56 protein-coding genes (1 of these 56 only partly in view) are annotated in these 55201 nt (G+C 70.8%); 12 read left to right on the top strand and 44 right to left on the bottom strand.

Annotation, left to right across the window (positions count from 1 at the left end):
- The 14 genes from SACCYDRAFT_RS26595 to pyrR all read right to left on the bottom strand — a co-directional run.
- Positions 1-489 (bottom strand): primosomal protein N' family DNA-binding protein (locus SACCYDRAFT_RS26595; RefSeq protein ID WP_005455674.1); only part of this gene is annotated, 489 nt, incomplete at its 3' end.
- A 37-nt stretch (positions 490-526) separates the two neighbouring features.
- Positions 527-1666 carry an acyltransferase family protein gene (locus tag SACCYDRAFT_RS09430; protein WP_005455673.1) on the bottom strand — a complete coding sequence of 380 codons (1140 nt, stop codon included), beginning with the start codon at positions 1664-1666 and terminating at the stop codon, positions 527-529.
- Between the two features lie 58 nt (positions 1667-1724).
- On the bottom strand, positions 1725-2939 hold the full coding sequence (metK, locus tag SACCYDRAFT_RS09425; RefSeq protein ID WP_005455672.1) for a methionine adenosyltransferase: 1215 nt from the start codon (positions 2937-2939) through the stop codon (positions 1725-1727).
- A 47-nt stretch (positions 2940-2986) separates the two neighbouring features.
- The gene (coaBC, locus tag SACCYDRAFT_RS09420; protein WP_005455671.1) at positions 2987-4225 is read right to left on the bottom strand and encodes a bifunctional phosphopantothenoylcysteine decarboxylase/phosphopantothenate--cysteine ligase CoaBC; all 1239 of its coding nucleotides are present in this window, start codon (positions 4223-4225) and stop codon (positions 2987-2989) included.
- 7 nt (positions 4226-4232) lie between these two features.
- The gene (gene rpoZ, locus SACCYDRAFT_RS09415) at positions 4233-4508 is read right to left on the bottom strand and encodes a DNA-directed RNA polymerase subunit omega (protein ID WP_005455670.1); all 276 of its coding nucleotides are present in this window, start codon (positions 4506-4508) and stop codon (positions 4233-4235) included.
- Positions 4505-5173 carry a guanylate kinase gene (gene gmk, locus SACCYDRAFT_RS09410; RefSeq protein WP_005455669.1) on the bottom strand — a complete coding sequence of 223 codons (669 nt, stop codon included), beginning with the start codon at positions 5171-5173 and terminating at the stop codon, positions 4505-4507. The genes rpoZ and gmk overlap by 4 nt, the downstream gene beginning before the upstream one ends.
- A complete protein-coding gene (mihF, locus tag SACCYDRAFT_RS09405) occupies positions 5170-5487 on the bottom strand; it encodes an integration host factor, actinobacterial type (protein ID WP_005455668.1) in 318 nt (105 codons plus the stop codon). Before mihF ends, gmk begins: the two co-directional genes overlap by 4 nt.
- 324 nt (positions 5488-5811) lie before the next feature.
- Positions 5812-6666, bottom strand: coding sequence for an orotidine-5'-phosphate decarboxylase (pyrF, locus tag SACCYDRAFT_RS09400; protein ID WP_005455667.1), 855 nt, complete (start codon positions 6664-6666; stop codon positions 5812-5814).
- Complete coding sequence (carB, locus tag SACCYDRAFT_RS09395) at positions 6663-9998, bottom strand: carbamoyl-phosphate synthase large subunit (protein ID WP_005455663.1); 3336 nt, start codon at positions 9996-9998, stop codon at positions 6663-6665. The genes pyrF and carB overlap by 4 nt, the downstream gene beginning before the upstream one ends.
- Positions 9982-11124 carry a glutamine-hydrolyzing carbamoyl-phosphate synthase small subunit gene (gene carA / locus SACCYDRAFT_RS09390; protein ID WP_005455661.1) on the bottom strand — a complete coding sequence of 381 codons (1143 nt, stop codon included), beginning with the start codon at positions 11122-11124 and terminating at the stop codon, positions 9982-9984. Before carA ends, carB begins: the two co-directional genes overlap by 17 nt.
- Entirely contained in the window at positions 11121-11612 is a 492-nt protein-coding gene (locus SACCYDRAFT_RS09385) for a PH-like domain-containing protein (protein ID WP_005455659.1), read from the bottom strand. Before SACCYDRAFT_RS09385 ends, carA begins: the two co-directional genes overlap by 4 nt.
- The gene (locus tag SACCYDRAFT_RS09380) at positions 11612-12892 is read right to left on the bottom strand and encodes a dihydroorotase (protein WP_043537175.1); all 1281 of its coding nucleotides are present in this window, start codon (positions 12890-12892) and stop codon (positions 11612-11614) included. Before SACCYDRAFT_RS09380 ends, SACCYDRAFT_RS09385 begins: the two co-directional genes overlap by 1 nt.
- 154 nt (positions 12893-13046) lie before the next feature.
- Positions 13047-13982, bottom strand: a complete 936-nt coding sequence (locus SACCYDRAFT_RS09375) for an aspartate carbamoyltransferase catalytic subunit (protein WP_005455655.1) — start codon at positions 13980-13982, stop codon at positions 13047-13049.
- The gene (gene pyrR, locus SACCYDRAFT_RS09370) at positions 13979-14560 is read right to left on the bottom strand and encodes a bifunctional pyr operon transcriptional regulator/uracil phosphoribosyltransferase PyrR (protein WP_005455653.1); all 582 of its coding nucleotides are present in this window, start codon (positions 14558-14560) and stop codon (positions 13979-13981) included. The genes SACCYDRAFT_RS09375 and pyrR overlap by 4 nt, the downstream gene beginning before the upstream one ends.
- A 260-nt stretch (positions 14561-14820) precedes the next feature.
- Between pyrR and bldD the strand changes: the two genes are divergently transcribed.
- Positions 14821-15309 (top strand): transcriptional regulator BldD, encoded by a 489-nt coding sequence (bldD, locus tag SACCYDRAFT_RS09365; RefSeq protein WP_005437450.1) that lies wholly within the window; start codon positions 14821-14823, stop codon positions 15307-15309.
- 111 nt (positions 15310-15420) lie between these two features.
- On the opposite strand, the gene nusB is transcribed toward bldD, so the two are convergent.
- From nusB to SACCYDRAFT_RS09350, 3 genes are read right to left on the bottom strand one after another with little or no spacing between them, the layout of a single operon-like run.
- Positions 15421-15882 carry a transcription antitermination factor NusB gene (gene nusB / locus SACCYDRAFT_RS09360; RefSeq protein ID WP_005455652.1) on the bottom strand — a complete coding sequence of 154 codons (462 nt, stop codon included), beginning with the start codon at positions 15880-15882 and terminating at the stop codon, positions 15421-15423.
- 22 nt (positions 15883-15904) lie between these two features.
- Entirely contained in the window at positions 15905-16462 is a 558-nt protein-coding gene (efp, locus tag SACCYDRAFT_RS09355) for an elongation factor P (protein WP_005455651.1), read from the bottom strand.
- Between the two features lie 35 nt (positions 16463-16497).
- Positions 16498-17595, bottom strand: coding sequence for a M24 family metallopeptidase (locus SACCYDRAFT_RS09350; RefSeq protein WP_005455650.1), 1098 nt, complete (start codon positions 17593-17595; stop codon positions 16498-16500).
- Between the two features lie 87 nt (positions 17596-17682).
- Between SACCYDRAFT_RS09350 and SACCYDRAFT_RS09345 the strand changes: the two genes are divergently transcribed.
- On the top strand, positions 17683-18168 hold the full coding sequence (locus tag SACCYDRAFT_RS09345; protein WP_198284980.1) for a B-4DMT family transporter: 486 nt from the start codon (positions 17683-17685) through the stop codon (positions 18166-18168).
- Here SACCYDRAFT_RS09345 and SACCYDRAFT_RS09340 read toward each other — a convergent pair.
- From SACCYDRAFT_RS09340 to SACCYDRAFT_RS09310, 7 genes are all read right to left on the bottom strand, one after another.
- Positions 18165-19691: a glycoside hydrolase family protein gene (locus tag SACCYDRAFT_RS09340; protein ID WP_043536320.1), complete on the bottom strand. Its 1527-nt coding sequence runs from the start codon at positions 19689-19691 to the stop codon at positions 18165-18167. The two genes, SACCYDRAFT_RS09345 and SACCYDRAFT_RS09340, sit on opposite strands and share 4 nt — an antisense overlap.
- Before the next feature lie 82 nt (positions 19692-19773).
- Positions 19774-20205, bottom strand: a complete 432-nt coding sequence (gene aroQ, locus SACCYDRAFT_RS09335; protein ID WP_005455647.1) for a type II 3-dehydroquinate dehydratase — start codon at positions 20203-20205, stop codon at positions 19774-19776.
- A complete protein-coding gene (gene aroB / locus SACCYDRAFT_RS09330) occupies positions 20202-21308 on the bottom strand; it encodes a 3-dehydroquinate synthase (protein ID WP_005455646.1) in 1107 nt (368 codons plus the stop codon). Before aroB ends, aroQ begins: the two co-directional genes overlap by 4 nt.
- 8 nt (positions 21309-21316) lie before the next feature.
- On the bottom strand, positions 21317-21853 hold the full coding sequence (locus SACCYDRAFT_RS09325; protein ID WP_005455645.1) for a shikimate kinase: 537 nt from the start codon (positions 21851-21853) through the stop codon (positions 21317-21319).
- Positions 21850-23052, bottom strand: a complete 1203-nt coding sequence (aroC, locus tag SACCYDRAFT_RS09320) for a chorismate synthase (protein WP_005455644.1) — start codon at positions 23050-23052, stop codon at positions 21850-21852. The genes SACCYDRAFT_RS09325 and aroC overlap by 4 nt, the downstream gene beginning before the upstream one ends.
- A 34-nt stretch (positions 23053-23086) precedes the next feature.
- A complete protein-coding gene (locus SACCYDRAFT_RS09315; protein ID WP_005455642.1) occupies positions 23087-23737 on the bottom strand; it encodes a prepilin peptidase in 651 nt (216 codons plus the stop codon).
- A 126-nt stretch (positions 23738-23863) separates the two neighbouring features.
- Complete coding sequence (locus SACCYDRAFT_RS09310) at positions 23864-24244, bottom strand: hypothetical protein (RefSeq protein ID WP_043537174.1); 381 nt, start codon at positions 24242-24244, stop codon at positions 23864-23866.
- Between the two features lie 141 nt (positions 24245-24385).
- Between SACCYDRAFT_RS09310 and SACCYDRAFT_RS09305 the strand changes: the two genes are divergently transcribed.
- On the top strand, positions 24386-24826 hold the full coding sequence (locus SACCYDRAFT_RS09305; protein ID WP_005455640.1) for a Rieske (2Fe-2S) protein: 441 nt from the start codon (positions 24386-24388) through the stop codon (positions 24824-24826).
- A gap of 40 nt (positions 24827-24866) precedes the next feature.
- On the opposite strand, the gene SACCYDRAFT_RS09300 is transcribed toward SACCYDRAFT_RS09305, so the two are convergent.
- Both SACCYDRAFT_RS09300 and SACCYDRAFT_RS09295 read right to left on the bottom strand, forming a co-directional pair.
- Positions 24867-25322, bottom strand: a complete 456-nt coding sequence (locus SACCYDRAFT_RS09300; RefSeq protein ID WP_005455639.1) for a PTS sugar transporter subunit IIA — start codon at positions 25320-25322, stop codon at positions 24867-24869.
- On the bottom strand, positions 25319-25555 hold the full coding sequence (locus tag SACCYDRAFT_RS09295) for a glucose PTS transporter subunit EIIB (protein ID WP_005455638.1): 237 nt from the start codon (positions 25553-25555) through the stop codon (positions 25319-25321). The genes SACCYDRAFT_RS09300 and SACCYDRAFT_RS09295 overlap by 4 nt, the downstream gene beginning before the upstream one ends.
- Before the next feature lie 148 nt (positions 25556-25703).
- Between SACCYDRAFT_RS09295 and SACCYDRAFT_RS09290 the strand changes: the two genes are divergently transcribed.
- The 7 genes from SACCYDRAFT_RS09290 to SACCYDRAFT_RS09260 all read left to right on the top strand — a co-directional run bounded on the left by SACCYDRAFT_RS09290 (position 25704) and on the right by SACCYDRAFT_RS09260 (position 30670).
- A complete protein-coding gene (locus SACCYDRAFT_RS09290; RefSeq protein ID WP_005455637.1) occupies positions 25704-26519 on the top strand; it encodes a GntR family transcriptional regulator in 816 nt (271 codons plus the stop codon).
- On the top strand, positions 26516-27808 hold the full coding sequence (locus SACCYDRAFT_RS09285; RefSeq protein WP_005455636.1) for a PTS transporter subunit EIIC: 1293 nt from the start codon (positions 26516-26518) through the stop codon (positions 27806-27808). Before SACCYDRAFT_RS09290 ends, SACCYDRAFT_RS09285 begins: the two co-directional genes overlap by 4 nt.
- A gap of 5 nt (positions 27809-27813) precedes the next feature.
- Complete coding sequence (locus SACCYDRAFT_RS09280; RefSeq protein ID WP_043537173.1) at positions 27814-28080, top strand: HPr family phosphocarrier protein; 267 nt, start codon at positions 27814-27816, stop codon at positions 28078-28080.
- Between the two features lie 86 nt (positions 28081-28166).
- A complete protein-coding gene (locus SACCYDRAFT_RS09275; RefSeq protein ID WP_043537172.1) occupies positions 28167-28460 on the top strand; it encodes a DUF6343 family protein in 294 nt (97 codons plus the stop codon).
- A 29-nt stretch (positions 28461-28489) separates the two neighbouring features.
- Positions 28490-29158, top strand: coding sequence for a phosphoribosyltransferase (locus tag SACCYDRAFT_RS09270; RefSeq protein WP_005455633.1), 669 nt, complete (start codon positions 28490-28492; stop codon positions 29156-29158).
- A complete protein-coding gene (locus SACCYDRAFT_RS09265) occupies positions 29155-29799 on the top strand; it encodes a dienelactone hydrolase family protein (RefSeq protein ID WP_005455632.1) in 645 nt (214 codons plus the stop codon). Before SACCYDRAFT_RS09270 ends, SACCYDRAFT_RS09265 begins: the two co-directional genes overlap by 4 nt.
- Before the next feature lie 58 nt (positions 29800-29857).
- Positions 29858-30670 carry a serine hydrolase domain-containing protein gene (locus SACCYDRAFT_RS09260; protein WP_005455631.1) on the top strand — a complete coding sequence of 271 codons (813 nt, stop codon included), beginning with the start codon at positions 29858-29860 and terminating at the stop codon, positions 30668-30670.
- 6 nt (positions 30671-30676) lie between these two features.
- Here the strand turns inward: SACCYDRAFT_RS09260 and SACCYDRAFT_RS09255 are convergent, their stop codons facing one another.
- From SACCYDRAFT_RS09255 to SACCYDRAFT_RS09195, 13 genes are all read right to left on the bottom strand, one after another.
- Positions 30677-31621 (bottom strand): D-2-hydroxyacid dehydrogenase family protein, encoded by a 945-nt coding sequence (locus SACCYDRAFT_RS09255; RefSeq protein WP_005455630.1) that lies wholly within the window; start codon positions 31619-31621, stop codon positions 30677-30679.
- A 34-nt stretch (positions 31622-31655) separates the two neighbouring features.
- Positions 31656-32843, bottom strand: a complete 1188-nt coding sequence (locus SACCYDRAFT_RS09250; protein WP_005455629.1) for an endonuclease/exonuclease/phosphatase family protein — start codon at positions 32841-32843, stop codon at positions 31656-31658.
- A gap of 80 nt (positions 32844-32923) precedes the next feature.
- Positions 32924-33820, bottom strand: a complete 897-nt coding sequence (locus SACCYDRAFT_RS09245) for a shikimate dehydrogenase (RefSeq protein WP_005455628.1) — start codon at positions 33818-33820, stop codon at positions 32924-32926.
- Positions 33795-35291: an endolytic transglycosylase MltG gene (gene mltG, locus SACCYDRAFT_RS09240; RefSeq protein ID WP_005455627.1), complete on the bottom strand. Its 1497-nt coding sequence runs from the start codon at positions 35289-35291 to the stop codon at positions 33795-33797. Before mltG ends, SACCYDRAFT_RS09245 begins: the two co-directional genes overlap by 26 nt.
- Before the next feature lie 389 nt (positions 35292-35680).
- Entirely contained in the window at positions 35681-36172 is a 492-nt protein-coding gene (gene ruvX, locus SACCYDRAFT_RS09235) for a Holliday junction resolvase RuvX (protein ID WP_005455626.1), read from the bottom strand.
- The gene (alaS, locus tag SACCYDRAFT_RS09230; protein WP_005455625.1) at positions 36169-38835 is read right to left on the bottom strand and encodes an alanine--tRNA ligase; all 2667 of its coding nucleotides are present in this window, start codon (positions 38833-38835) and stop codon (positions 36169-36171) included. The genes ruvX and alaS overlap by 4 nt, the downstream gene beginning before the upstream one ends.
- Before the next feature lie 107 nt (positions 38836-38942).
- The gene (locus tag SACCYDRAFT_RS09225) at positions 38943-39281 is read right to left on the bottom strand and encodes a hypothetical protein (RefSeq protein ID WP_005455623.1); all 339 of its coding nucleotides are present in this window, start codon (positions 39279-39281) and stop codon (positions 38943-38945) included.
- Positions 39281-39682 (bottom strand): DUF948 domain-containing protein, encoded by a 402-nt coding sequence (locus SACCYDRAFT_RS09220; protein WP_005455622.1) that lies wholly within the window; start codon positions 39680-39682, stop codon positions 39281-39283. Before SACCYDRAFT_RS09220 ends, SACCYDRAFT_RS09225 begins: the two co-directional genes overlap by 1 nt.
- Before the next feature lie 67 nt (positions 39683-39749).
- On the bottom strand, positions 39750-41135 hold the full coding sequence (locus SACCYDRAFT_RS09215; RefSeq protein WP_005455620.1) for a replication-associated recombination protein A: 1386 nt from the start codon (positions 41133-41135) through the stop codon (positions 39750-39752).
- Between the two features lie 79 nt (positions 41136-41214).
- Entirely contained in the window at positions 41215-42420 is a 1206-nt protein-coding gene (locus tag SACCYDRAFT_RS09210) for a hypothetical protein (protein WP_005455619.1), read from the bottom strand.
- A 98-nt stretch (positions 42421-42518) separates the two neighbouring features.
- Positions 42519-44291, bottom strand: coding sequence for an aspartate--tRNA ligase (aspS, locus tag SACCYDRAFT_RS09205; RefSeq protein ID WP_005455618.1), 1773 nt, complete (start codon positions 44289-44291; stop codon positions 42519-42521).
- A gap of 195 nt (positions 44292-44486) precedes the next feature.
- Positions 44487-45260 carry an IclR family transcriptional regulator gene (locus tag SACCYDRAFT_RS09200; RefSeq protein WP_005455617.1) on the bottom strand — a complete coding sequence of 258 codons (774 nt, stop codon included), beginning with the start codon at positions 45258-45260 and terminating at the stop codon, positions 44487-44489.
- A 60-nt stretch (positions 45261-45320) separates the two neighbouring features.
- On the bottom strand, positions 45321-47072 hold the full coding sequence (locus SACCYDRAFT_RS09195) for a thiamine pyrophosphate-requiring protein (RefSeq protein WP_005455616.1): 1752 nt from the start codon (positions 47070-47072) through the stop codon (positions 45321-45323).
- A gap of 723 nt (positions 47073-47795) precedes the next feature.
- Between SACCYDRAFT_RS09195 and SACCYDRAFT_RS09190 the strand changes: the two genes are divergently transcribed.
- Positions 47796-49049 (top strand): YibE/F family protein, encoded by a 1254-nt coding sequence (locus SACCYDRAFT_RS09190; RefSeq protein WP_005455614.1) that lies wholly within the window; start codon positions 47796-47798, stop codon positions 49047-49049.
- Here SACCYDRAFT_RS09190 and SACCYDRAFT_RS09185 read toward each other — a convergent pair.
- A complete protein-coding gene (locus tag SACCYDRAFT_RS09185) occupies positions 49018-49689 on the bottom strand; it encodes a hypothetical protein (protein WP_005455613.1) in 672 nt (223 codons plus the stop codon). The genes SACCYDRAFT_RS09190 and SACCYDRAFT_RS09185 overlap by 32 nt on opposite strands.
- A 45-nt stretch (positions 49690-49734) precedes the next feature.
- Complete coding sequence (locus SACCYDRAFT_RS09180) at positions 49735-50385, bottom strand: MBL fold metallo-hydrolase (protein ID WP_005455610.1); 651 nt, start codon at positions 50383-50385, stop codon at positions 49735-49737.
- Positions 50386-50510: 125 nt separating this feature from the next.
- Here SACCYDRAFT_RS09180 and SACCYDRAFT_RS09175 point away from each other — a divergent pair, with 125 nt between their 5' ends.
- The gene (locus tag SACCYDRAFT_RS09175; protein ID WP_005455609.1) at positions 50511-51374 is read left to right on the top strand and encodes a peptidylprolyl isomerase; all 864 of its coding nucleotides are present in this window, start codon (positions 50511-50513) and stop codon (positions 51372-51374) included.
- A gap of 100 nt (positions 51375-51474) precedes the next feature.
- On the opposite strand, the gene SACCYDRAFT_RS09170 is transcribed toward SACCYDRAFT_RS09175, so the two are convergent.
- The 3 genes from SACCYDRAFT_RS09170 to SACCYDRAFT_RS09160 all read right to left on the bottom strand — a co-directional run.
- Complete coding sequence (locus SACCYDRAFT_RS09170) at positions 51475-52248, bottom strand: enoyl-CoA hydratase/isomerase family protein (RefSeq protein ID WP_005455608.1); 774 nt, start codon at positions 52246-52248, stop codon at positions 51475-51477.
- Positions 52249-52288: 40 nt separating this feature from the next.
- Entirely contained in the window at positions 52289-54634 is a 2346-nt protein-coding gene (locus SACCYDRAFT_RS09165; protein ID WP_005455607.1) for a RelA/SpoT family protein, read from the bottom strand.
- A 110-nt stretch (positions 54635-54744) separates the two neighbouring features.
- Positions 54745-55201: the 3' portion of an adenine phosphoribosyltransferase gene (locus SACCYDRAFT_RS09160; protein ID WP_005455606.1), read on the bottom strand. It continues 71 nt past the right edge of the window; only the last 457 of its 528 coding nucleotides appear in the window; its start codon lies beyond the right edge, outside the window; it ends in the stop codon at positions 54745-54747.

Below are 55201 nucleotides of genomic sequence, written 5' to 3'. Positions count from 1 at the left end.
CTCCACCCGCGCGTGCCGAGGCGGAACGGCAAGCCGCACCACGTCGGCGAGGGTGCCGCCGTAACGGCGGGCGACCGCGCGGCACACCTGCAGCAGGGCGGGAGGCAACACGCGTTCGGCGGAGACCACGCGTTCCAGGAACGCCAGCTTCCGGGTGTAGTCGGTGGTCGACGCCCGCTCCAGCAGGTAGCCGTCCACGAGCTGCCCCGCGAACCGCACCCGCACCCGGCACCCCGGGACGGCGCTGTCGGCGAACTCCCGCGGCACCTGGTAGTCGAAGGTGCGGTCGAGGTGAGCCAACGGCACGTCCACCAGCACGCGCGCGACGGGGTCGGTCTCCGCGGGCTGCCGCCTGCCCTTCCCCGCACGCCGCGCCTTCGCCTCCCGGCCGGCTTTCGCGCTTCGCGACGCCGTCGACGCGGGCTTCGGCAGGTCCCACAGTGCGTCGGAGGGCTGGTCGCGTGGCGGGTCGGTGTCCGAGCGGCTCATCGGTTCACCTTTACCAGACCCGCACGGCCCTCCCGCGTCACACGGACGGTCGCGCGGGGCGCGTCTTCGGAACGGGTTTTCCCTTCGGGGTGAGCCACTTGTTGAAGAAGTCGAACGCGGGCTGCTCCACGCACCTCGTCAACGCCCAGCCCAGCACGATGGCCGTGACGAACCACGCGGGCACCCAGCCCCACCACGGCACGCCCAGGTCGGCGAGGTGGCGGGCGACGATGCTGCCCATCACGAAGTGCATGAGGTAGACGCCGTAGGAGATACCGGCGAGCCAGCGGATCGGCCGCTCCAGTGCCGCGAACACGCGGCCGTTCCACGCCGGTTCGTAGGCGGCCACGCAGATCAGCACCATGGCGACCGCGTACGCCAGCACGGCGTCGTTGGCCGGCGGGTGCAGGTCGTGCGCGAGCAGCACGGCGATCAACATCAGGTACAGCTGTGTGAACGACAACCGGTGCTTCGACCACCGGTAGATCGCCACACCCGCCAGGAGCAGGTGCGCACGGTTGAGCCCGGTGCCGTCCATGGCGATGGACAGCCATGCCGGCACGATGTCGCCCGGCCCCATGAACACGTAGCGGACGGCGAGCGGCACGAGCAACACGGCCCACATCACGGCCGTCGCCGCGCGACCACGCACCCGGAACGCCGCGAGCAGCGCGATGGCCGTGAACCCGGCCACCTGCACCGGCACGGTCCAGTGCGCGAGGTCGATGTAGGCGATGTCAGGCACCAGCAGGTGCACCAACGCGAGGTTGCCGATCAGGTCGCCGTAGGTGTGCCGCGGCAGTCCCTCGGGCGCGAACAACAGGGTCGCAGCGAAGATCACCAGCACGGCGACCCAGAACGCGGGCAGCAGGCGCGCGAGCCTGCGCAGCCACCAGCGCAGCGACGAGTGCTTGCCGATCGTCATCGCGGCGAAGTAGCCCGACACCGTGATCAGCACCGAGGCGCCGAACGGGAAGTCCATGCGCAGCGGCTCGGGTGGCAGGTCGAAACCGGGCAGGTCCACCGGCGCGAGCAGTGTCGAGTGGAAGGCCAGAACGGCCAGGATGCCGACCACGCGGATGGCGTCCCAGCTGATGTAGCGCGGTTTCCGGGGTTTGGCTTTCTCAGGTTCCGCCGCCGTCACCGGGCCGGACAGGGCCTCCTGCGCCTGCGTCATGAGTTCGGAAGTCTAGGCCACCGCGCGAAACTCCCCCCGAAGGGGTGGTCACCCGTCGTCACGCTCCGACAGCGCTCCTGAGTTCGTCGACCCGGTCGGTCCTCTCCCAGGGAAGGTCGAGGTCGGTACGACCGAAGTGACCGTAGGCCGCCGTGGGCGCGTAGATCGGCCGCAACAGGTCGAGGTCGCGGATGATCGCGGCCGGACGCAGGTCGAACACCTCGGTGATCGCGGCCTGGATCTTGGCCGGATCGACCTTCTCGGTACCGAAGGTCTCCACGAACAACCCCACCGGCGCTGCCTTACCGATGGCGTACGCCACCTGGACCTCCACTCGGCCCGTGAGTCCGGCGGCGACGATGTTCTTGGCGACCCACCGCATCGCGTAGGCCGCCGAGCGGTCCACCTTCGACGGGTCCTTACCCGAGAAGGCACCCCCACCGTGCCGCGCCATACCGCCGTAGGTGTCGACGATGATCTTGCGACCCGTCAACCCCGCGTCCCCCATCGGACCACCCACCACGAACCGGCCCGTCGGGTTCACGAGCAGGCGGGTGTCCTCCTGCTCCCAGTCCATCTCCCGCAACACCGGCGTCACCACGTGCTCGGCGACGTCGACCGCGAGGAGCTTCTGGAGGTCGATGCCCTCGGCGTGCTGGCTGGAGATCACCACGGTGTCCAGCCGCACCGGGCGGTCACCCTCGTACTCGATGGTCACCTGCGTCTTGCCGTCCGGCCGCAGGTACGGCAGCACACCGTCCTTACGGACGGCCGTCAGCCGGCGGGCCAGTCGATGGGCCAGCGCGATGGGCAGCGGCATCAGCTCCGGGGTGTCCGAGCACGCGTAGCCGAACATCAATCCCTGGTCACCCGCACCCTGACGGTCGAGCTCGTCGACGCCGCTCGGATCGTGCTCGCCGACCCGGGTCTCGTAGGCGGTGTCCACGCCCTGCGCGATGTCGGGCGACTGCGAACCGATGGCCACGTTCACGCCGCACGAGGCACCGTCGAAGCCCTTCGCCGACGAGTCGTAGCCGATCTCCAGGATCCGATCGCGCACGATGGTCGGGATGTCGGCGTACGCCTCGGTGGTCACCTCACCGGCCACGTGCACCTGCCCGGTGGTGATGAGGGACTCCACCGCGACCCGGCTGTTCGGGTCCTTGCTCAGCAGCGCGTCCAGAATCGAGTCGCTGATCGAGTCACAGACCTTGTCGGGGTGACCCTCGGTCACCGACTCCGACGTGAACAACCTGCGGTTCGACGCACTCACCGGACTCTTCGCCCCATCCTCACTCGAGAAGTCGATGCGACAAAAGCCTACTGGGAGCGCCCACCCACACGCACCAACTCCGACACCGCGTCCCACACGGTGGTCGCCAGCTCGGACTTCGAGCCCATGGGGATGCGCTGTTCGAGGCCGTCGGCCGACAGGACCCAGCCGGTGTTGTCGTCGACCTCGAACGCACGGCCCTCGCCGACGGCGTTGACCACCAGCAGATCCACGCCCTTGCGCTTCAGTTTCGTGCGAGCGTGGTCGAGCACGCTTCCGTGCTCGTCGCCCGTCTCGGCCGCGAAGCCCACCATGAGCTGACCGGGGCGCCGCCGTTCCACGAGACCGGCGAGCACGTCCGGATTGCGGGTCAGCACCACCGTCGGCGCCGATCCGTCGTCCTTCTTCTTGATCTTGTGTTCGGCGCGGTCGACGGGGCGGAAGTCCGCGACCGCCGCCGCCATGACGACGACGTCGGCGCCCTCGGCGGCCGTGTTCACCGCGGTTTCCAGCTCAGCGGCCGTGGAGACCCGCACCACGTGCACGCCCGCGGGATCGGGCAGCGCGGCCGTGTGCGCGGCCACGAGCGTCACGTCGGCTCCTCGCTGCGCGGCGACCCTGGCCAGTGCGTAACCCTGCTTGCCCGACGACCGGTTGCCGAGGAAGCGCACCGGATCCAGCGGCTCCCGCGTTCCCCCGGCGGACACGACGACCCGCACGCCCTCCAGATCCCGGGGCAGCGCGTCGGCGCGGGCCAGGAGGAGGCGGGCGAGGTCGACGATCTCCTTCGGGTCGGCGAGCCTGCCCTTGCCGGTGTCCTTGCCCGTCAACCGGCCGGAATCGGGTTCGGTGACCACCACACCCCGCGAGCGCAGCAACGCCACGTTGTCGCGGGTGGCCGGATGCTCCCACATCTCCGTGTGCATGGCGGGGAAGAACGCCACCGGGCACCGGGCCGTCAGCAGGGTGTTGGTGAGCAGGTCGTCCGCGAGTCCGTGCGCCGCCTTGGCCATCAGGTCCGCCGTCGCGGGCACGACCAGCACCAGGTCCGCCTCCTGGCCGACCCGGACGTGCTGTACCTCCGGAACCCGGCTGAACACGTCGGTGTTCACCGGGTGTCCCGACAGCGCCTCGAACGTGGCGGCCCCGACGAAGTTCAGGGCGGCGGCGGTGGGGACGACTCGGACGTCGTGCCCGGTCTCGGTGAGCCCGCGCAACACCTCGCACGCCTTGTAGGCGGCGATGCCACCGCCGACGCCCAGGACGACCCGTGGCCGTGTTCCCACCGGCGGACTACTCGCCTTCGGTGTGCTCCAGCAGACCCGAGTGGATCTCGCGCAGAGCGATCGACAGCGGCTTCTCCCTCGGGCCCGGCTCCACGAGCGGACCCACGTACTCCAGCAGCCCCTCGCCGAGCTGGGCGTAGTAGTCGTTGATCTGACGGGCGCGCTTCGCCGCGTAGATCACGAGAGCGTACTTGGAGCTGACCTTCTCGAGCAGGTCGTCGATGGGCGGGTTGGTGATGCCTTCGAGCTGCTCACCCTGCGGACCCAGCGTAATCGCGGTCACTGACTGTGCTCCGTCTCGTCGCAAACGGTGGTTCGGCCAGTCACCAAGCTTAGCAACTGGCGTGCGGCTGTCCGCACGTCGGCGTTGACGATACGCTCGTCGAACTCGTCGGCCGCCGCGAGTTCTCTCTCCGCCTCCCGCAGGCGCGCACGCACGGCCTCGTCCTGTTCCGTGCCGCGGCCGGTGAGCCTGCCGACCAGTTCCTCCCAGGACGGCGGCAGCAGCATCACCAACTGCGCCTCGGGCATCGCCCTGCGCACCTGGCGGGCGCCCTTGAGTTCGATCTCCAACACCGCCGGGCGTCCCGCGCGCAGCATCCGTTCCACGGGCGCCCGGGGGGTGCCGTAGCGGTTGCCCGCGAACTCGGCGTGTTCGAGCAGCTCGCCGCCACGCGCCATCGTCTCGAAGGTGTCCCGGTCGACGAAGTGGTAGTGCTCGCCGTCCACCTCGCCCACACGCGGCGGACGCGTGGTCACCGACACGCTGAAGTAGATGTCGGGGCACAGCCTGCGCAGCTCCGCGACGACGCTCGACTTGCCGACCCCGGACGGTCCCGAGACGACGGTGAGCCGGTGCCGTGGGCTCACGCCCGGCACCGGCTCACCCTGCATCGCACGGCCGGCCGGGAAGCCCGCCGCGTTCGAGCCGCGGTCCTGCTCGCTCACTCGCCGCTGAACTCGGCCAGCAGCGCCTTACGCTGCCTGTCGCCGAGGCCGCGCAGACGACGGCTGGAAGCGATCTCCAACCGCTCCATCGTCTGCTGCGCGCGCACCTTGCCCACGCCCGGCAGGGCCTCCAGCAGAGCGGAGACCTTCATCTTGCCGAGAACCTCGTCCTCGTCGGCCTGCTTCAGCACGTCGGCGAGGGTCGTACCGCCGCGCTTGAGCCTTTCCTTGAGCTCTGCGCGAGCGCGACGGGCGGCGGCGGCCTTCTCCAGCGCCGCAGCACGCTGTTCCTCGGTGAGCTGGGGAAGTGCCACGTTTTCCTCCGGTGTTACTCAAAAATTCTGGGTGGGTGTGGCGACCGTACCCACCCTCGACCTGGACTCTCAATGCGGGGGTGGCGCCGACCGCAGATGTCGCCGGACTCGGCCGACGACACGGTGGGAACCGTCTCACGACTGGGCGCCGTGACACGGCCAGAGACGACCTTACTCACGAAGACCCCTGCCCGGTGCCGGGCCGGGAGATCGGAATCAAACGCTCTGTTCATCGCGCCGGAACCCCGCCTGACGCCACGAGGCGTAGCGTAGTGCAAGATCAAAATGTGGTCGGACCAGGGCTTGTACCGAAGCCGCGGGCGGTTACGGCAGGATGGACGCGAGACTGTCCCTCGCCCGTTCCGCAGCCGACCGCAGCGCCTCGGCAGCGGGACCGTGGCGCAGGACGTCCCGCGACGACGTCGGCAGCAGGCCCCGCAGGCCCGTGCCGAACACCCGCCGCACGTCCTCCGCGGTGGCACCCTGGGCACCGAAGCCCGGGGCGAGTACGGGGCCGTTGAGCGTGTCCAACCGCACTTCCCCCGGCTCCACGGTGGCGCCGACCACCACACCGACGTCGCCGAGTGGCTCCGCACCCGCGTTGCACTCCGCCGCCGCGTCCACAATGGACTGCGCGATGGTGGCACCGCCGGAGTTCCGGGCCCGCTGGACGGTGTGTCCCTCCGGGTTGGACGTCCGTGCGAGCACGAACACCCCACGCCCCGTACGGCGCGCCTGCGCCAGGGCGGGGTCCAACGAACCGAACCCGAGGTAGGGCGACACGGTGATGGCATCGGCCGCCAGTGGCGCGCCGTCGGCGAGGTAGGCGGCCGTGTAGGCGGCCATCGTCGACCCGATGTCGCCGCGCTTGACGTCCAGCAGCACCAGCGCGCCGGCCTGCCGGGTGGTGGTGAGGACGCGCTCGAGCACCGCGATCCCCGCCGCCCCGTACGCCTCGAAGAAGGCGGACTGCGGCTTCAGCACGGCCACGGAGCCCGCGAGAGCCTCCGTGGCCGTCAGGGCGAACCGTTCGAGCCCGCTCACGTCGACGGGCAGTCCCCACGCCTGAAGCAGCGCCGGATGCGGATCCACGCCCACGCACAGCGGTCCGCGCGCGGCCGTCACCTCGGCCAGCCGCGCGCCGAACGACCGCACGCCCGCAGCGTCTTCTCCGCTCACGCGCCGGTCACCTCGCGGACGGTGGCCTGGAGCTCCTGGAGCGAGCGCGCGACGATGTCACCGCGGATCAGCGCCTCGATGCCGTGCACGGCCGCGGCGGCCCCCTGCACCGTCGTGATGCACGGGATGCCCCGCGACACGGCCGCCGTGCGGATCTCGTAGCCGTCCACGCGCGGCCCGCTGTTGCCGTACGGCGTGTTGATCACCATGTCGACGCCGCCGTCGAGGATCACCTCGACGATGTTGGGCTCGTCGGGTGTGCTGCCCTGGTAGTGCTTGCGCACCACCGCGCACTCGATGCCGTTGCGCCGCAACACCTCCGCCGTGCCCTCCGTCGCCAGCACCTTGAAACCGAGGTCCGCGAGCCGCTTCACCGGAAACACCAGCGACCGCTTGTCGCGGTTGGCGACCGACACGAACACGGTCCCGTGGGTGGGCAGCGACCCGTACGCCCCGGCCTGGGACTTCGCGAACGCCTCGCCGAAGGACAGGTCGACGCCCATCACCTCGCCCGTCGACTTCATCTCGGGGCCGAGCAGCGAGTCGACACCCTGGCCCTCCGGTGTGCGGAAACGGTGGAACGGCAGGACCGCCTCCTTCACCGCGACCGGGGACCCCACCGGCAGCATCCCGCCGTCGCCCTCGGCGGGCAGGACGCCCTGGGCCCGCAGCCCGGCGATCGACGAACCGGTCATGAGCAACGCCGCCGCCTTCGCCAGCGGCACCGCGGTGGCCTTCGACACGAACGGCACGGTCCGCGACGCCCTGGGATTGGCCTCCAGCACGTACAGGACGTCGTCCTTGAGGGCGTACTGGACGTTGAGCAGGCCCCGCACGCCGATGCCCCTGGCGATGGCCTCGGTCGAGCGGCGCACCGTCTCCAGGTCGGTGTGGCCCAGCGTGATGGGCGGCAGCGCGCACGCCGAGTCACCGGAGTGCACCCCGGCCTCCTCGATGTGCTCCATGACCCCGCCCAGGTACAGCTCCTCGCCGTCGTAGAGCGCGTCGACGTCGATCTCGATGGCGTCGTCGAGGAAGCGGTCGACCAGCACCGGGTGTTCGGGCGTCACCTCGGTGGCGCGCTCGATGTAGCCGCGCAGCGACTCCTCGTCGTAGACGATCTCCATGCCCCGGCCACCCAGCACGTACGAGGGCCGCACGAGCACCGGATAACCGATCTCGTCCGCGATGCGGCGGGCCTCGTCGAACGACGTCGCCATGCCGTACTTCGGTGCGGGCAGCCCCGCGGCCGTGAGCACGTCGCCGAACGCCCCGCGTTCCTCGGCGAGGTGGATGGCCTCGGGCGGCGTACCCACCACGGGCACACCCGCGTCGGCGAGCCGCTGGGCGAGGCCGAGCGGCGTCTGGCCGCCGAGCTGCACGATGACCCCGGCGACCTCACCGGAGGCCTGCTCGGCGTGCACGATCTCGAGCACGTCCTCGAACGTGAGCGGTTCGAAGTACAGGCGGTCGGAGGTGTCGTAGTCGGTGGACACCGTCTCCGGGTTGCAGTTGACCATCACGGCCTCGAACCCGGCCTCGCGCAGGGCCAGCGCGGCGTGCACGCACGAGTAGTCGAACTCGATGCCCTGGCCGATGCGGTTCGGCCCCGAGCCGAGGATGAGCACCTTCGGCTTCTCGCGTTGCGGGGTCACCTCGGACTCCGCGTTCGCGTCGGCCTCGTAGGCCGAGTAGTGGTACGGCGTCTTCGCCTCGAACTCCGCGGCACAGGTGTCCACGGTCTTGAAGACCGGGCGGACACCCAGCCGGTGCCGCAGAGCCCGCACGCCGTCCTCACCGGCCAGTTCGGGACGCAGAGCCGCGATCTGCCGGTCGGACAGACCGACCCGCTTGGCCTTGCGCAGCAGGTTCTCCCCCAGCACGGGCGCGTCGCGGACCTGGGTTCCGACCTCCCCGATGAAGGCGAGCTGGTCGATGAACCACGGGTCGATGCCGCTGGCCTCGTGGATCTGCTCCACGGTGGCGCCGAGACGCAGCGCCCGTTCCACGGTGTAGACGCGGCCCTCATGGGGAGTGCGCAGCTGTTCGAGCGTCGACTCGAGCGTCACGCCCTCGGGATCGGGCCTGGTCCAGAAGCCGACGGCCTTGGTCTCCAGTGAGCGCATGGCCTTGCCCAGCGCCTCGGGGAAGCTGCGGCCGATGGACATCGCCTCCCCGACGCTCTTCATCGTCGTGGTGAGCATCGGGTCGGCGCCGGGGAACTTCTCGAACGCGAAGCGCGGCATCTTGACGACCACGTAGTCGAGCGTCGGCTCGAACGACGCGGGTGTCTCGCCGGTGATGTCGTTCGTGATCTCGTCGAGCGTGTACCCGATGGCGAGCTTGGCGGCGATCTTGGCGATGGGGAAACCGGTGGCCTTCGACGCCAGGGCCGACGACCGCGACACCCTCGGGTTCATCTCGATGACGACCATGCGGCCGTCCTCGGGGTTGACGGCGAACTGGATGTTGCAGCCACCGGTGTCCACGCCGACCTCGCGCAGCACCGCGATACCGACGTCGCGCATGTGCTGGTACTCGCGGTCGGTGAGCGTCATCGCGGGCGCCACGGTGACCGAGTCGCCGGTGTGCACGCCCATCGGGTCGAAGTTCTCGATGGAGCACACGACCACCACGTTGTCGTGCCGGTCGCGCATGAGCTCCAGCTCGTACTCCTTCCACCCGAGGACGCTTTCCTCGATGAGCACCTCGGTGACCGGGCTCTCCTCGAGACCGAACGACGCCATGCGTTCGAGCTCCTCGGTCGTGTGCGCCATGCCGGACCCCAGCCCGCCCATGGTGAACGACGGCCGGATGACCACCGGCAGGCCGAGTTCCGCGACGGTCTCCCGGACCTCCTCCATCGAGTGGCACACGGCGCTGCGCGGCACCCCGCCCCCGATGGCCCGCACGATGTCCTTGAACTTCTGCCGATCCTCGCCGCGCTGGATGGCGTCGACGTCGGCACCGATGAGCTCGATGCCGTACTTCTCCAGCACCCCGCGCTCGTGGAGCGCGACCGCGCAGTTCAGCGCCGTCTGACCGCCGAGGGTGGCCAGCAGCGAGTCGATCGGCCTGCCCTTCTCCTGCTCGGCGACGATGACCTTCTCCACGAACTCCGGGGTCACCGGCTCCACGTAGGTCGAGTCGGCGAACTCCGGGTCGGTCATGATGGTCGCCGGGTTGGAGTTCACCAGGCTCACGCGCAGGCCCTCTGCGCGCAGCACGCGACACGCCTGGGTACCGGAGTAGTCGAACTCGGCGGCCTGGCCGATGACGATCGGCCCCGACCCGATCACGAGTACGTGCTCGATGTCACTGCGCTTGGGCATGGCGGGCCTCCATCAGGGTCACGAAGTCGTCGAACAGCGGCGCCGCGTCGTGCGGGCCCGCGGCGGCCTCGGGGTGGTACTGCACCGAGAACGCGGGCACCTCCTCGCAGCGCAGGCCCTCCACGGTGCCGTCGTTGGCGCAGTGGTGACTCACGTGCGCCTTACCGAACGGCGAGTCGAAGTGCTGTCCCGGCTCGCCCTCCAGGGCGAAGCCGTGGTTCTGCGAGGTGATCGCCACCCGGCCCGTGGCGGCGTCGAGAACGGGGATGTTGGCGCCCCGGTGGCCGAAGCGCATCTTGTAGGTCGAAAGGCCCAGTGCCCTGCCGAGGATCTGGTTACCGAAGCAGATGCCGAACAGTGGCAGTTCGCGCTCCAGCACGCGGCGCGTGAGTTCGATCGCGTCGCCCTGCGTCTCCGGGTCACCGGGGCCGTTGGAGAGGAACACGCCGTGCGGGTCGACGGCGAGGATGTCGTCGAGGCCGCTGCCCGCGGGCAGCACGTGCACCTCGATACCGCGCTGCGTCAGCTGCCTCGGCGTGTTCGCCTTGATGCCGAGGTCCAGCGCCGCCACCCGGAACCGGGTCCCGCCCACCGCGGGCACCACGTACGGCTTCGCGGTGGTCACCTCGCGGGCGAGGTCGGAGCCCTTCATCCTCGGACTCGCCAACACCTGCGCCACCAGGTCGTCGTCCGGGGCGAGCGCGTCACCGGAGAAGATCCCCGCGCGCATGGCGCCGTGCTCCCGGATGTGCCGGGTGAGGCTGCGGGTGTCGACCTCCGCGATGCCCACCACCCCCTGCTCGGTCAGCGCGTCGTCCAGCGACCGCGTCGACCGCCAGTTGGACGGCCTGCGCGCGGGGTCGCGCACCACGTAACCCGCGACCCAGATGCGGTGCGACTCGTCGTCCTCGTCGTTCCAGCCGGTGTTACCGATCTGCGGCGCCGTCTGCACCACGATCTGCCGGTGGTACGACGGGTCAGTCAGCGTCTCCTGGTAACCGGTCATGCCGGTGCAGAAGACCGCTTCGCCGAGGGTGCGCCCGCGCGCTCCGTACGCCGTCCCTCGGAAGATCCGCCCGTCCTCAAGCACGAGCGCGGCGGCGTCCGTGCCGTGTGTGCCGGTCATACCTGGGCACCTCCCTTGGCCTGCTCGATCCACTGCGGGTAGACGGAAAGATCGTCACCGCGCAAACCGGTGTCGAGCTCGACGTCTCCAAGGCGCCACGTGAGCACCAACAGGCTCTCGGTGCCCATCACCTTGCCCGCCATTCCTTTTGCCGTACCGACGCGGACGACGCTGTCACGCGGAATCCAGAAACCCGGGGCGCCGGCGCGATCGACCTCGATGCCCCGGTCGTAGAGCCGCAGTACCGCAGGTCCCCGCATGCCCACGCCGCGGGTGACGATGCGGTCCTGCCAGTGCCCCGACGTCGTCGTGCTGACGTAGAGGCCTCGCGTCTGGAGCAGCAGCTCGCCTCGCTCGGCGGGCACGGCCGGAAACGGCGGCACGCGCACGCTCTGGGTGCGGGCCTGTCGTCGCCAGCCACGCCACATCCCGTAGAGGCAGAGCGCGAAGAAAGCGAAGCACAGCAGGGTCAGCAGAAGCCTGTCCATCACACAATCTTCCCTTCGCGCGACGTCACACGCCCGCGCAGCAACGTGGCGCTCACCACGGCGGGCAGCCGCAGCCCCTCGTACGGCGTGTTGGCCGCGCGGCTCGCCAACTCGGCGCCGCGGACCGTCCACTCCGCGTCCGCGTCCACCAGTACGAGGTTGGCGGGCTCGCCCACGGCCAGTGGCCTGCCCTGGTCCGGCAGCCCGACGATCTCGGCGGGCCGTTCACTCATGACCCGCGCCACCCCGCGCCAGTCGAGGAGGCCGGGACGGACCATCGTCTCCACGACCACCGACAGCGCGGTCTGCAACCCGAGCATCCCCGGACGAGCGGCTGCCCACTCGGTGTCCTTGTCCTGCGGCGCGTGGGGGGCGTGGTCGGTGGCCACGCAGTCGATCACCCCGTCGGCCAGCGCCTGCCGCATCCGCCGCACGTCGGCCTCGGCGCGCAACGGCGGGTTGACCTTGTTGACCGGGTCGAACGTGGCCAGCCGCTCGTCGGTGAGCAGGAGGTGATGGGGGGTCACCTCGGCCGACACCTCGGTGCCCTGCTCCTTGGCCCAGCGCAACACGTCCACGGTGCCCGCCGCCGAGACGTGGCACACGTGCAGCCGGGCCCGCGCGTGCCGCGCCAGCACACAGTCGCGGGCGACGATCGACTCCTCCGCCGAGGCGGGCCACCCCGGGTACCCGAGCCGTGCGGCCCGTTCGCCCTCGTGCGCCTGCGCCCCGACGGTGAGGCGCGGTTCCTCGGCGTGCTGGGCCACCACCACGCCGAGCGCGGTCGAGTACTCCAGCGCCCTGCGCATCACGAGCGGGTCGGCGACGCAGTGCCCGTCGTCGGAGAACATCCGCACCCCGGCGGCGGAGTTCGCCATCGTGCCCATCTCGGCCAGCCGCTCGCCCGCGAGCCCCACGGTGACGGCGCCGACCGGGTACACGTCCACGAGCCCGACCTCACGGCCCCGGCGCCAGACGTGATCGGTCACCACCGCGTTGTCCGCCACCGGATCGGTGTTGGCCATGGCGAACACCGCCGTGTAACCACCCAGCGCGGCCGCGGCCGAACCGGTCTCGATCGTCTCGGTGTCCTCCCGGCCGGGCTCCCGCAGGTGCGTGTGCAGGTCGACGAACCCGGGCAGCAACACCTGTCCCCGGCCCTCGACCACCTCGACACCGGCAGGCGGGTCGACGCTGCCGATCTCGGCGATCACACCGTCGGAGACGAGTACGTCGACCGGCTCTCCCTCGCCGTACGGCCGAACCCGCCGCAGCAGCACAGTCCGATCCTCAGCCACGGTCGCCTCCGTACTCCTGCGGGACACCCGCACCCGGTCGGCGCCCGCAACTGCCATCGAATCCTCAGCCACGGTCGCCTCCGTGTTCCTGCGGGACACCCGCACCCGGTCGGCGCCCGCAACTGCCATCGAATCCTCAGCCACGGTCGCCTCCGTCTCCCGCCAGCAGGTGATACAGCACCGCCATCCTCACGTGCACGCCGTTGCGCACCTGTTCCGTGATCGCCGCGTTCGGCGCGTCCGCCACGACCGAGGCGATCTCCATGCCCCGCAGCATCGGACCCGGGTGCAGCACCACGGCGTGTTCGGGCAGCAACCGCGACCTCGTCTCGTTCAGCCCGTACGCGACCGAGTACTCCCGCGCCGAGGGGAAGAAACCTCCGTGCATGCGCTCCGCCTGCACACGCAACATCATCACAGCGTCGGAGGCTGGCAGAACGGAATCCAGGTCATGGGACACGGTCACCGGCCACGACTCCACTCCCACCGGCAACAACGTCGGAGGCGCGACCAACGTCACGTCCGCGCCGAGCGTCGACAGCAGGTGCACGTTCGAGCGCGCGACCCGGCTGTGCAGCACGTCCCCCACGATGGTCACCCTGCGACCGTCGAGGTCACCGAGCCGCTCCCGCAGCGTGGCCGCGTCCAACAACGCCTGGGTCGGGTGCTCGTGCGTTCCGTCACCGGCGTTGACCACGCTGGTGCCCACGTCGGCCAGCCAGCCCGCGAGCCGGTGAGCGGCCCCGGAAGCCGGATGCCTCACCACGACGCAGTCGGCACCCGCCGCCGCCAGCGTCAGGGCCGTGTCGCGCAGTGACTCGCCCTTGCCCACCGACGAGGAGCTCGCGGAGACGTTCACCACGTCCGCACTCATCCACTTGCCCGCGATCTCGAACGACACCCGGGTGCGGGTGGAGTTCTCGTAGAACAACGTGACGACAGTGCGCCCGCGCAGCGTCGGCAGCTTGCGGACCTCCCTGCCCAGCAGGGTTCGCTTCAACTCGTCGGCCGTGTCGAGCACCGCCGTGGCCGAGGCGGCATCGAGGCCGTCCGTGGACAGCAGGTGCTTCATCGGCGCTCCCCCAGCAGCACGGCGTCCCGGCCGTCCACCTCGTCGAGCAGCACGGAGACGTCCTCCGACCGCGAGGTGGGCACGTTCTTGCCCACGTAGTCGGCACGGATGGGCAGTTCGCGGTGGCCCCGGTCGACGAGCACCGCCAGTTGCACCGCCTTGGGCCTGCCGTGATCACGCAACGCGTCCAGCGCCGCCCTGACGGTGCGGCCGGAGTACAGGACGTCGTCGACCAGGATCACGATGCGGTCGTCGATACCGGTGTCGGGAAGCTGCGTCTGCGCGAGGGGGCGCGTGGGCCTGCGACGGAGGTCGTCTCGGTAGAGAGTGATGTCGAGCGTGCCCGCGGGCACGGTCACTCCGGAGAACTCGGTGATCTTCGCGCCGAGGCGGGTGGCGAGCGGAGCCCCCCGCGTGGGGATCCCCAGCAACACGGGTGGAGGCATGTCCTCAGCACCCAGCGCGGTTTTTTCGATGACCTGGTGGGCCATTCGGGCGACGGTGCGCGCGACGTCACCGGCCGAGAGCAGCTCCCGCTCAGCAGCCGATCCGGTCACGCCACGTGGTCGTGACGCCACAGAAAGTCTCCTTCCCCGCCTCGCTGGACGGGTCCTTAAAGGAAGTTCTTTTCGCTGGTTCCGCAGGTGAACCGTCACGACGGTAGCAGGTTAGCGACCTCGCCCTTACGGGTGGTCTGTCTCGGTGAGTAACCCCAGGCGGCGATGATCTGCTTGACCTGGTGACGACGAGGCGTAACCATTACTCTGAGTATTCGGGTCAAGTGTTCCCTGTCGGTCGTCGGTGGCCGCATCGGGGCGAGGAAACGGAGAACCACCACATGGGCGATTACGCCAAGGCGCTCGGGGCCAAGCTCCGCGGTATCCGCCAGCAACAGGGCCTGTCCTTGCACGGGGTGGAGCAGAAGTCGGGCGGCCGCTGGAAGGCCGTCGTCGTCGGCTCCTACGAGCGGGGCGACCGCGCGGTGACCGTACAGAAGCTGGCCGAACTCGCCGACTTCTACGGTGTCCCGGTGGTCGAGTTGCTGCCTGAGGGCAGGGTGCCGTCCGGTGCCGAACCCGCCACCAAGATCGTGATCAACCTGGAGAGGCTGCAGCAGCTCCCGGCGGAGAAGGTGGGACCGCTGGCCCGCTACGCCGCCACCATCCAGAGCCAGCGAGGTGACTACAACGGCAAGGTGCTGTCGATCCGCACCGAGGACCTGCGGTCGCTGGCCATCATCTACGACATGACTCCGGGTGAGCTGACCGAGCAACTCATCGACTGGGGCGTGCTGCCCCCGGAGGCCCGCCCGTCCACGGAGGAATGACCCGGCTTCCGCCGCAGCGGGGAAGCCACCCCCGGCCGCGGCTCCGGGCCGCGCGGTCCTCGGCGTCCGTCCGCCCCGTGCCCGGCCTTCCGGGCGGGACGGCGGGAATCGTCAGAGGACCGCGCGCAGCCGGTCGGCGATCGTGCCGATCCGGCCCAGGACGCCGTTGACGAACCGCGGCGAGTCGTCGGTCGACAACTGCTTGGCGATGCCCACGGCCTCGTCGATGGCGACCGGGTCGGGCACGTCCACGGCCCACAACAGTTCGTAGAGGCCGACCCTCAGCACGGCGAGGTCGACCGGCGGCATGCGCTGCAACGACCAACCCTGTGCGTGCTCAGCGAGCACCTCGTCGATGCGCTCGCGGTTCTCACCGACGCCTTCCACCAGGGCGATCGTGTAGTCGCTGACCGGGTCGGCGTCGACCGACCCGACGCGCTCCGACAGGAGAGTCACCGGGTCGGTGTCACGCAGTGCCGCCTCGTACAGCAGTTCCACCGCGCGTCGGCGGGACGCGCGGCGGCTGATGCCCCCGCGGCGCGCGGGGCGGGAGGAACGGGACTCGTCGTTCACCGTGGTCGTCGCCGTCCGAGGGTCAGGCACGGCCGAGGTAACGGCCGTCGCGGGTGTCCACCTTGATCTTCTCGCCGCTGCTGAGGAACAGCGGCACCTGGATCTCGGCGCCGGTCTCCAGCCTCGCCGGCTTCGTGCCGCCGGTGGAGCGGTCGCCCTGCAGCCCCGGGTCGGTGTGCTCGATGGTCAGCTCCACCGACGTCGGCAGCTCGACGTACAACGGCGTGCCCTCGTGCATGCCGACCTGCACCTCGGTGTTCTCCAACAGGAAGTTGGCGGCGTCGCCCACGAGGTCGGCCGAGAGTTCGAGCTGGTCGTAGGTCTCGGTGTCCATGAACACGTAGTGGGACCCGTCGTTGTACAGGTACGTCATGTCCCTGCGGTCGACCGTCGCGGTGTCGACCTTGGTGCCCGCGTTGAACGTCCTGTCCACCACCTTGCCGCTGACGACGTGCTTCAACGTCGTGCGGACGAAGGCACCGCCCTTACCGGGCTTGACGTGCTGAAAGTTGACGACGGACCACAACTGGCCGTCCAGATTGAGGACCATGCCGTTCTTGAGGTCGTTGGTGGTGGCCACGAGTGTGCGTTCTCCTGTATCGGGTGGGGCCGCGACTAGGCGACCACGAGTTCCTTGGTGCTCATGGTGAGGAGCTCGGGAGTCCCCTCCCGCACGACGAGCGTGTCCTCGATACGGACGCCACCGCGCCCCGCCAGGTAGATCCCCGGCTCCACGGTGACCGCCATGCAGGTCGACAGTGTACCGACGCCGGTCTTCGCGAGGCTCGGCGCCTCGTGTACGTCCAGTCCCACACCGTGGCCGAGACCGTGGGTGAACTGCTCGCCGTATCCGGCTTCGGCTACCACGGTCCGCGCGGCGGCGTCCACGGCGGAGACCTCCCGCCCGGGGCGGACGGCCTCCGTACCCGCGGCCTGGGCCGTGGCGACCAGTGTGTACAGGTCACGCTGCCACTGCGCGGGCTCGCCGAGCACGATCGTGCGTGTCATGTCCGAGTGGTACCCGTCCACCACCGCGCCGAAATCGAGCTTCACGAAGTCCCCCGCCGCGAGCACGGCGTCGGTGGGCCGGTGGTGCGGTATCGCCGAGTTGGCGCCCGCGGCGACGATCGAGGGGAAGGCGACGGCCTCCGCACCATGGTCGGCCATGCGGTTCTCCAGGTCGCGTGCCACCTCGCGTTCGGTGCGGCCCGGACGCAGCCCGCCGTGCTCCAGCAGCTCCGCCAGTGCCCGGTCGGCCGCCGCGCACGCCGCGCGCAACGCGGCGATCTCCGTGTCGTCCTTCACCTCCCGCAGCCGTTCCACCAGTCCGGGCGCCCGTGCCAGCAGCACCGACCCGGCCGCGTCCGTGAACACCGCGTGCTGCTCCACGCTGACGTGCTGACTCTCGAAACCGACGGTGGCCCCTCGGGCGAGCCGTTCGTCCGCATCCCGGACAAGCGCCAGTGCACTCGGCCGCTCGATGAGCCTGCGCAGATCGGGCACCTGTGCCTCGGCCTGGGTGGTGTACCGGCCGTCGGTGCAGAACACACTGCGCTCGTCGCCGTCGGTGTGCACCAGCAGGGCGGCGTTCGACCCCGTGAACCCGGTCAGATAGCGAATGTTGCGCAGATCGGTGACGAGCAGGGCGTCGAGTTCGGCATCCTGGAACCGCTGGCGGAGAGCGCGGCGTCGCGCGGCGTGAATCTCGGGCACCGGGCCAGTCTAGGCCCGGTGCACTCATCGACCGCGATCATGCCCGAACGGTTCCCGCGCCCGTGCCGGATCAGTACAGTCACGCAGATGCCGTCCTGGTTTCCTCGCGGACTCGGCATGGCCGTCCTGCATGCCGCTGCCGCCGTCGCCACCGCGAAGTACGCCGTGTTCCAGCCCACCGAGCGCACACTCGTCACCGCGATCGCCCTCGCCGTGCTCGTGGGCACGGTGGCCCTGTGGAGCGCGATCGACGCGTGGACGGGCCTCGCCGACGCGGGCCGCACCTGGTTCGTGGCCGCGCTGGTCGCCGGGGTGGGCTCGGGTGTCCTCACCGTCGTCGGCAGGGCCGTGTTCGTGGACCGGACAGGAGTGAGCGCACTGGCCTCCGCCCTCACGGGAGGGGCGGCCTTCACCGCGCTGCTCGTCCTCGTGCCGGCCGGACTCGGTCTGCTGGTGGGAGGACGGATCGCCACCTCCTACCGCGACGACGTGAACGGTGAGTCCGACCGCGACGCGGACACCGGCCGCAGGCCGTCACCTCGGCCGCGCCGGAAGGCCGAACCGGCTCGCTAACCGAGCACCGGCCCCTTCGGGTACGCCCGCCACTGCTCGGGAGTGATCGGCTCGGCCGGTGAGTCGTTGGCCTCCAACACCGCCGTCGACGTCACCGGCCACAGCGTGCCGTCCAGCACGACGCCGAGGCCCTCGCCCGGTGCGCTCACCCCCCGGGCACCCGCCGACAACCGCGCCGACACGGGCACCCTGTCGAGCACGGAGAGCCGTTCGTCCAGCACGTGCCCGGCCAGTGCGGTGGCCACCGACCGCCGGTCGACCCTCACCACCCGGCCACCGACGACGAGGTCCATCGTGCGCACCGGCGAGGGCATGGCGACGCCGTCGAGTACCGCGAGCGCACGCCTCTCCTCGCCGCAACCGTCGATCCCGTACACGTCGAGCCCGTAGTGGCGCAGGTCGGTCGGGGCGGCAGCCTGCCCTATCACCGTGGCGTGCACGACGTCGAACGGCACCCGCCCGCACACGTCGCGCTGCGACAGCGGGGCGTGTCCGTCGGGTTGGCGCACCAGGCCCGGTCCCTCCTCCCACCGGCTCCGGACGAGCACGGGATGGTAGGGCTGCGCCGAGAAGTCGCGGTTCCAGAACGTCAGCGTCGTGCCTTCGGCGGTCTGGTGGGCGATGACGAAGGCGTCCAGGGCGTCCACCCACATGAGGTCGGCGCTGAACGCGTCCACGACCGAGCGCGTGCGCGGGACCGCGGTGCTGGACACGGCGGCGAAGCCGTCCCCGCCCAGCGCCTCGACGCCCGTCGCGAACGCCGGGTCCCGCGACCTCAGCACGAACTGACCCGCACCGTTCCACCCCGCGGCCTGGCCCGTGGTGTCGGTGAACATCAGGTAGAACCAGCCATCGAGGTACACCGCTGCGGGCTGCCCCGCGCCGTATGCGTTGTCGCGGGTCGTGTCGTGGGCGGGCGTGACGATCGGCTCGTTCGTGAGCCGGCTCCAGTGCAGGCCGTCGTCGCTGGTCGCCACGCCGATGGCGTTGCCGTAGGCGTCCTCGCCCCGCGCACCGGTGTAGTACATGTAGTACGTCCCGTTCACCCGCAGGACGGACGGGTCGCAGGTGTGCATCGCGTCGAAGTGGCCGGGGTTACCCGAGAACACGGCGCGCGGAATACCTCCGTCAGGTCCAGTGAACGGGCCGGACGGCGAGTCCGCCTGGGCGTACAGGATGTCGTCGCCTGCGGGCGGCGCGCTCCCGTACTGGCTGCACCACCACATCCGCACGGTGCCTCCGTCGACCAGCACGGTGGGGCCGTAGTTGTAGACCGCGTCCGCACCACCGCTCGCCACCACCTGCTCGCCTCCGCGCAGGCTGTCGACCGTGAGCGTGACCGGTGCGTCCGGCGGTGTGGAGCCGGCCTGACTGGACACCGTCGGCGCACTCGACGGCACGGCCCGGTGGGCGTCGGGGGACGCCTCGCCCGCCGTGCAGGCCGCGACGAGCGCCACGACCAGCACCATGACGACTGCCGGCACAGGCCCACCCAAGGGACTCCGATGACGGGGTGTGCCCATGGTGAAACGCCGAACCTCCCACCTCCGCCGCACCGGAGAACCCCGGCGGCGTCACGCTCAGTCTAGAGATCGCGCCGCGGAGTCAGCGCGTGTTGTCGGCCACCCAGCGCAGCGCGAGCCGGTATCCGTCCACCCCGAGCCCTGCGACCACTCCCGTCGCGATGTCGGACAGGACACTGTGGTGCCGGAACGGCTCGCGGGCGTGCACGTTGCTGATGTGCAGTTCGATCCACGGCGCCCGCAGCTGCGCGGCGGCATCGCGCACCGCGATCGAGTAGTGCGTCCACGCCCCGGCGTTGAGGATCACCGGTGCCGCGACGTCGGCGGCCTCATGCAGCCAGCCCACGAGTTCGCCCTCGTGGTCGGTCTGGCGCACGGTGACGTCGAGACCGAGTTCCTTCCCGGTCTCGACACAGAGCCGCACGAGGTCGTCGTAGGTGGTGGAGCCGTACACGTCCGGCTCGCGGGTGCCCAGCCTGCCGAGGTTGGGGCCGTTGAGCACATGAACGGTCACAGCAGCACTCCCCCCTCGTCCGCCGCGCCGCCCGCGACGGCGGAGTAGGCCCCGGCCAGCAACGCCGGATCGGGCCCTTCCAACCTGCCCGGCTTGGCGAGACCGTCGAGCACCACGAACCGCAGCGTGCCCGAGCGGGTCTTCTTGTCCGAACGCATCGACTCGATGAGCTGCGGCAGGGCGTCGGCGTCGTAGGTCGTCGGCAGCCCCAACGCTCGCAGCACTGTGGCGTGGCGGTCGGCCGTCGCGTCGTCGAGCCGCCCCGCGAGGCGGGCGAGTTCGGCCGCGAACACCAGGCCCACACTCACCGCCGCGCCGTGCCGCCAGCGGTACCGTTCGCGGCGCTCGATGGCGTGTGCGAGCGTGTGACCGTAGTTCAGGACCTCCCGCAGGTCGCTCTCCCTCAGGTCCGCCGCGACGACGTTCGCCTTCACCTGGATCGACCGGCGCACCAGTTCGGTGATCGTGTCCCCTGCCGGGTCGACGGCGGCGGCCGGGTCCGCCTCGATCAGTTCGAGAATGCGGGGATCGGCGATGAAACCGGCCTTGACGACCTCGGCCATCCCGGCGACGAGTTCGTTGCGCGGCAGGGTCTCCAGTGTGGCGAGGTCGACCAGCACGGCCGACGGCTCGTGGAACACGCCCACGAGGTTCTTGCCCGCGTCGGTGTTGATACCGGTCTTGCCGCCGACCGCCGCGTCCACCATGCCCAGCAGCGTGGTGGGCACGTTGACCAGCCGCACGCCGCGCATCCAGGTGCCCGCCACGAACCCGGCGAGGTCGGTGACGGCGCCGCCGCCCAGGCCCACGACCACACCTCGGCGGTCGAGCCCGATGCGGCCCAGCACCTCCCAGCAGAAGTCGGCCACGGAAAGGGCCTTGCCGTCCTCGGCGTCGGGAATCTCGACCCGGTGCGCGTCGAGACCCGCCTCCGCGAGCTCCCCGCGCACGGCCTCGGCCGTGGTGGTGAGGGTGGGCGGGTGGATGATCGCGACCTTCGAGGCGTCACGCACCGCGTCGGTGAGTTCGCCGAGCAGGCCACGACCCACCACGACGTCGTAGGGTTGCGCGGTTCGCACCGCGATCCGGACGGGTTCGGTCATGTCTCTCCTCACTCCGGTGTTCCAGGCCGGGCCAGGCTCGCCGTCAACTCCGCGACGACGTCCTCAGGTGTCCGGCCGTCGGTGTCGACCTCGACGGTGGCCACCGACCGGTAGACCGGGAGCCGGGCGTCCAGCAACGCCTTGTAGGTGGCACGCGGGTTGACTCCCGCGAGCAGCGGCCGGGCGCTGGACAGACCGGTGCGCCGCACGCCCTCGGCCATCCCCACGTTCAAAAACACCACCGGGTACCCCGCCAGGCGCGTGCGGGTGCGCTCCGACAGCACCGCGCCGCCGCCCAGCGCGTACACACCCGTGTACTCGCGTAGGCCCCGGTGAACGGTTTCCTCCTCGATCACGCGGAACGCGGTTTCGCCGTCGGCGGCGAAGATGTCCGAGATGGTGCGGCCCTGCTCCCGTTCGATGTCGGCGTCCGCATCGTGGAAGTCGGTCCCGAGGCGTTCGGCCAGCAGTCTGCCCACCGTGCTCTTGCCCGAGCCGGGCGGCCCGACCACCACGATCGGGCCCTCGTGGATCACGTCGTTCACCGGTGCGGCCGCTCCCAGAACTCGCGGACGCTCTCCAGATACGACTCGGCGTTGCGCCGCGACTCGGCCAGCGAGTCACCGCCGAACTTCTCCAGTGCCGCCTCGGCGAGGACGAGCGCCACCATCGACTCCAGCACGACCCCAGCCCTCGGCACGGCGCACACGTCAGAGCGCTGGTGGATCGCGACCGCGGCCTCGCCCGTCGCGACGTCGACTGTGGACAGTGCACGTGGGACGGTGGAGATGGGCTTCATGGCCGCGCGCACGCGAAGCGGCTCACCGTTGGTCATGCCCCCTTCGAGCCCGCCGGCGCGGTTGCTACGGCGCGTCACGCCGTTCGGCGCGGCACTCGCGTCGATCTCGTCGTGGGCCTCGCTACCCCAGCGTTCCGCCGTGGTGAAGCCGTCACCCACCTCGACGCCCTTCATGGCCTGCACACCCATCAGCGCACCGGCCAACCGAGCGTCGAGACGGCGGTCCCAGTGCACGTGCGACCCCAGGCCCGGCGGCAGACCGTAGGCGATCACCTCGACGACACCGCCCACGGTGTCACCCGCCTTCTTGACCTGCTCCACCTCGGCGACCATCGCGTCGGTGGCCTCCTGACCGAACGCGCGCACCGGGCTCTCGTCGACGGCCGCGAGGTCGGCGGGCCCCGGCAACGGCCCTTCAGACGCCTTCGCCCGGCCGATCGACACCACGTGACTGACGATCTCGACCCCAAGGAGCTGCCGCAGGAAGGCCCTGGCCACCGTGCCCAACGCCGTCCTCGACGCCGTCTCCCGCGCGCTGGCCCGCTCGAGCACGGGCCTCGCCTCGTCGAAGCCGTACTTCAACATCCCCGGCAGATCGGCGTGCCCGGGACGCGGACGGGTCAGCGGCTCGTTGCGCGCCAGCCCCTCCAGTTCCGATGCGTCCACCGGGTCGGCGGACATCACCTTCTCCCACTTGGGCCATTCGGTGTTGTCGATCTTCACCGCGATGGGCCCGCCCTGGGTGAGCCCGTGCCGGACACCGCCGAGGAACTCCACGTGGTCGGCCTCGAACCCCATGCGTGGGCTCCGGCCGAAGCCGAGACGACGGCGGGCGAGCTGGGCACTCACCTCGTCGGTCGTGATCTCCACGCCCGCCACCATGCCCTCGAGAATGGCAGTGAGGGCCGGACCATGCGATTCACCAGCGGTTATCCAACGCAACACAGCGCCCATGTTGTCACGCGCCCAAAACACCGTGTCAGCTGCCCACCGGCGGAAGCCCGCCGGGGAACAGAACACCTGCGCACGTGGCGGCGAGCAGGCCGGGTCCGTGGGGGACGCCCTCCCGCCACCTGCGGACCCGTGCCAGGGCCGCCACCACGGCCAGCACCGCGGTCACCGACGACGCGAGCACCATCGACACCACCAGCGTCGGCCACCCCGCGGCGGAGGCGAGCACTCCCAGACTCCCCGCCAGTTTGACGTCACCGGCGCCGAGCGAGGCGGGCGCGAGACCACGGACGAGCATGTGCGCGCCCAGCGTCGCGACCCCGCCGGCGACGGCGGTGACCACGAGTGGAGGGCCCGGCCCGCCCATCGCGGCGGCGCACACGGCCACGGCCCCGAGCCCGTACGCGGGCAGGGTCAGTACGTCGGGCAGCCTGCGGTGGAGGACGTCCGCGGTCGCCAACGGAACCGCGAAGGCCGTGGCGGCCAGGGGAATCGGCAGCCACCATCCCGGAAGCGCGCCGGCCCGTCCCAGCGCCCACACCGCACACCACAGCGCGCCGGTCCCGGCGGCACACCACCCGACGGGTACGGGCGCGGGCCGGGCGCAGCCTGCGAGCAGGTGGCCCGCTGCCCACCCTGTCGCCATTCCGAGACAGACCAGCAGTATTCCCCAGTGCATGGCGCCAGCCTGCGTCGCGCCTCACTCATCGGCAAGACACACGGCGACCGAACGGTCACGTTCGGTTCGGTCTCGCCCCGGTTTTCGCCCGGCCGGGTGACGGCAGCCCCCGATGGAGCCGAGGTGTCAGCCCCGACGCCGCTCGGCCGCCCGTACCCGGGGCGACAGCAGCGCCGCCCCGAACACCACGCACACCACCTCGGTGACCACGCCCCACAGCTCCTCCTGCGTGGCGAACTGCTCCCGCACGCCGAAGAAGCCGACCGTCAGCGACAGCACGTACGCCGCGAGGGTCACCAGGCCGAACGCGACCGCCCCGGCGGCCGCCAGCGGATGCCTCCAGGCCAGCACCGCCACCGCGAGCCCGACACCCGCGACGACGTTGACGAGGAACAGCGGGCCGACCACCCCGACATCCGCGGCCCAGTCCTGCCACACCACCCAGTGAACCCATGCCGAGCCGAGCAGCCCGCCCGCGACGAGCACCCGCAGTGTCCAGCCGATCATCAAGCCCCCGATGTCGTCGGTGTCGCCCGTGCCGCTCGGGAAGAGCCCGTGCGCCGACGCGCCGGAGGCCTCCCGGATAATCAAGTTCTCACATTCTCCCCGGAGGAGTGAACGGCAACGGACCGGACGACGGGAGGACACATGACCGGTCACGCGCATTCTCGCCGCACCGTGTTGACGACCGGAGCCGCCGTGGCCGGGGCGGCCCTCGGAACCGCCGTCCTCGCCGCCTGCTCGGGCGAAGGCCGGGAGCCGGGCGGTGGACAGCCGCAGACCACGGTCCCCAAGGGAACCCGTCTCGCCGCGCTGGACGACGTGCCCGTCGGCTCGGCCACGTCCGTGACCACCCCCGACGGCCGCGAGGCCATCCTCTCCCGGCGCTCGGAGAACGAGGTGACCGCCTTCAGCGCGGTGTGCACCCACCAGGGTTGCACCGTGGTCCCCGACCAGTCCCAGCTGCGCTGCCCGTGCCACAACTCCACGTTCGACCCGTTCACCGGTGCCGTGCGCGGAGGTCCCGCCGACGCGCCGCTGCCCGCCATCGAGGTCACGATCGAGGGCAACGGCATCGTCACGGCGTGACGGGCGGCTCTTCCGTGCGAGGTCGCCCGCGAGCAGGTGCTCAGCCGTTCCAGGTGAACAGCGGTGCCCCCGCGGCGATCGGCCGACCGGCCTGGACGGCGGAGAGCGAGTCGGCGGCGGCGTCCAGCGCCACCACGGGCACCACCGGCGAGTACCCGGCGGCCCGCACGGCACCGGGGTCCCAGCCGATCACGGGCTGACCGGCGCGCACCTCCTCACCTCGCACGACGTGCAGCGTGAAGCCCTCCCCCTTCTGCTTGACGGTGTCGATGCCCAGGTGTACGAGCACGGCCCGGCCGTCGGCACCCGCGATGACGAACGCGTGCGGGTGCAGGGTCGCCACGGTGCCGTCGATCGGGGCCACCGCGTCGGCCTGCCCCTCCTCCGGTCGCACCGCGATTCCGGGGCCCACCATGGCCTGCGCGAACACCGCGTCCGGCACATCGGTCATGGGGATCGTCGTGCCCGCGACGGGGCTCTGCACTGTCAGACTCACAACAGGTCCTGGATGTCCTCGGCGATGGCGTCGGCCTCCGGCCCCACGACCACCTGCACGACGTCGCCCATCCTCGTGACCCCGTGTACGCCGAGCTGCTTGAGCGCGCCCTCGTCGACGACGGAGCCGTCCTCCAGTTCGCAGCGCAGCCGGGTGATGCATCCCTCGATCTCGACGACGTTGTCGGCGCCGCCGAGCGCCGCAAGAATCTTCTCCGGCCTGTCGTCCGTCATCGCGGCCTCCTTCTCGTTGTCTCGAGCCACAAACGCGTAACGGTGGTTGACACCTGGGCGGGACACGGAGCATTCTGCCCCACCACGCCAGTGGTCTAGACCGGAACGTACCAATCTCGAGCCGCTGGGGCGAGTACGGAGGTGGGCGATGGGCCGGGCCCGCGGCGGCACGACGGAGTGCGCCGACCGCATCCTCGACGGGCCGACGCCCAAGCACGCCCAGCTCCGGGCGATCCTGCGCCGGATGGTGGAACACGAACTGCCCGCCGGGACGGCGATCCCCTCGGAGCGCGAGCTTGCCGAGCGCTACGGCGTCTCACGGCTCACCGTCCGTACCGCCGTCGGCAGGCTCGTGGAGGAGGGGCTGCTGCACCGGGTCCGCGGCAGGGGCACCTTCACGGCGGCACGACGCATCGACCTCTCGCTCTACCTCATGTCGTTCACCGCCGACATGCGAAGGCGAGGGCTCACACCGAGCAGCCAGGTGCTCTCCACCAACACGGCCGTGCCACCGGAACGCACCCGCCGCGTCTTCGGCCTCGCCCCCGGCAGGCCCGCCCACCACATCCGGCGGCTGCGGAAGGCCGACGACGTTCCACTGGCCGTCGAGGACGGCTGGTACCACCCGGACGTCGTGCCGGACCCGCGCGACCTCGACCTGACCGGGTCGGTGTACGCCCAGCTCGCCCGGTACCACGGGGTACGTTTCGACACCGCACAGCAGACCGTGACCGCCGAGGCCGCCGAGGCCGGACACGCCGGGTTGCTCGGTCTGCGCCCCGGTGCGCCGCTGCTCTCCTTCCGGCGGTTGTCCAGTATCGGCGGCCGGGTCGCCGAGGACATGACCTCCTGGTACCGGGGCGACCGGTACCAGGTCACGGTGGCGTTGGACGCCACCCACCCACCGAACGTCGGCCCCACAGGAACCCACACCAGTACGGGAGTGCAGGGAGGACACCGATGAGCACCACGTCCGACACGAAGAAACGCAAGGGGAAGGGGCTCGCGGGGCTGCAACGCTTCGGCCGCAGCCTCATGCTGCCCATCGCCGCGTTGCCCGCCGCGGGCCTGCTGCTGCGGCTGGGGCAGGACGACATGCTGGGTCGCTGGGACGCGACGGCCGACGTGGCCAAGGTGCTGGCCGCCGCGGGCGGCGGACTGTTCGACTGGCTGCCGCTGCTGTTCGCCGTCGGGATCGCGGTCGGGTTCGCCCGCAAGGGCGACGGCTCCACCGGCGTGGCGGCGGTGGTCGGGTTCGTCGTGTTCAGCAAGGTCGTGCAGGTCTTCGCACCCATCGAGGAACTGGAGGGCTTCGAGCCGACACCCGGCTGGTACCTCGCCCCGATCAAGTGGCCGTACAGCGTGCTGTCCGGGGTCGTGGTGGGGTTGGTGACCGCGGTGGTGTGGCAGCGGTTCCACCGCGTGAAGCTGCCGCCGTACCTCGCGTTCTTCGGTGGACGGCGGTTCGTGCCGATCGTGAACTCCGTCGTGCTCCTGCTGCTCGGAGTGGTGTTCGGGCTGGTGTTCCCGGTGATCAACGCGGGCATCAACCACCTCGGTGAGCTCGCCACCAGTGACGCGGTGATCGGCGGCGGTGTCTACGGTGTGCTCAACCGACTGCTGATTCCCGTCGGCCTGCACCAGTTGCTCAACGTGCCGGTGTGGTTCGTGTTCGACGGCGGCGACATCAACAACTTCTTCGCGGGCGACCCCGAAGCCGGTGCCTTCATGACCGGGTTCTTCCCGATCTTCATGTTCGCCCTGCCCGCGGCGGCCTTGGCGATCTGGCAGACCGCGCGCCCGAGCCAGAAGAAGGTCGTCGGCGGCATCATGATCACCGCCGCCCTCACGGCGTTCCTCACCGGGATCACCGAACCGATCGAGTTCTCCTTCATGTACGTCGCGTGGCCGCTGTACCTGATCCACGCGGTGCTCACCGGTGTCTCGCTGGCCCTGGTGAACGCGCTCGACATCCACCTCGGGTTCACGTTCTCCGCGGGCGGGATCGACTTCCTGCTCAACTCGGGAGCCGAGGCCGCCAACAACGCGTGGCTGCTCGTCCCGATCGGCCTCGTCTACGCGGCGATCTACTACCTGCTGTTCCGGTGGGTGATCACCAAGTGGAACCTCCGTACCCCCGGCCGCGAGGAGGACGAGGGCGCCACGGAGGTGTCCGCGGCAGCGGACGACGAGGGCAGGCGCACGGCGAAGGAGGCCGACTCGGCAACCGACGGCCCGACGACGAAGGGATGACGGAAGTGCCCGAACGCACAGTGACGGTGGCGAGCAAGGTCGGACTGCACGCGAGGCCGGCGGCCCTGGTCGCCAAGACCGCGGCGGCGCAGTCCGTGGAGGTCACCATCGCCAAGGACGGCGGCACGCCGGTGGCCGCGTCGAGTGTGCTCAACCTGATGACACTCGGCGTGGCCCACGGCGACACGGTCGTGATCGCCGCCGAGGGTGACGGAGCCGAGGCGGCCGTGGACGCGGTCGCCGACGTCGTCGCCCAGGACCTCGACGGCTGACACTCAGTCCGTCCCCCCACACGCGCCCGGGCTCCACCAGGAGTCGGGCGCGTGTGCGTACCGCCCGGTCGGGGTACTCGATCGGCATGCAGGCACGAGCACATCAGAACCGGCCTCGCACCCGCGAGGAGTACGCGCGAGGCCTGCCCGACTACCACGATCCCACCGGCGGCTTCGGCGGGGCCGCACCGGCGTACAGTGCGCTGACCCTGCGGATCGTGCTCGCGACTCTCGCCGTGATCCTCTGTGTGGGCGGGGCGATCCTGTTCGCCTACTACGGCGAGTGGTGGGGGACCGTGCTGCTCGGCGTCGTCGGACTCGGCAGCCTGGTGGACCTGGGGTGGGTCGTCCATCGCAAGCGGCGCGGGGAACCGGGGTGAGCGAGCATGGACAGCGATCGGGGTAGGCGATGACGCCCAGGACAGTCACAGGACGTGTTTACGCCGACCGCAGCGCGGCAGGGCGTGCGCTCGCCGAAGTGTTGCGGGACACCGACTGGGTCGATCCCGTGGTACTGGGTCTCGCCCGAGGCGGGGTTCCCGTGGCCGCCGAGGTGGCGGCGGAACTCGGGGCGCCGCTCGACGTGACGGTGGCACGCAAGATCGGCGCGCCGGGACGGCCCGAGTTCGGTATCGGCGCGGTCACCGCCCACGGTCCCGTGGTGGTGGACGAACACAGTGTGCGCAGGCTGGGCATGACCCCCGAGGACCTCGACCGGGCAGGCGCACGTGAGCGCAGGGAAGTGTTGCGCAGACTCGACGTCTACCAGGGCGGTCGCGATCCCGAACGGCTCGAGGGCCGGGACGTGATCGTGGTCGACGACGGCCTCGCGACCGGTGTGACGGCCACGGCCGCCCTGCGTTCGCTGCGGCAGGCGGGACCGCGCAGGCTCGTCTTCGCAGCCCCCGTGTGCGCCCCGCAGGCCGCCTCCGCACTCCACGACGAGGCGGACCGGGTGGTCTGCGTGTCCGAGCCCCCGCACTTCCAGGCCGTCGGCCAGTGGTACGGCGATTTCTCCCAGACCACCGACGACGAGGTGGTCGCGCTCCTGGACCAGTACTCCGGGAGGACCTCGTGACCGTTCCGTTCGGTGTGGCGGCGGGCTCGGCGGCGTTGTCGGGCGACCTCACGGTGCCCTCCGACGCGCTCGGTGTGGTGGCGTTCGCGCACGGGTCCGGCAGTTCCCGGCACAGTCCGCGCAACGTGGCGGTGGCCCGCAGCCTCCAGGACCGCCGACTGGCGACGTTGCTGTTCGACCTCCTGTCCGAGGACGAGGAACGGTACGACGCCGCGACGGGGGAACTCCGGTTCGACATCGGCCTGCTCGCCGATCGGCTCGTCACCGCCGTGGACCAGCTCCGTGAGGACACCACGACGCGTAACCTGCCGATCGGCCTGTTCGGTGCGAGCACCGGAGCGGCGGCGGCGCTCGTCGCCGCGTCGCGCAGGCCGGAGGCGGTCCGCGCCGTGGTCTCACGCGGGGGACGGCCCGACCTCGCCGGCGACGCGCTGACGGAGGTCGAATGCGCCACCCTGCTCGTGGTGGGCGGCTCCGACACGCAGGTACTACGGCTCAACGAGCAGGCCGCGCATCGCCTGGCCGGTCCGCACGCGCTGGAGATCGTTCCCGGGGCGACGCACCTCTTCGAGGAACCCGGGGCACTGGAGCAGGTCGCCGAACTCGCCGGGACGTGGTTCACCCGGCAGCTGACCGGCTGAGCGAACCAGCGCGTCTCGTGTCCGCGGTTCCCCGACGTGTCCCCGTTAGAGTGGAGCCATGGAGAGCGTGCGGCTGATCGAGCAGTGGCCCGTCGACAACGCGGCGGCGGCAGTGGTGAGGGCGGACGGGACGGTACTCGGCACCCACGGTGACACGGCACGGGTCTTCCCCCTGGCGTCGGTGACCAAGCTCTTCACGGCCTACACCACCCTCATCGCCGTCGAGGAGGGTGCTGTGGACCTCGACCAGCCCGCGGGCCCGGAGGGCGCCACGATCCGGCACCTGCTCGCGCACACCGCGGGCCTCGGGTTCAACGAACACAAGGTGCTCGCCCCTGTCGGCCAGCGCCGCCTGTACTCCAGCGCGGGTTTCGAGCAGCTCGCCGACGCGCTCGCCGAGCACACCGGCATCGCGTTCGACACCTACCAGGACGAGGCACTGTTCCAGCCGCTCGGCATGCGCGACACCGTCCTCAAGGGCTCGCCGGGCGCGGGTGCGGAGTCCAGTGTGGACGACCTCGTCCGCTTCGCCACCGAACTCCAGGCACCGAGTCTGGTCGATCGATCCACTCTGGACGCTGCGACGCAGGTCGCGTTCCCGGGCCTCAACGGCGTCCTGCCCGGCTTCGGCCACCAGAAGCCCAACGACTGGGGGCTCGGTTTCGAGCTGCGCGGCCACAAGGACCCCCACTGGACCGGCAACCGCAGCTCGCCGAGGACGTTCGGCCACTTCGGCCAGTCGGGCACCTTCCTGTGGGTCGACCCCGACGCGGGCGTGGCGAGCATCGCGCTGACCGACCGGGCGTTCGGCCCCTGGGCCGCGCAGGTGTGGCCTGAGTTCACCGACGCCGTACTCGCCGAACTCGCCTGACGGTGGTCAGCGCTCCAGCACGCGCACCGGCTCGCCCCGCTGGAACGCGGCGATGTCGGCCACGGCGTCGCGGTAGAACACCTCGTAGGTCTCCCGGGTCACGAACCCGATGTGCGGGGTGAGCACGGCGTTGGGCAACGACCTCAGTGAATGATCGGCCGAGAGCGGCTCCTCGTCGTACACGTCGAGGGCCGCTCCGCCGATCACGCCGTCGCGCAGCGCGTGCACGAGTGCCTCGGTGTCCACGATGGGTCCACGCGAGGTGTTCACCAGCAACGCGGTGGGCTTCATGGCGGCGAGTTCGGCGGCCCCGACGAGTCCCCGGGTGCGCTCGCTCAGCACGAGATGCACCGTCAGCACGTCCGAACTCGCCAGCAACTCGTCCTTCGTCACCGCCGTGACATCGTGTTCGGCGGCCCGTTCGGGCGTGAGGTTGTGGCTCCACGCGATCGTGCGCATGCCGAAGGCCTGCCCGACCCTGGCCACCTGCGCGCCGAGCCGTCCCAGGCCGAGCACCCCCAGGGTGCGGCCCCGCAGGCCGGTGCCGAGTGTGCTCTGCCAGCCGCCGTCCCGCATGGCCCGCAGTTCGGTGGGCAGGTGACGGCAGGCCGCGAGGATCAACGCCCACGTCAGCTCCACCGTGGGATGCGGCAGGTATCCGGTGCCGCACACGAGGATGCCGTGCCTGCGCGCGGCCTCGACGTCGATGGACGCGTTGCGCTGTCCCGTGGTCACCAGCAGCCGCAGCTCCGGAAGCCGAGACAGCACCGAGTCGGGGAACGGCGTGCGTTCCCGCATGGCCACCACCACGTCGAAGCCCGCCAGCCTCCGCACGAGCTCGTCCTGATGGGCGATGTGTTCGGTGAACACGTGGACGTCGGCGTCGAGTGACTCCCAGTCGGCCAGTTCGAGAGCGACGTTCTGGTAGTCGTCGAGGATCGCGATCCGCATGCCCCCACGCTAGCGCCGCGAACCGGGCACGACCTCAGGGACGTGCGTCCACCCACACCAGGTGGTGGTCGGAAGCGGCGTTGAGGCGGTCGAGCCCGGTGCCGGGGACCGGCCAGAACACACCGTCACGTACGACCCTCATCCCGCGCGAGGGCAGCACGTAGTCGACGCGCAGGTTGCCCGGCTGCTCGTCGCCGAAGTCGGCGGTGTCGAACCACGGGCTGCCGCGATGGCCGTCGTTGGCGCCGCCCTGGACCCGCGCCGCCATCGCACCACCCGCGCTGGCGGGCCGCGTGTCGCGGACGCGCGGCGCGTCGAGCAACCGGTTCACGGCACCCGCGGTGCTGTCACCGTCCAGCGGATCGGCGTTGTAGTCGCCCACGATGACGAACCGTTCGCGCGGAGCGAGGCCACCCCGACGGCCCTCGTCGTCGTAGACGTAACCACCCCGGCCGGGGGTGACGTAGTCGGCCCAGAACCGGATCTCGTCGTGGTTACGCGTGCCGTTGCGGTCCTCCGGGCCGTCGAACGAGGGTGGAGTCGGATGCGCGGCGAGCACGTGAACGGTCCGCCGTCCCACACGGACGGGAACGTCCCAGTGCGACTTCGACGACAGCCGCAGTGTCTCCAGCACCTCCGGCGGGTACCAGTCCCCCGCCTCCGGAGTGTCCACATCGTCCGGAAGCAGTGCGCCGGGCATGTCCTTCCACAGGAAGGTCCGGAACGTCCGCACGCGCTCGGTGTCGATGGGATGCCGTGAGAGGACGAGCATCCCGTACTGTCCCGGGAAGGCTCCGAAGCCGTGTGCGTCGTCCGGGCCGTCGACCGTCCCGTCGCGGTTGAGGTCGTGCCCGGTCTGCACGCCGGTGTTGACCGGCGCGGTGTAGGCGTACGGGTAGTGGATGGGTTTCGCGCCGTTCTGCGGCACTTCGAGGTAGTTGCGCCGGAAAGCGTCGGCCGCGGCACCGCCCGCCACGTAGTCGAACTCGTTGACCAGCAGCACGTCGGGCCTGCTGCGCTGGATCACCTCGGCGACGGCCCTGGCCTGCTCGTCGTCCGGCGTGGACAGGTCGGCGAGCAGCTCCCCCTCGGCGGCGCGGTTGAGCGAGGCGTTGAACGTCGCGAACCGTACCGGCTCCCGGTCGGCCTGCTTCGCCGACGCGACTCCGGCGGTTCCCGACAACACCAACGCGGCCGCCAGTGCCACGACCCTTCCGCGCATCGCACCTCCACTGCCGATCGACACGGCCACCCTATCGGGCGGAGGTGAACAGCAGGAGTCCCTCGCGTTCCGTGCTGTGTTCAGTCCAGCGGCAACGGCAGGACGCCTCCGGTGGCCTCCCGTAGCGCGTCGCGCATCACCTCGCGCGGAGCGGGACGTCCGGTGAACTGCTCGACCTGGCCGAACGCCTGGTGCAGCAGCATGTCCAGTCCCGTGGCCACCCGCCCGTCACGAGCCGTCACAGCCTCGGCCAGCGGCGTCGGCCACGGGTGGTAGATCACGTCGAGCACGCACGGCACCGCGGCGAGCTCACCCACGTGTGGCGCGACGGCTTCGGGCGGCACAGTGTTGACCAGCACCTGCGCCCCGGTGGCGAGCGCGCCGAAATCAGCCTCCGCCCACCGGTGCACGGAGACCGCCAGCCCGGCCCGGCGTGCCGCCTCCGTGGTGGCCTGGGCCCGCGCCGGTTCCCGCACCACGACGTGGACGTCCGCGACACCGAGTTCGCCGAGAGCCGTCACGGCCGCCGAGGCCGTACCTCCAGCTCCCAGGACCACGGCGGTCCGCCCCTCCCCGGAACGGAGGCCGCCCGCGGCCCGCAGCGCGCCCGCGACACCGTCCACATCGGTGCAGTCGGCACGCCACCCGCCCGAGGGCAGGCGTACCAATGTGTTGGCGGCCTCCACAGCGAGGGCTCTCTGTGTCACCTCGTCGGCCACGGCCAACGCCGCCCGCTTGCCCGGCATGGTCACCGACAACCCCACCCACTCGTCTCCGAGCGCGTGGACGAACTCCGGCAGCGACTCGGCGTCGACCTCGTGGGTGTCGTAGTGCCAACCGGCGAGTCCGAGAGCGGTGTACGCGGCGTTGTGCAGGACGGGAGACAGCGAGTGCCGCACGGGCGAACCGAGCACCCCCGCCCTGCGAGGGATCACTGTGGACACACCGGGCTCAGTAGACACCGCGTGCCTGCGCATCGTCCCGGTCGGCCAGGTGATCCTCGTACTCCTCGTTGAAGCACGACAGGCCGTTCTTCTCGCACTTGACGAAGTACTTGTAGCGAGTGTCCTCCGGCTCCAGCGCCGCCTCGATGGCCTCCAGGCTCGGCGAGCCGATCGGAGTCTCGGGAAGCCCCTTCATACTGTAGGTGTTCCACGGTGTCTGCTTGAGCCGTTCCTCCCCCTTGGTGGTCAAGGTCGGCCGTTTCAACGGGTAGTTGACCGTGGAGTCCATCTCCAACCGCATGTCGGCTTCCAGCCGGTTGTAGATGACGCTGGACACCTTCGAGAAGTCGGCCTTCACAGCCTCCATCTCGACGATCGACGCGATGACCAGGACCTGGTACGGGCTGTACGGCGTGCTGCCCGCGGCACTCGGCAGGCCCGCGGCCTCCATCCTCGTGGCCGAGGCTTCGAGCACCTGCGACAGCAGGGCCTTGGCGTCCCCGCCGGGTTTGACGTCGTAGACGCCCGGCGCGATCAGGCCCTCCAGCTTGCGGCCCTTCGGGGCGCTCTCCGCAGCCTCGACGGCCCAGTCGGGCACGCCGAGCTCGGCGAGGTCCACGGAGTCGGCGGTCTCGCGCAGTTCGTCGGCCGACACGCACCTCTCCTCGCCGTTCAGCCGCGCGCACGACGCCTCTTCCAGCAGCGTGTAGATCCCGGGGGTCACCGAGTCGTCGGGCTGGATGACGTCGAAGAGCTTGGTACCGGCCCTGATCTGGAGATGACCGACCCTGGCCTCGTCGGCCACGAGGGCCTGCACTGCCGCTTCCCCGGACATCTTCGTCTTGACCTGGTAGTAGCCGGGCTGGATGCCGAGCACCCGCTCGTCGTCCTCACCGGCCTTGACGAAGGCCTCAGCACTGGCCACCACGTCGAGCTCGGCGAGCTTCGACGCGATGACGCTGGTGACGTCACCCTCCTCCACGTGGAGGAGTACGTCCTTCTCGCCGGTCCCCTCGTAGTCGTCGTAGCCGAAGCCCAGCAGTTCGCGCGCACCGAAGAACGCTCCGGCGCCCAACACCGCCAGCAGCGCGAGGGCGGCCACCCATTTCAACAGCCTGCGGCCCCGGCCCTCACGCCCGGTGTCGAGCTCGTCGTCGTCGGAGTCGTCGAAGAACCCCGGCTCCGCACGGTCGTCGCCGGAGTCGTGCTCGGCGCTGTCGTCGGGATCGCCGAGCTCACCGCGGTCACGGTCCCGGTCGCGCTCCCCGAGGTCCCCCCGAGCACCGCCTCGGAGTCCGTCGTCGGCATCACGGTCCCCGTACCCGGCTTCGTGGTCCTCGTAGTCGTCGTAGTCCTCGTAATCCTCGTAATCCTCGTAGCCGCGGTAGTCACCTTCGATCTCCTCGTCGTAGAGGTCGTCGTAGGGCTCGTGGAGTTCGAGGATCTCGGTGGGGTTGTCGTCCGGCGGCACACCGTCGTTGGGTGTGGGCCTGCGCCGCCGCATCGGCGGCCTGCCCGCAGGCCTCACCGGAGGCGGTGTCTGTGGTGGCTGTGTTGGCTGTGGCGGTTGCGGTGGCGGAGGGACCGCCGCCTGCCCGTCGTCCAGCAGATCACCCTGGTCACGCACGTGCCGGGGTGGAAGATCCTGCTCGGGGGCCGGGGGGCGGGGTGCGGGGTGCGGACGGCGCGGTGGCAACGGGTTCTCCCCGCTCACCGCGTGCCGGGGTGGCCGCGCGGGAGGCGGGGCCTGGTGCCGGGGCCCTCGCGGCGGCGGGTCCTGCGGAGGCTGTCCCGGCGGCTGCGGCGGGGGCTGCTGGCCCCGAGGGTGGCGCGGCGGAGGCGGGCCGGGACGCCGCCGGCTGCGGGGATCCGGGCCGTCGTACGGTGCGCTCACTACCGTTCCGCCTCCCGTGCGATGGCGGCAGCACGGCCGTCGAGCCAGCCCTGGAGGATCTCCACGGCGGCGACCTGGTCGACCACGGCTCGTTGCTTGCGTCCCTTCACACCCCGCTGCGACAACATGCGGCTCGCGCTCACGGTGCTCAGCCTTTCGTCGGCCAGCCGGACCGCTACGGGCGCAACCCGCTCGGCCAGTCGCCGTGCGTAGTCCATGGCGATGGCGGCAGCGGTGCCGTGACGGTCGGCCAGTGTCCTCGGAAGTCCCACGATCACCTCGACCACGTCGTGCTCGGTGACAAGCCGACTCAGCTCGTCGAGGTCCCTGTCGGTGTCGACATCACGCGACAGGGTAACGAGTGGTGTCGCCAGGATCGGCGCGGGATCGCTGAGCGCGACCCCGACCCGCACCGACCCGACGTCCACGGCAAGGCGCCGACCGGGCCCGGGATCGTCCACACCGGGCCGGTCGGGTCCGGTATCGCTCACCGGCTCGCCGCGACGGCCGCACGCAGGGCGTCGATGGCCTGCTCGACACCCTCCGGGCGGGTGCCGCCCCCCTGCGCCATGTCCGGTTTGCCGCCGCCACGCGCGCCGAGCGGCTCGGCGAACGACGGCACCAGCTTGCCCGCGGCCAGACCGGCGTCCCGCGCGGCGGCCGTGGTGGCCACCACGAAGCTCACCTTGCCCTCACTCCCGGGGGAGAACAGCGCCACCACACCGGGCCGTGACCCGAGCCGGTTGCGCACCTCGCCGGTGAGCGCCCGCAGCGCTCCCGCGTCGACGGCCTGGTCGAGCTTCTCGGCGACGACGGACACCCCGCCGACATCCCGAGCCCGGCCCGCCAGCGTGTCCGCCGAACCCAGCACCTCGCGCAGCCTGAACTGTTCGATCTCCTTCTCCGCGTTGCGCAGGCGGGTGAGCACGTCCTCGACGCGCGAGGGCAGTTCGTCGGTCGGCACCTTCAACGTGCCCGCGAGTTGCGACACCAACAACTGTTCCCTGCGCACGTGCCGCAGCGCGTCGGTGCCCACCAGCGCCTCGACACGGTGGACGCCCGAGCCCACCGAGGCGTCGCTGACGAGCTTGACCAGGCCGAGCTGGCCGATGCGCTCGACGTGGGTACCGCCGCACAGCTCACGCGAGTAGTCGCCCATGTCGACGACCCGAACGTTGTTGCCGTACTTCTCACCGAACAGCGCCACCGCGCCCAGTTCGAGGGCCTTGTCCTTCGTGGTGGTGTACGCCTGCACCTCGACGTCGGTCTGGAGGTAGTCGTTGACCTCCTCCTCGACCTCCGTCAGCACGTCGGCCGACACCGACTTCGGGGTGGTGAAGTCGAACCGCATACGGCCGGGCGTGTTCAGCGAACCGGCCTGGGCCGCACGGTTGCCGTAGGCGCCGCGCACGGCCGCGTGCACCAGATGGGTGGCTGAGTGCGAACGCGCGATGGACTCCCGTCGCGTGCCGTCCACGGAGGCGGCGAGCTCCGTGTCGACGCCCACCTCGCCCGCGACGACCTCGACACGGTGCACGAACAGGCCCGGCACGGCCTTCTGCACGTCGAGCACCTTCAGCTCGGCGCCGTCACCGACGAGCACACCGGTGTCCGCGATCTGGCCACCGCCCTCGGCGTAGAACGGAGTGCGGTCCAGCACGAGTTCGGCCTTGGTGCCCTCCTTGGCCGAACGCGCGGGTTTTCCGTCGACGAGCAGTCCCAGCACCCGCGCCGTGGCCTGGAGGTCGGTGTAGCCGACGAACTCGGTCTCACCGTGCTGCTCCAGCAGGCCGCGGTAGACCGACAGGTCACCGTGGCCGGTCTTGCGCGCGGCGGCGTCGGCCTTGGCACGCTGCCGCTGCTGCTCCATGAGCGTGCGGAAACCGTCCTCGTCCACCGCCAGCCCCTGCTCGGCCGCCATCTCCAGGGTCAGGTCGATGGGAAAGCCGTAGGTGTCGTGCAGCTGGAACGCCTTGTCGCCGGCCAGGATCGTGCCGCCCGAGCGCTTGGTCTCCTGCGCTGCCAGGTCGAAGATGCGCGACCCGCTGGTCAACGTCGAGAGGAAGGTCTCCTCCTCCACCCGCATCACGTCGCTGATGCGGTCGAAATCGCGCTCGACCTCGGGGTAGGAGGGCGCCATCGCGTCACGCACCACGGCGGCGAACTCCGGCAGCACAGGCTCGTGCACACCGAGCAGCCGCATCGAACGGACGATCCGCCGCAGCAGGCGGCGCAGCACGTACCCGCGAGCCTCGTTGCCGGGCGTGACGCCGTCGGCGATCAGCATGACACCCGAGCGGGCGTGGTCGGCGATCACGCGGAAGCGCACGTCGTCGGCGTGGTCGGCACCGTAGCGACGGCCGGAGAACTCCTCGGCCCGGTTGATCACCGGGCGCACCAGGTCGGTCTCGTAGACGTTCTCCACGCCCTGCAGCAGGTAGGCGACCCGCTCGATGCCCATGCCCGTGTCGATGTTCTTCTGCGGGAGCTCACCGATGGGCGGGTGCCCCTTCTTCGGGCTCAGCTCGCCACGGATCTCCTGCATGAACACGAGATTCCAGATCTCGAGGTAGCGGTCCTCGTCCACCGCCGGGCCGCCGTCGCGACCGTACTCGGGACCCCGGTCGTAGTAGATCTCCGAACACGGGCCGCACGGGCCGGGCACGCCCATGTCCCAGTAGTTGTCGTCGGCACCCCGGAACTGGATGCGGTCCGACGGCAGGCCCGCGATGTCCCGCCACATCGCCGCGGTCTCGGCGTCGTGCTCGTACACCGTGGCCCACAGCCGGTCCGGGTCGAATCCCAGACCGCCCGCGTCCTGCGACGTCGTGAGCAGCTCCCACGCCCGCTCGATGGCTCCCTGCTTGAAGTAGTCACCGAACGAGAAGTTGCCCGCCATCTGGAAGAACGTGTTGTGGCGCGTGGTCTTGCCGACCTCGTCGATGTCACCGGTGCGCACGCACTTCTGCACACTCGTGGCGCGAGGGTAGGGCGGCGGCACCTCACCGAGGAAGTACGGCTTGAACTGGACCATCCCCGCGTTGACGAACAGCAATGTCGGGTCGTCCAGGATCAGCGACGCGCTGGGAACCCTGGTGTGGCCGTGCTTTTCGAAGTAGTCGAGGAACCGTTTGTTGATTTCGTGAGTTTCCACTGGTCGTCCTTGGCGTGATGCTGTCCCGGCGCGGTGTCGCGCGAACGGTCAGGATGGATGCGAACGAAGGCGGCGGGGCCCCACGGCGCCGACACGGCGTGGCCGCGTCAGAGCCCCGCCTGACGCGCTCGCCGCGTCCGGGGTTCGGCCGCGGAGTGCCTGCCACGCGACCGTTCACCCCTGACCGGCGAGGACGGCCCCGGCCGGGTCTGCCGCGGCAGACCCGAGCGCCGTTCCACGATGTCGTTCAGCTCCTGCTCCCGCTCGCTCATACCGGCACGGACGTCCGCGCCGAACGCCCCGATCGCGCCGGCCAACTCCCGCACCGCGTCACCCAGGTTCGAGGCTAACCCGGCGGGAGTCGCCTGACGAGCCGTCTCGCTCGCCTTGCGGGCCAGACTCACCCCGGCGGCGACACCGACGCCGAGCCAGAACAGTCGCTTCATCACCTACCGCCCTTCTTCCTTCTGCGGCGGGAGTGCTTGCCGTCCTCGGCCTTGCTGCGCCGCGCACGCAGCGCCTTGCTGATGCCGTAGGACAGCGCTGCCGTCTTGACCAGTGGGCCGCCGAGCGTGGCCGTGAACACCGACGTCAGGGCCGAGACGTTGCCGGACACCGCCTGCGCGTTGGCCGTGATGCCGTCCACCCGCTCCAACTGCGCGTTGACGTGAGTGATCGTCTCGTTCGCCCCGGTGAGAATGGGATCGGTGTTCTCGTGCGCCTTCCGGATCGCGATCGTGGCCTCGTCCAGCGTGCGGCCGAGCTTGACCAACGCGATCGCCAGGAACAACACCAGCAGCACGAAGGCGCCTGCGGCGATCAACGCGGCGATCTGCCCTGCCGACACGTGCCCTCCTCGAAAGTATCGTGTGACCACCAGGATTGGCCGTCAGGCTACCGCGCGTCGTCAGCCGCTACCGACCGCCTCCCCGAATCGTGCGGCGCAGCTTGGGGACGCGTTCGTACAGAGTCCGCTCCGCGCCGTGCCTGCTGGGCCGGTAGTAGTCCCGGCCGACCAACTCGTCGGGTGGGTACTGCTGGGCCAGCACGCCTTCGGGCACGTCGTGCGGGTAGCGGTAGCCCTGGGCGTTGCCGAGCGCCGCCGCGCCGGAGTAGTGCCCGTCCCGCAGGTGCGGGGGAACCGTGCCCACGCCGCCCGAACGCACGTCGGCGAGGGCGGCGTCGATGGCCGTGATGACGGCGTTCGACTTGGGCGCCGTGGCGAGATGCACGGTCGCCTGGGCGAGCGCGAGGCGTCCCTCGGGCATGCCGATGAACTGCACGGCGTGGGCGGCGGCGACAGCCGCCTGCAGCGCGGTGGGATCGGCCAGCCCGATGTCCTCACTCGCGTGCACCACGAGCCTGCGGGCGATGAACCGAGGGTCCTCCCCCGCCTCGATCATGCGGGCGAGGTAGTGCAGGGCGGCGTCGACGTCGGACCCGCGAATCGACTTGATGAACGCGCTGATGACGTCGTAGTGCTGGTCACCGTCGCGGTCGTAGCGCACGGCGGCCTTGTCCACCGTGGACTCCACGACGGCGAGGTCCACGGTCGGGCGCCCGGTGGCCGTGCCGGTGACCGTGGCGGCCTCCGCCGCCGCCTCCAGCGCGGTCAGAGCCCGGCGCGCATCCCCCGCGGCGAGTCGCACGAGGTGTTCCACGGCCTCGTCCGTCATCTCCACGGAGCCGGCGAGGCCACGCTCGTCGGCCACGGCGCGACGGACGAGCGCTGTGATGTCGGCGTCGTCCAGCGGGCGCAGCCCGAGCACGAGCGAGCGCGACAGCAGAGGCGCGACCACCGAGAACGACGGGTTCTCCGTGGTGGCCGCGACGAGCAGCACCGTGCGGTCCTCCACCGCGCCCAACAGCGCGTCCTGCTGGGTCTTGGAGAACCGGTGCACCTCGTCGATGAAGAGCACCGTGTCCTCGGCGGCGTACGCGCGGCGGCGCCGGGCCTCCTCGATGACGCCCCTGACCTCCTTCACGCCCGCCGACAGAGCCGACAGCGCCACGAACCGCCGCCCGGTGGCCGTGGAGACGAGGTTGGCGAGCGTGGTCTTACCCGTGCCCGGCGGGCCGTACAGCAACACCGAGGCCGGGGTCGCGCCCTCCACGAGCCTGCGCAGCGGCGCGCCCTCGCCCAGGAGGTGCTGCTGGCCGACGACCTCGTCGAGCGAGCGGGGCCGCATCCGCACCGCGAGCGGCGCGTTCGGCGGGGTGGCCTGCACGCGCGGCACCGCCTGCTGGGACGGCTGTTCGGCGACGTCCGGGTTCACCCTGAAGAGTTCGTCCTGGTGCACCCCTTGACCGTAACCGCAGGGGCGGACAGGAGTCTCTCGCCGTCGTGTCCTCGCCGTCCTGCCGCACCCACCGCCGTGGTCAGCGGAACGCCGGATACAGCGCCAGGTCGAGATTCGGCTCGAACCGCGTGTCCAGAGCGGCGGCCACAGCCGCGGCGTGCTCGGAGACGGCGGCGTCACCGCCCTGAGCGGCGCGGGCCGCCAGGTCGCGCCACCACGTCACCAGGGCCGCGGCCCGGCTGGTGGGGCTCGCCTTCCTCGTGTCGGCGAGTCTCGGCAGCTCCCGCCACGTCGACAACCACACGAGCACCAACTGCGCACCCAGCGTGTAGGCCGACAGCAGCTCGTCGTCGGCGAGCGCGGGCCAGAGGTCGACGACCTCCGCCCGCCACGCGGCGGTCATCGCCTCGCTCAGTCCCGCGGGCAGAGCCAGCGGCTGCCGGCTGGAGGCGAACGGCACCCGCAGGTGGGCGACGTCGGTGAGCGCACTGCGGATGCGGCCGTGCTCGAAGTCGAGGAACCGCACCCCGGCTCCGGTGATCAGATTGTTGTCCGGCCACAGATCCACGGGCGAGAACGCCCGGTACGACACCGAGCGGGCGTTGTCCGCCGCCCGCTCCACGGCATCGAGCACCGTCTCCGGCGTCGTCACCCCGAACGAGTCGTGCAGCAACGCGGGCAGCTCCGCCACCGCCGCGAGCGGCACCAGCTCCTCACCGTCGAGGTAACCCGCCTCGTCGTCCCCGCGGGACCTCCCGCTGAGCCGCCGCAACAACGCGTGGAAGTCGGCTTCCCGGCTGGCGGTGCTGGCGTGCATGCGCCCGAGGGACCGCGCCCACGACAGCAACGCCGTCTCGGCCGCACGGCTGTCCGAACCGCGCAGCTTGTCCTCCAGCGTCGGAGCGCGCCCCAGATCCTCGATCACCAGGACCCGCCTGTCGCCGTCGTGGGCCAGCAACTCGGGGCACACGCGCTCCTCGGGCGGCAGGGCCGTGAACAACTGGTAGCTCGCCGCCTCCCTGGCGAACGAAGCGCTCGTCGACTCGTCCGGGTAGTGCTTGACCACCAGCGTCCGCGGCAGCGCGAACGCCGACGACGCCACCCTGGCCCTGACCACCACGGCCGGGCCGCTACCCGCGAGGTCCTCCGGCTCCGCGAGCGGGATCGCACTGCCGAAACGCTGGGCGAGAACGGATTCGGCGGTCGCCACGGCGTGCGCGACCGGAGACGGTTCGGCTCCCGCACCGATCGACGATCCGTCGGTGGAGGAGGCATCCAGAATCATCGTATTCGACCCTACTAGTCGACGTGTGGGCGCCACCACAGGCAATCGGCTGATGCGCAGGGCGCGGCTCCACTCACGGTGTCGTGTACGGCGGGGCCTCAGCGCTGCTGTGTCGTCACCGGCTTGGCGTCGACACCCGCCTCCTTGCGTTGCTGCGCGGTGATGGGCGCCGGAGCGCCGGTGAGCGGGTCGTAACCGCCGCCGGTCTTCGGGAAGGCGATCACCTCGCGCAGCGACTCGGCGCCGGCGAGCAGCATCACGATGCGGTCCCAGCCGAACGCGATGCCGCCGTGCGGCGGGGGCCCGTACTGGAAGGCGTCGAGCAGGAAGCCGAACTTCTCCTGGGCCTCCTCCTCGGAAAGCCCCATGATCTCGAACACGCGCTTCTGCACGTCGGCGCGGTGGATACGGATGGAACCGCCACCGATCTCGTTGCCGTTGCAGACGATGTCGTAGGCGTAGGCCAGCGCGCCCGCCGGGTCGGACTCGAACTTGTCGATCCACTCGGGGGTGGGCGAGGTGAACGCGTGGTGCAGCGCCGTCCACTTGCCGCCGCCGACGCTGACGTCGTCGCTGTCCTCGGCCGCCTCGAACATCGGGAAGTCCACCACCCACACGAACGACCAGGCGTTCTCGTCGATCATGTCGAGCCGGTGGGCGATCTCCACCCGGGCCATGCCCAACAGCTGCCGCGCGTCCTTCGGCTTGCCCGCGGCGAAGAAGATGCAGTCGCCGGGCTTCGCACCCGCGGCCTCCACGAGGTTCTCGCGCTCGGTCTCGGACAGGTTCTTGGCGACCGGACCGCCGAGCGTGCCGTCCTCGCCCACGAGCACGTAGGCCAGGCCCCTGTGACCGCGCTGCTTGGCCCACTCCTGCCACGCGTCGAGCGTGCGGCGCGGCTGGTCGGCCCCGCCCGGCATGACCACGGCGCCGACGTAGGGGGCCTGGAAGACGCGGAACGGCGTGTCGGCGAAGAAGTCGGTGAGCTCGACGAGTTCGAGCCCGAAGCGCAGGTCCGGCTTGTCGGTGCCGTACTTGCTCATCGCCTCGGCGTAGCTCATGCGCCGGAACGGCGTGGTCACCTCGGCACCGGCGAGCTTCCACAGCGCCGACAGGACGTTCTCGGCGAGCGCGATGACGTCGTCCTGCTCGACGAAACTCATCTCGATGTCGAGCTGGGTGAACTCGGGCTGCCGGTCGGCACGGAAGTCCTCGTCACGGTAGCAGCGCGCGATCTGGTAGTAGCGCTCCAGCCCGCCCACCATGAGCAACTGCTTGAACAGCTGCGGCGACTGCGGAAGCGCGTACCAGGAGCCCGGCTTCAGCCGCGCGGGAACCAGGAAGTCCCGCGCCCCCTCGGGCGTCGAGCGCGTCATGGTCGGCGTCTCGATCTCGAGGAAGCCGTGCTGGTGCAGCACCTCGCGGGCGACGCGGTTGACCTCGCTACGCAGGCGCATGATCCGAGCCGGACCGTTGCGCCGCAGGTCGAGGTAGCGGTAGCGCAGGCGCGTCTCCTCGCCGACGTCGAGCCGCTCGTCGATCGGGAACGGCAGCACAGCCGACTCCGACAGCACCTCCAGCTCGGTGACGAGCACCTCGATGTCGCCGGTGGGGATGTCCGGGTTCTCGTTGCCCTCGGGCCGCCGCGACACCTCGCCGGTGACCTTCAGGCAGTACTCGGAGCGCAGCGCGTGGGCGCGCTCGGCCATCTCGCCCTCGCGGAAGACCACCTGGGCCACGCCACTCGCGTCCCGGAGATCGATGAAGATCACCCCGCCGTGATCGCGCCGCCGGGCCACCCAACCGGTCAGGGTGACTGTCTGGCCAACGTGCTCGGCACGCAGCGTGCCGGCGTCGTGAGTGCGAAGCACTTCGCGGGATCCTCTCGGGTGATGTTCGGGCGACAGTGGTTCTCGACTGGTTCTCGACTGGTTCTCGACGGACCGCGACTCCCGAGTCCGGGTAAATCAGCAGCCGACAGCACAGGTTAGCCAACGCAACCGGTGCCGTCGCCACCAGGCTTCCCGCACGAGCCCACTCCATACACCTGACGGGTGAACCGGTCGCTACACCCCGGACGGCAACGAGGAGGACATCGCGCTGGCCGCGGCCCGCACGGCATGCCCGAAGCGGTCGAGGTCGAGCGTCTGTGCCCGGCCCGTCACCGACAGCGCCGCGACGACCCGGCCGTCGCGGCCGTGCACCGGCGCGGCGACGGCGGCGACCCCGGCCTCCGCCTCCTCGTAGGTGACGGCAACGCCCCGCTCCTTCGTGCGCGCGAGGTCGCGGTGGAGCAGTCCGGGTAGCACGATGGTCCTCGGCGTGAACCGGGTCAGTCCCACACTCACGAGCTGCCGGAACCGCTCCCGGCCACCCCAGGCGAGGAACACCTTGCCCGTCGCCGCGCAGTGCGACGGCATCCGCGCGCCGACACGGGTGGCGAGCGGCACGGAGTCCCGGCCGGCCACCCGCTCGACGAACAGCGTGTAGAAGCTGTCCGGAACGGCGAGGTTCACGTTCTCCCTGCTGACCTCGTGCAGGCGTTCCAGGTGCGGCAGGGCCGCCTCCCGCAGCACACGGTGCACGGGCACGAGTTGACCGAGCCAGAACAGCTTCGTGGCCAACCGGTAGCTGCCGGATCCCGACTTCTCGACCGCTCCCCACTCCATGAGGTCACCGAGCAGCCGGTGGGCCGTCGGCTTGGGCAACCCGGTCCGCCTGGCGATCTCGGCGAGCGTCAGCTCCGGCTCACCCGAGCTGAACGCGTCCAGCAGGGACAGCCCACGGACGAGCACCGACCGGGACCGCGTCGTCGCGAGCTGCTTCGTCTCCCCATCCACGGTGGGTCATAGTACGAGGCTGATCGGCGAGGCAAGGGAGGTTCCGGCAACGATCCGTCATCACATTCCGGCCACCTGCACGGCGAGTACCGCCGAACGTCCCGACCGCACCACGGCCAGCGCCTCGGCCAGGCCGTCCTTCAGCTCGTCCGCCGCCTTGACGGTCCTGCCCCATGCCCCACCCGCCGCTTCGGCGATGCCGGGCAGGTCGGCCTGCGGGGTGAAGTGGACACCGAAGTCGTTCCGCCGGGCCGCCGTCCCGTCCGGGTGCACCCCCAGCGCGGACGCCTTGGGCGCGTTCCAGCCGTTGTTGTCGAACACGACCGTCAACGACGGCGCGTCGTAACGGCGAGCCATCCAGAACACCGACGACGGCACACCGAAGAGGTACGATCCGTCGCCCACCAGCGACACGACCGTGCGCTCCGGCGCGGCGAGCTTCGCACCGATGGCGGCGCCGATCGCCCAACCGAGCGAGCCGCCGCCAGATCCGAGCAGCGATCCCGGGGCGTTGCGGCGCAGGTGCCAGCTCACCGTCGGGTAGTTCGTGATCGCCTCGGTCAGCACGAGCGTGTCGTCGTCGATGGCTTCCCGCACGCACGCGACGAGGTACTCCGGCGTGATCGTCTCGCCGTCGGGAGCCTCCCGCCCCGCCCTCGCCGCGTACAACCGGTCGTGCTCGGCGGCGGCGCGTTCGCGACGGCGCGCGACGACCTCCGCGTCGGCCAACTCGGCGACCCGCCTGCTCAACTGCCGCACCGCGGTGCCGAGGTCGGCCCGGGCGAACAACTCCGCGGGCACGTGCCACAGCGGCATCTGGTCCTTCAGCGGGTCCTCGTCGACGACGAACACCCGGGCCCGCGCGTTCGGCCGGTTCTTCGTCGGGATCCACGGCACGTCGCTGCCCAGCACCAGCACCACGTCGGCTTCTTCCAGCAACGGGTTGTGGTTCTGGTCGTTCCACTGGAAGCCCCAGTGCAGCGGGTGGTCGGCGGGGAAGTTGACGTGGGCGGGCACCGACTCCAGCACCCCGGCGCCCGCGGCCTCACACAGCTCCACGAGCGCAGGCACCGCCTCGTGGTCGCGGCCGAGGTAGGAGGTCACGACCACCGGCTGCCGCGCTCCGGCGAGAGCCTCCGCCACACGGTCCACCACGTCCGGAGCCAGCGCGGCGGGCGCCACGGGCGAGAAGTGGGCCACGTCGGCCTGCCGTGTCGGCGCCTCGGCCTCCATCACCTCTCGCGGTCCGACGAGGTACACCGGCCCCTGCGGGGAGCTGCTCGCGATCTGCAGCGCCCGGTGCACGAGCTGCTTGACGTTGGCGCCGGTGCGGATCTCGTTGTCGTACTTGGTGTAGCCCCGCACGATGCCGCGCTGGTCGTGGACGTCCTGGATCCACTGGATGAACTCGTTGCGGCTGCCGAACAGCTCGCCCTCCTGCGTGTAGGGCGACGCCCCGGCGTACAGCAGGACTCCGACCCGGCCCTTGGCGGCGTTGTGCAGCATCCCGCCGATGTTCTGGGTGCCGCACTCGACGTGCACGAGCACCGCCTGGGCGACACCGGTGACCTGCGCGTACCCGAGCGCCGCCGCCATCGCCACGCTCTCGTGGGGGCAGATCACCAGTTCGGGCAACGTGTGCTCGCGGCCTTCGACGCGCGCCTGCGCGTAGGCCTCCAGAATTCCGGGGTGGTCGCTGCCGAGATTGCCGAAGACGTATCGGACGCCTCCCTCGGCGAGCGCCTCGAGGAACGCCCTGCTGGTGGTGTAGCCGGTGTCGGCTGTCTGGGGAGAGGTAGCGTCGGAGCCCACAGTCGGTCTGTCCCTTCCCGTGTCGGTCGTTATGGAGCCTCGTCCGTGACCGGCCGGCAACGCAACGGCACCGTTTCGACGGCCGGAACACCCATGACAGGGAGACGGAAGGGAGAACGGGGCGGCGCGCCCGGGCTCCCCACGTCCGACCCCCAGCCGGGCGTGCGGAACGACCTCGGCGATCGGCACGCCGCCACTACGCGTTCTCGCACACTGTGACGTGGGGAACCAGCCGCCGGTTCCCTCGAATTCTCACGCGTCTCGCACGGGCGTCCCACCTGCGGTAAGGCGGCGAGGCCCGACGGGCAAGATGACCGGGTGCCTTCCGACTACTCCGACGACCCGACCGAGCGACTGCCGCGGGTGAGGCCGGACCGGGCGACGCCCGCGCGACCGGCCCGACAGCGACACCGGGCCGATGAGGGTGCCCGGACGGCCACCCCGCCGAGGCGAGGCCGGGACGGCGGTGACGACGCGGCGACCGGAGGAGCCCGTCCCACACCGCCTCGCCGTCGCACACAGCCGACACGGTCCGCCGTCCGGAAGGAGGCCAGCCGAAAGGAGACCGCCCGGAAGGACGCTGCTCCACGGTCCGCTTCCGGGCGTACGCCTTCGGACGACGAACGGTCGGCCGCCTCCCGCACCGAGCGGGACGACGCCGTACCCGCGCACGGTCATGGTCACGGGCACGGTCATGTCCCGGCCGCGCCGGCGTCCCAGCGGGTGCGGCGTCTGCTGCTGGCCCTGTTGGCTCCGGTCGCGGCGGCGACCCTGATCGCCGTGGGCCTGCTGTACCCGTGGGACGGTGGGCCCGAGCAGTCCGCGAACTCGGTGGGCACCCCCGTCGACGGGGTGGTGACGGCCGCGACGGCCGGTCCCTGCCTCGCACCGGGCCAGGTGCGGGTCGGAGAACCCTCACCGGACGACCGGCGGTGCCTGTCCGTGGAGGTGTCGCTGGAAGACGGCCCCGCGGCGGGCTCGACGATCACCAAGATCCTCCCCCTGGAGCCCAGCAGCCCCCGGTTCGCCGTGGGCGACGAGGTGGTGCTGGCCTACAGCGGCGCCGAGGCGGCGGACCCGTCGTCGTACCAACTGCGCGACTTCCAGCGGGGTGTGCCACTGTCGCTGCTCGGCGTGCTGTTCGCGGGTGCGGTCCTGCTGCTCGGACGCTGGCAGGGGCTCGCTTCCCTCGCGGCGCTCGGCATCAGCTTCGCCGTCATCGTCGTCTTCGTGCTCCCCGCCATCCTCGCGGGGCGCAGCCCACTCCTGGTGGCGATCGCCGCGGCCGGATTGATCATGTTCATCGCGCTGTACGTCACCCACGGGTTCTCCGCCCGCACGTCGGTCGCCGTGCTGGGCACGATGGTGAGCCTCGGCCTGATCGGTGTGTTGTCGGCCGTGTTCTCGGCGGCGGCCGATCTGACGGGGCTCGACACCGACACGAGCACGCTCATCGGCGCGCTCGGTGAGGGCATCGACGCACGCGGCCTGCTGCTCGCCGGCATCGTGATCGGCGCGCTCGGCGTCCTCGACGACGTGACCGTCGCCCAGGCGAGCGCGGTGTGGGAGCTGCGGCGGGCCAACCCGGCGCTCACGTGGCGCGAACTGTACGCGGCCGGGCTGCGCATCGGACGCGCTCACGTCGGCTCGGCCGTGAACACGCTCGTGCTCGCCTACGCGGGCGCGGCCCTGCCCCTGCTGCTGCTCTCCTCGCTGGCGGACGTGGGCCTGTCGCCGATCCTGCAGTCGCAGGACGTCGCGCAGGAGATCGTGCGCACCCTCGCGGGCAGCATCGGCATCGTCGCGGCCGTGCCCCTGACCACGTTGCTGGCCGCCGTCGTCGCCGTGCGCGACGATCCCCCGGAGCCGGAGAAGGCGGAGAAGGCGGTGGAGACTGCGGGGACGGAGAAGGCGACCGGGAACGCCGGGAACGCCGACAGCCGGCTCAACCGTCCAGCGTCGCCACGAACCGGCTGACGGCCTCCATGCTGAACCGCTGTGCGAGCTTGCCCGAGGGCGCGGCCGAGGCAAGACGGTAGAGGGGCCGGTCGGCCGCGGCGTCGCCGCGCGCTTCGGCCCGCAACTGTGCCACGAGGAGTTGTGAGAACACGACGCCGCCCGCGTCCATGTTGTTCACCACCGCGTCGGCGAGCCTGCGCAGCGGCAGGATGCCGAGCTCCCGTCCCCCGGTGCCCGCGTACACGGCGAGGTCGATCTTGACGGCTCCGGACCGCTGCGCGCCGTTCACCAGCAGGCTCACCGTCCTCGTGCCACGCACGTCGGTGAGCAGCAGGTCGATACGCGAGGCGGTCACGAGGTCGACCCGGCGCGAACCCCACGTGCGCACGGTGACCGTGGTGCCTTCCAACCACATCCGGCGCCGCGCCCCGGACAGCACCAACAGCAGCAACGGCACCGCGACGACCGCCGCCACCACCAGCCCGGCGATCTGGCCGCCGACGAGCCCGGCCACCCCGCCGAACGCTGCGGCGAGCAGCGCCACGGCGATCAGCCCGGACACGGCCCTCTTTCGGCGTGCTTTCCGGTCGTCGCCGGAGAGGGGAACCCGCTCGGGTTCCCTCGGCGATGTGCCCGCGGTGGGCTCCTGCTCACTCATTCCGTGTCCTCGATGCCCTCGATGGCTCACTGGTCTTCGCTGCTGTCAGGTGAGAAACGGGTTGCCCGCCCGCTCCCGGCCGATCGTGGTGCTACCCCCGTGGCCGGGCAGGACCACCGTGTCGTCGGAGAACGAGAGCACCGTGGTCCGAAGGGAGGCCGACAGTGCGGCCGGATCGCCGCCCGGCAGGTCGGTGCGTCCCACCGAACCCGCGAACAGCGTGTCTCCGGTCAGCGCCAGCCTGCCGCCCTCCTCGGCCCGTAGTCCGAAGACCACCGAGCCCGGCGTGTGCCCGGGTGTGTGGAACACCTCGACCCGCAGCCCGGCGAGGTCGAGCGGTCCCTCGGACAGCGGCTCGACCGCCGTGGGTTCGGGCAACGTCACCCGGCCGACCGCGGAGGCCAGTCGAGGGCCGAGCCCGGCGAGCGGATCGGTCAGCAGGTGCCGGTCCTCCGGCCGGATGTGGACGGCGACGCCGTACGCGTCGGCCACGGCTGCCGCGGAGGCGACGTGGTCGTAGTGCCCGTGGGTGGCGAGCACGGCGACCGGCGTCAGGTCGTGCTCGCGCACCGCCTTCTCGACGCCGCCCTCGGCCCCCTCACCGGGATCGACGACCACGCACTCCCGGCCGGCCCCGGCCGCGACCAGGTAGCAGTTCGCCTGGAACGCGCCTGCCGCGAACCCGACGACGAGCACGACGAACACCTCCGGATCTGGGACCGGTCTCACCCTAGCCGCCCCTACACAGGGTCCTCACAGACAGTGCCCATAGACTGCCGCCCATCGCAGCGGGTGTGTCGAGACGACTCCGAGGAGGGCAGGTGGCGACCAACCAGCAGCGCCGCGAGGCCGCGAAACGTAAGCTCGAACGGCAGCTCGCCCGTCGTGCCGAGCGGGCGAAGCGACGCAGAATCGTCGGGGTCGGCGTCACGGTAGGCGCCGTGGTCGCTGTCGCCGGACTCGTCGTGGTCCTGGCCACACGTGGCGGCGACAGCGTGGCGGAGGGCACCGACCCGGCCGCCGGCAGCTCGTCGTCGGCCGCTCCGAGTTCGGAAGAGATCCAGATCCCCACCGAGCGCGTCGAACCGGCATCTCGCGCCGAACCGCTACCGAACCCGACGTCGTGCGAGTACCCCGAGTCGGGCGAGCCGGCCAAGGAGGTCCCGGCACCGGACGGGAAGGACGTGCCGTCCGAGGGCACCGTGAAGGTCACGCTGCACAGCAACGTCGGTGACATCGGGCTGAACCTCGACAGGTCGCTCGCCCCGTGCACGGTCAACAGCTTCGTGCACCTGGCGCGGGAGGGCTACTACACCGACACCGGCTGCCACCGGATCGGCACGCAGGGCCTGCAGATGCTCCAGTGCGGCGACCCGACCGGTCAGGGCACCGGCGGACCCGGCTACACGTTCGCGGACGAGACGTTCGACTCCCTCACCTACGGCCGGGGCATCCTGGCGATGGCCAACAGCGGCCCGGACACCAACGGCAGCCAGTTCTTCATGGTCTACGGCGAGGCTCCGCTGCCGCCGAGCTACACGGTGTTCGGCACCATCGACGACGAGGGTCTCAAGGTGATCGACGAGATCGCACGCGCGGGCCACGACGGCAGCTTCGACCCGAGCCCGGGTGGCGGCAAGCCCAACACCGAGGTGACGTTCACCGACGTGACCGTCGAGGCGTAGCAGCACGCGTGTCCGCACTTCCCGTACGCGTGTCCGCAGCCTGCGGCGCGAACACGCGTACACCGGGTGCGGACACGCGTGCACAGGCTGCGGACACGACTCAGCCGAAGCGGGGCGGGCGGCGCTCCAGGAAGGCGGCGACGCCCTCGGCGTAGTCGGCGCTGTGGACGGCCTCGCTGCGGATGCGCTCCACCTCCGCATCGGAGGTCCGCTGGCCTTCGAGTATGCGTTCGATGATCTCGTTCATACCCCGCACCGACGTCTGCGAGCGCGAACACAGCGTGCGCGCGAACTCCGTCGTGGTCTTCTCCAACCCGGTCTCCTCGACCACCTCGTTGACCAGACCCATCTCCGCGGCCCGACCCGCGTCCACGAGCTGCGCAGACAGCAGCAGATACCGCGCGTGGGCCGGACCGACGAGCGTGACGAGTTGCCGCGTCGACGTGAAGTCGTAGACGATGCCGAGCTTGGCCGGCGTGATACCGAAGCGTGCGTTCGCCGCCGCGAACCGGAAGTCGCACGCCACCGCGAGCTGGCACCCACCGCCGATGCAGTTGCCGTGGATCATCGCGATGCTCGGCTTACGCATGGTCGTGAGCGCCCGCACCGCCGCCGTCACCGCCCGGTCGTAGGTCGCCGCTCCCTCCGCGGTGGACCGCAGCGTGCGGAACTCACCGATGTCGGCGCCCGCCGAGAAATGACCGCCCGCCCCCGTCAGCACGAGTACCTTCACAGCCGGGTCGGCCTCGACCTGGGCGACCACCTCGGGAATCGCCGACCACATGCCGTGGCTGATGGCGTTCATCTTCTCCGGCCGCGCGAACGTCAACCTGGCGATCTCGGTGTGGGTGTGGAACTCGATCCCGTCGCTCATGATCAGGCACAGTACGGCGTCGGGAGCGCAGCCCGGATCGTCACGAGGCCGAGGTCACGCGGTAGACGTCGTAGACGCCCTCCACGTTGCGGACCACCTTGAGGACGTGGCCGAGATGTTTGGGGTCACCCATCTCGAACGTGAACCGGCTGACCGCCACGCGGTCCCGCGAGGTCGTGACCGACGCCGACAGGATGTTGACCCGCTCGTCGGCGAGCACCTTGGTGATGTCGGACAGCAGCCGGTGCCGGTCGAGCGCCTCCACCTGGATCGCCACGAGGAACACCGACGACTCGGTGGGGGCCCACTCGACATCCAGCAGCCGCTCCGGCTGCTTACGGAGTTCGTCGGCGTTGGTGCAGTCCGTGCGGTGCACGCTCACCCCACCGCCGCGGGTGACGAAACCCAGGATGTCGTCACCGGGCACGGGAGTGCAGCAGCGCGCGAGTTTGGTCCAGATGTCGGTCTGGCCCTTGACCATCACGCCGACGTCGCCGGTGCCGCGCCTGCGCGTGACCGTGGACGGCGTGGCGCGTTCGGCGAGCTCCTCTTCGGCCTCCTCGACCCCGCCGATGAGCGCCACCAGGCGCTGCACGACGTGCTTGGCACCGACCTGGTGCTCCCCCACGGCCGCGTAGAGCGAGCTGATGTCGGAGTGCCGCAACTCCTTGGCGACCGCACCCATCGTGTTGGCGGACACCAGTCGCTGCAGCGGCAGGCCGACCTTGCGGACCTCCTTGGCGATGGCCTCCTTGCCCGCCTCGATGGCCTCGTCGCGCCGTTCCTTGGCGAACCACTGGCGGATCTTCGCCTTGGCCTTCGGCGACGCCACGAACGACATCCAGTCGTGGCTCGGCCCGGAGCCTTCGGCCTTCGAGGTGAAGATCTCGACGACCTCACCGTTGTCGAGCTGGCGTTCCAGGGCGACGAGCCTGCCGTTCACCCTCGCGCCGATACAGCGGTGTCCGACCTCGGTGTGCACGGCGTAGGCGAAGTCCACCGGCGTCGCCCCCACCGGCAACGTGATCACGTCGCCCTTGGGCGTGAAGACGAAGATCTCGCGGGTGGCGAGGTCGTATCGCAGCGACTCGAGGAACTCGCCGGGATCGGCCGCCTCCCGCTGCCAGTCGAGAAGCTGACGCATCCACGCCATCTCGTCGACGTCCACGGCGTTGCCGCGGTGGGTGCCCTTGGTCTCCTTGTACCGCCAGTGGGCGGCGATACCGTACTCGGCGGTGCGGTGCATCTCGTGGGTACGGATCTGCACCTCGAGTGGCTTGCCGTCCGGCCCGATCACGGTCGTGTGCAACGACTGGTACACGCCGTAACGCGGTTGCGCGACGTAGTCCTTGAACCGCCCCGGCATCGGTTGCCACAGCGCGTGCACCACGCCCATGGCGGCGTAGCAGTCGCGGACCTCGTCCACCAGGATGCGCACACCCACCAGATCGTGGATGTCGTCGAGGTCGCGACCGCGCACGATCATCTTCTGGTGGATCGAGTAGTAGTGCTTGGGCCGCCCCTCGACCTTGGCGCTGATGCGGGACTCCTCGAGCTGCCGGGTCAGCTCACCGATGACCCACCGCAGGTAGGTGTCCCGGGACGGCGCACGGTCGGCCACCAGCCGCACGATCTCGTCGTACTTCTTCGGCTGCAGGATCGCGAAGGCGAGGTCCTCCAGCTCCCACTTGACGGTGGCCATACCCAGCCGGTGAGCCAGCGGCGCCAGGACCTCGAGCGTCTCCTTCGCCTTGCGCGCCTGTTTCTCCGGAGGCAGGAAACGCATGGTACGCATGTTGTGCAGGCGGTCGGCGAGCTTGATGACCAGCACCCTCGGGTCACGGGCCATCGCGATGACCATCTTGCGGATGGTCTCGGCCTCCGCCGCCGTGCCGAGCTTCACCTTGTCGAGCTTCGTGACACCGTCGACGAGCTGCGCGACCTTCTCCCCGAACTCGTCGGTGAGCTGCTCCACCGAGTAACCGGTGTCCTCGACCGTGTCGTGCAGCAACGCGGCCACCAGCGTGGTGGTGTCCATCCCCAGCTCGGCCAGGATCGTGGCCACCGCGAGCGGATGCGTGATGTAGGGGTCGCCGGACTTGCGGCGCTGGTCGCGGTGCAGTTCCTCCGCGACGTCGTAGGCGCGTTGCAACAGCGCCAGGTCGGCACTCGGATGGAGCTCCCGGTGAATGACGGCCAGTGGCTCCAGAACCTGCTTCACCGACGCGGGTCGCTGCGCGGTGATCCGCCGGGCCAACCGGGCCCGCACGCGGCGAGTGGCCGACGGCGCACGCACGGTGGCTCCGGGGGCGCTGTCCTGCCCGGCGCGCGTGGGCGTGCCGGCGTCCGAACGGGCAGCGACCACGGAATCCAGCTCCTGGCTCACCCGCACCTCCAGCTCGTCACGCGACTGATGACGTCAAGCGTAACGCGCCGGAAGCATTCGCTATGCCCTCGGGCGGTGCCGGACCCGAGACGTCCGCACCGGACGCGGGGTCAGACCGTGCGCAGCGCGTGCACGGGCAGCGACCCGAGCCGCGACCGACCTCGGAGTTCGGCCAGCTCCAACACCACGGCGACCCCGGTGACCTCGGCACCCGCGCTGCGGAGCAGCTCGGCCGTCGCCGCCACGGTGCCGCCCGTGGCCAGCACGTCGTCCACGATCGCGACGCGCTCACCGCCGTCCACCGAGCCCACCGGCAGCTCAAGACTCGCCGTGCCGTACTCCAGCTCGTAGTCGACGCGGCCGGCGACGCTGGGGAGCTTGCCCGGCTTGCGGACCAGCGCCACCCCGAGCCCTCGGGCGTAGCCGAGGGCTGCGGCCAGCACGAAGCCCCGGGCCTCCACGGCGGCGAGGCGGTCCACCCCGTCGCCGATCATCTCTCCCAGTGCTTCGATCACGTGGGCGAACGCGGTGGGGTCGCCGAAGAGCGGGCTGAGATCGCGGAACAGG

Source organism: Saccharomonospora cyanea NA-134, assembly GCF_000244975.1.
GTDB lineage: Bacteria > Actinomycetota > Actinomycetes > Mycobacteriales > Pseudonocardiaceae > Saccharomonospora > Saccharomonospora cyanea.
Note: the sequence above shows the minus strand (reverse complement) of the source record. Positions and strands in the feature narration are given on the sequence as shown.

Coding starts and splice junctions, on each gene's coding strand:
- SACCYDRAFT_RS09315 (WP_005455642.1), bottom strand. CDS start 23,737: ATGCACTGGGGAATACTGCTGGTCTGTCTCGGAATGGCGACAGGGTGG.
- SACCYDRAFT_RS09170 (WP_005455608.1), bottom strand. CDS start 52,248: ATGAGCGACGGGATCGAGTTCCACACCCACACCGAGATCGCCAGGTTG.
- SACCYDRAFT_RS09345 (WP_198284980.1), top strand. CDS start 17,683: ATGCCGTCCTGGTTTCCTCGCGGACTCGGCATGGCCGTCCTGCATGCC.
- SACCYDRAFT_RS09290 (WP_005455637.1), top strand. CDS start 25,704: ATGGGCCGGGCCCGCGGCGGCACGACGGAGTGCGCCGACCGCATCCTC.
- SACCYDRAFT_RS09270 (WP_005455633.1), top strand. CDS start 28,490: ATGACGCCCAGGACAGTCACAGGACGTGTTTACGCCGACCGCAGCGCG.
- SACCYDRAFT_RS09225 (WP_005455623.1), bottom strand. CDS start 39,281: ATGAAGCGACTGTTCTGGCTCGGCGTCGGTGTCGCCGCCGGGGTGAGT.
- carB (WP_005455663.1), bottom strand. CDS start 9,998: ATGCCCAAGCGCAGTGACATCGAGCACGTACTCGTGATCGGGTCGGGG.
- SACCYDRAFT_RS09210 (WP_005455619.1), bottom strand. CDS start 42,420: ATGATTCTGGATGCCTCCTCCACCGACGGATCGTCGATCGGTGCGGGA.
- bldD (WP_005437450.1), top strand. CDS start 14,821: ATGGGCGATTACGCCAAGGCGCTCGGGGCCAAGCTCCGCGGTATCCGC.
- SACCYDRAFT_RS09275 (WP_043537172.1), top strand. CDS start 28,167: ATGCAGGCACGAGCACATCAGAACCGGCCTCGCACCCGCGAGGAGTAC.
- aroB (WP_005455646.1), bottom strand. CDS start 21,308: ATGACCGAACCCGTCCGGATCGCGGTGCGAACCGCGCAACCCTACGAC.
- carA (WP_005455661.1), bottom strand. CDS start 11,124: ATGACCGGCACACACGGCACGGACGCCGCCGCGCTCGTGCTTGAGGAC.
- SACCYDRAFT_RS09340 (WP_043536320.1), bottom strand. CDS start 19,691: ATGGGCACACCCCGTCATCGGAGTCCCTTGGGTGGGCCTGTGCCGGCA.
- mltG (WP_005455627.1), bottom strand. CDS start 35,291: ATGCGGCGGCGCAGGCCCACACCCAACGACGGTGTGCCGCCGGACGAC.
- SACCYDRAFT_RS09185 (WP_005455613.1), bottom strand. CDS start 49,689: ATGAGTGAGCAGGAGCCCACCGCGGGCACATCGCCGAGGGAACCCGAG.
- SACCYDRAFT_RS09285 (WP_005455636.1), top strand. CDS start 26,516: ATGAGCACCACGTCCGACACGAAGAAACGCAAGGGGAAGGGGCTCGCG.
- SACCYDRAFT_RS09385 (WP_005455659.1), bottom strand. CDS start 11,612: ATGGACAGGCTTCTGCTGACCCTGCTGTGCTTCGCTTTCTTCGCGCTC.
- SACCYDRAFT_RS09295 (WP_005455638.1), bottom strand. CDS start 25,555: ATGACGGACGACAGGCCGGAGAAGATTCTTGCGGCGCTCGGCGGCGCC.
- SACCYDRAFT_RS09255 (WP_005455630.1), bottom strand. CDS start 31,621: ATGCGGATCGCGATCCTCGACGACTACCAGAACGTCGCTCTCGAACTG.
- SACCYDRAFT_RS09260 (WP_005455631.1), top strand. CDS start 29,858: ATGGAGAGCGTGCGGCTGATCGAGCAGTGGCCCGTCGACAACGCGGCG.
- SACCYDRAFT_RS09245 (WP_005455628.1), bottom strand. CDS start 33,820: ATGCGCAGGCACGCGGTGTCTACTGAGCCCGGTGTGTCCACAGTGATC.
- SACCYDRAFT_RS09310 (WP_043537174.1), bottom strand. CDS start 24,244: ATGATCGGCTGGACACTGCGGGTGCTCGTCGCGGGCGGGCTGCTCGGC.
- SACCYDRAFT_RS09305 (WP_005455640.1), top strand. CDS start 24,386: ATGACCGGTCACGCGCATTCTCGCCGCACCGTGTTGACGACCGGAGCC.
- SACCYDRAFT_RS09430 (WP_005455673.1), bottom strand. CDS start 1,666: ATGACGCAGGCGCAGGAGGCCCTGTCCGGCCCGGTGACGGCGGCGGAA.
- SACCYDRAFT_RS09250 (WP_005455629.1), bottom strand. CDS start 32,843: ATGCGCGGAAGGGTCGTGGCACTGGCGGCCGCGTTGGTGTTGTCGGGA.
- SACCYDRAFT_RS09375 (WP_005455655.1), bottom strand. CDS start 13,982: ATGAAGCACCTGCTGTCCACGGACGGCCTCGATGCCGCCTCGGCCACG.